Raw genomic sequence first — 45,411 nt, 5'->3', positions numbered from 1 at the left:
ATATCTGGCTGAGAAAGAAAATCTTACCCAACCACATACTAGTATAAACTATGTCTCAACAAAATAACAGTGGTTTTGACACAAATAAGACCTAGTTTTGCGGGACATTTTCATTTTCGATTGACAGATTTGACAGGGTAAAGTTCGGTTATTCTTATCTCTCAAACCTAGCATTTATGGTAAAATAGAGCTATGCAATACGAGATTACCATTCCCCAAGCCTTTCCTGAAATGACCGTCAAAGAACTTTTAGAAGATTATTTCCTGATTCCACGGAAAATCAGGCACTTTTTGCGGACCAAAAAACACGTTCAGGTCAACGGCGAATTGATCAATTGGCAGTCAACCATCCGCCCCGGTGACCTGTTAAGCCTAACCTTTGACCATGAAGACTACCATGAAAAAAGCCTACCTGCTGGGCAAAAAGGGGTGATTGAGGTCCTCTACGAGGACGAGCACTTGGTCATCGTCAATAAGCCAGAAGGCATGAAGACGCATGGCAATGAACCTACTGAAATCGCTCTGTTAAACCATGTCTCTACTGAAGTCGGGACGACCTGCTATGTCGTGCATCGTCTGGATATGGAGACTAGCGGCGCAGTGCTTTTTGCCAAGAATCCCTTTGTCCTGCCTATCCTAAATAGGCTCCTAGAAGACCGCAAGATATCCAGAACCTATCTGGCGCTCTGTCAGGGAAAAATTGCAAAAGACCACTGGGTCATTACCGATAAGATCGGACGCGACCGCCACGATCGGCGCAAACGCCTGGTCGATAACCGCAAAGGGCAAACCGCTGAAACACATGTCACCCTTCAAAGCCATCTCGGACGAAATAGTTTGGTCACCTGCCAACTCAAGACCGGGCGGACCCACCAGATCCGGGTCCATCTCAGCCATCACGGCCATCCCCTGGTTGGCGACCCCCTCTATCACCCACAGAAAGCCCCGCGCCTCATGCTCCATGCTAAGGAGCTGAGCTTTCAGCACCCCTTTACCCTTGAAACACTAACGGTCAGCGCCAACTCAACGAGCTTTGACCGCTATTTAGACAGCCTATCCTGATTGGAGACCCTATGAAACACCGTATCGCCCTACTCTCGGACATCCACGGCAATCGCACAGCCTTAGAGGCCGTTTTAGAAGACCTTAAAAATCAAGAGATTACCGACTACTGGCTGCTTGGCGATATTTTTATGCCTGGTCCCGGCACGCGCGATTTGATCGCTCTTCTCGATACCATCCCCATCTCTCTTCAAGTTCGAGGGAACTGGGAAGATTGTTTCCTAGAGTCCCTAGACAACCGCTTTGACCCAAATAATCCAACAGATATCTATCTTGCCAAACTCAGCCAGTACCTTCATCCTCATCTTTCTGATAGGGAAATTGCTACGCTACGAGAGCTTCCCTTGCAGGAAACCCGTACCATCAATGGCTTAACCATCAGTGTCAGCCATCATTTGCCCCAAAAGAATTACGGGCGCGAACTAGTCTACGATGCATCGGCTGAACGCCTAGATGACCTCTTTATAGATAATTCCGCGGACATCGCCATCTATGGCCACATCCATGTCCAGACCCAACGCTATGCCAGCAAAGGCCAGTTGGTCATCAATCCAGGCTCTATCGGACAGCCCTACTACCCCTGGGACAAGCTCCGCCAAGACCTCCGCGCCCAGTACGCTATCCTTGAGATTGACGAGCAAGGGGTCAGTCAAGTGACTTTCAAAAAAGTCGCCTTTGACCTAGCCCTTGAGCTCGAGCGAGCCCGCAAGGCCCACCTTCCCTACCTCGATCTCTATACTGAGCTCATGGAAGACGGCATCGCCCATACCCACGACAAACCCCTCCTCACCCAAATTAACCAAGACCGTGGCTACTACCAAGACGTCATGCAGTATTTTGGGGAGGGGAAAGGGAAATAAGAAAAGAGCAGGAAAACTCATTCAGTAGTTTTCCTGCTCTTTTTCGTACTGGTAGATAAATTACCAAAAGGTATTCGTTTTTGATAGTGGCAAGTCAACTTCACGCTCTTCATAAAATACCTTACCAAAGATCGTGTTGACGGCATCATATTCAGGATGTTCAGGATCGCTTAAAACCTCCAGAATTTTGAAGTAGGAATCATCAAAAGAGGCATCTTCCGAGGGAGCATTCCCCCTAGTCTTAATGACATATGGTAATTCCTTTTGGAAGTTCGGTTGAAAAGATAGGACTTCTATGTCAAATTCCCAATTGTTGCCAAAATCATAGGTATAGGAAAACTTATCCCCAACCTCTAAGAAGGATTCTAAGCGGTAATCCCTGGCTAGTTTACCATCCCACAGTTCATCCTCAAACGGATAAAACTTCTCAACACTGCCATTTTTCTCTAGTTCAAACAGATACAAATGATAATCTTGCCATCGCATCAATTTCTGAATCACTTTGTGCAAGTCTAGAAAACTAGCCGAAGCTGATAGCATTATCTGTCTAACAATGGTGAAAGTTTCCAAATTCAGAGATAGCCTCAGTTCAAATGCCTCTTGCTCATAGACCGATTCTTCTACTAATCCTTTCAGTCTAGTCGCCATGCTCTCATTTGGTGTGTGGTAGTTATCGCCAATCTTAAACAGGAAATCTCGCAGTAGATAGGATAGTACTTGATTTGGCTCTTCATCCACAAGCCGTTCGCTATTCACCTCATCACCAATAAAAGCAGCAGCTGTCAACGCGGTATTCGTGTTCCATGATGTTTGTCGCGCTTGGCTATTTTTAGTAAAGGTGACTGCTCCTGCTTGATCACAATACGCTTCGATAGCTTTGTTACTATAGCCGTATTGCTTTAAACTTTCCCGTAATTTATCCATCAAGAACCTTATGAACTCTTCTTGGGGCATTTCTTCGAGTTCAAACTCATCGATATTGTAGATCAAAACAGGAAACCGTGTCTCTTGGTTGGTCATAACCAAAAGATCATCTTCCCCATCTTCAAACACATTCGTCACATTGATCGTCCATTTATAAAACGGATCCAGGTCCTCTCCTGACTCAAGTGTCACATTGGGTAATCTTTTTTTTAGTTTCTGAGTTAAGGCAATTTCCATCACTTAGTCCTCCTTGTTTTAATTATAACAGATTATCTGATTGTTCAATTATCTTTATAGTATTTTATACAACAATCATCATTTAAACCAGCTAGCCTCACAAAAAAACAAGCCCGACATATTGTCAGGCTCATTTTCGGAGATATGATACGTAACCGTACGAAGCAAAGCAAGTTTACAGGTACGGATACCTTTAGGTAAAAAGAAAAAATTTAGGAGTCCTATTTCTAGGATGATCATAGTATAACGTCGCTTTCTTAAGACAACCTGAAAGAAAACTTGAAGAAAACTTAAGGGCTTTAATCATATCTTTCTAGAAAAAATCTTACTAATTTCAGACCCCTAACTCTCATCTTAAGGATAGACTTCAAGCAAAAAAACAAGCCCGACCAAACGGCCAGACTCATTTTCGGAGATATGAAAAAGAAAAAATTTAGGAGTCCTATTTCTAGGATGATCATAGTATAACGCTACTTTCTTAAGGCAAGCTGAAAGAAAACTTGCAGAAAGCTTAAGAGTTTTTGCGAAAATCACCCCTATATCTCTTGCTTCATTGATACCAGCTATAAGTAGAAACAAATTAGCTCGATCATCATCTAATCATTCTTGCAAAGATCTGTCTGCATCTTGTATTGCATAAAGAGCCTCTAATTTCTCAGATAAAGCCTGTACAATAAATTCAGATTTATTGATATTATGGAAATTTGCCCACAATGTTAATTTTTCATCTAACTCATCGGGCAAATTAAAAAATATTTCTCTAGACATATCTTCTCCTAACCTTTATTCTTCGCCACCCAACCAATCGCATCTTTCGGGGGATTATCAACATCAATCCAAATAAACTCAATACCGATAACTCCGTCTTTGAATTTGCTCAGGCGAATGCCGTTGATTTGCAGTTCTTCTAACTTTTTGCCCGTCAAGACTTCACGTTCTTCCAACTGGAAAACCCCACGCAAAATCCATTCTCCTAGAATATCCTGTTTTTCCGTTGATTGAATCGCCTTGCCAGTTTCTTGATTGATATAGGCCTTGATCACGTCACCAGAAGACAAGAATTTCAAATCAAAGGTACGATTTTCCTTTGGTAGAGCCAATTTTTTGCTCCCTTTTTCAAAGGTGCCAATATTGACACCAAAGAAATGAGGATTCTGGTCGTGGAAATTTTTAGAATCTGGCAATGGAATATAGACTTCACTAACTGGTCGAAAGACCAGTTTTTCAATTTCTTTAGCTAGATTTTTCACGCCAGATGACTTCGCAAAAGCAAGTAGTTTCGAACGACGAGCTTTCATTTCTACTTTTTCTTCTTTAGTAGTCCATTTTTTCAACAAAATCGCTTCAAGAGCTTCCGTGACATAGGCCCTCTCTTCAGACGACAACTCATCTTTAAAGTGGTCTTGAATCTTTTCAATGCGAGCAATGCGGTCTTTCTTTGCTAATTTCGAGCCACCATCAAAAGCATTAAAACCTGAACTTTCTTCCACATGTCCATGCTTGTCTGTGATGACCCATGAGACTGTTTCAAGAATCTCCGATTCTGTTTTTGTTCCTGTTAATAAATGCAACTGCTCAAAGACCGAAAATGGATCCTCAATATAGTTGACATCCCATTGGTCCACAACAATTTCTTTGTTATTAAAGGTCATGTGAAGCTGGCTATCCGCTGCTGTGTACTTATAGGTATGATTCCCATCTGTAAAGCGGAAATTGGTCGGTGTTTTATGACTTGTAGAGCCTAGAACTTCGAGCTTATCAATCTCAATCGGCAAATAGGAAGTCTCTCCTACAAAAATCTGAGGTGACTGTCCTTTAGCCGTTGGCATAAGAACATGGTACACCGAATCAACCGACACATCATCTGACTTAAATCCTTTGATTTGAGCCTTAGAAGACGCAATGCGTTGATTTCGAAGCAAGGCAATTCGAACAGCTAAGTCCTTATAACGTTCCTTGTTCTCACGATCAGCGGTTTCCTTATCAGGAGCAATATCCGCATAAAATTTAATGGCATTGAGAATGTCCGTCCATGACTGAGAATCTTTCTTGAACTGAGCAACTTTCTGATCACCAGAATTGATCCCAAAAGATTTAATCCCTACAAGGTACTTGTGGTTATCATCTACAACAACAGACGCATCATAAGAAGTATTGGCGATATCTTCTGCAACTGCATGAAAAGCCTTCTGGAAAACAGTCTCTTGAAACTTGGAGTTTACAATCGGAGCTACATAGTTTGAGCCCTCTTTCCCATCTTCCAGCTCTGCTTTTTGCGAAAAAGCCTCACTCAAACTGGCAAAATTCGTAATCAGGGTCCGATATTTTTCCTTTTGTTCCGTTTTCAGATTTTCCCACATAACGTTACCTCACTTTATCTTCTTTAGTATACCAAAAAGAGATTAGTTTTTCACTAATCCCTCTAATACTTATTTATTCGTAAAAGCAATGCTATAAAACTCTAAATGGCCACCTTTTTTAACCAATCTGAGATACTCCTCATCTGATAAGATTCCTAAACCATCTTGATAAGCCTCTATTGTTTCAAGGGCTTGCTCATAAGTATCAACAAAGTCTCTCACATAGGACTGCCCTTCAAATTGGCCATTCATCTTTGTATAGATAATAGCAATATCTCCAGTCCGATCTACTGCAGACGGGGCAGTTGACTGATTCAAAGCTGTTGCGATGTTTGCCGCAATCCGCTTAATCACAGGCACAACGACGCTATTTCCAGCCTGCTTGTAGAGTTGCCCATTTGAGACATTCTCAGGAATCTTGAAGGTCTTTGGATAGCCTTGAACATTGAAGGTTTCTTTAGGCGTGAGTTTTCGAATCTCTCCCTTATCGGTCAAAATCAGAGGAACATTATGCCCACCAGTCCCCATATTGGCTGTCAAGGTTGGTACAACCCCATTTTTGTTCTCACGAACATACTGACGACGCCATTGATAAACCGTATCTTGACTGATTACAGCATGTTTTAATTCTTCGTAAAAAGGTTGTTTGCCTTCGCGATAATAATAATTTTCCGTTGGATCTGCACCAAAGTCAATCACATCTTGCAAAGTGGTTGTCAGTTTGATTTCCTCTGGAAACTCGAAAGCATCATAGGCTTCTTTGTTATCAAAACCAACCACATAAATTCTTTCACGATTTTGCGGAATATTTCCGTAATCCTTGCCATTTAAGACCTTCCACTTGATAAAGTAGTTGTTCTCGGTCAAGGCTTCACGGATCACCTTAAAGGTGTTGCCGTGGTCGTGAGACACCATATTTTTGACATTTTCTACAAAGACAACCTTAGGGCGTTTAGCTTCGATCATTCTAAGCAGTTCAAAGAACAAACCACCACGATCATCTTCAAACCCCTTGCGATAACCCGCAATCGAAAAGGCCTGGCAAGGAAATCCACCTACAATCACATCGACTGTCTCAGAGGGTATCTCCTCTGCCTCAACCGCGTGAATATCACGCCCATCCAAAAATGTATCGGGGTAATTCAACTGATAAGTCATTCTCGCATACTTATCAAACTCGTTGGCATACACCACTCTGAACTCGTTGGTCTGCTCAAAGCCCAACTCAATTCCACCAACACCCGAGAAAAATGCTGCTATCGCATACTTCCCAGACTGTGGAGAACTTACAGAATTTGTCATGTAAGCACCTGCTTTCTAAAAATATCTAACTTAGATAGTATAACATTTTTACAAAATAATTACTTTTCTAGAATATTGGTATTCATTTTAAAGTTCTCATTTGTCAAATTAAGTTAGACAATTTCAAGTTAGTCAGAAAAACTTGATACGGAGTTAGATAGTTCAATGATTTCCTAGGAATTCTATTTCTTTTATCAGCTATAGCTGATAAATAGTTTTGAGAAATATCATTGAAGTCCATCTGCTTAGGAAGTCCGTGTCGCCTTAATAAGCCGTTAGAATGCTCATTAAGACATCGCTGCCCTGGACACCCTGTTTCCGCAAAGAAAATATCAATATCATGTTTATTGGAAATGGACTTCCAATTGGAAAACTCTTTCCCACAATCAAAGGTAATAGACTTGAAGAGATGCCTTGGAAACTGTGACAACCACTGGCTGACAGATTCCTCAATGTCACTCGCTTTTCGTCCATTTGTTTGAAGTGTGATAATAGCTTTTGACTGCTTCTCAACCAGCGTAATGACAGCACTTTTATGATTCTTGCCAACAATGGTATCCCCTTCAAGATGACCGAATTCATTTTCGAACTCTGGATACCTTTCAGCACGCTCACGAATATCTCTTCGAATTGGGTTTTCGTTTCCCTTGTCAGGGTAAATCATTTTTATGGAAGAAGCCACGGTCAGCTAAGCGGTAGAGGGTTCTCATAGAACAAGGGATGTTATCAGGATAGGTACCTTTTATCACATCAAGACTCCAATCTAATTCTAAATACAATTGGATAAAATCTTGTTCTGGTTTTGTGAGGTGAGTATTTTTCCGTCCACAACGCTTCTTATTAGTTTTGTAACGCTCATAATAGTCATAAGCCGAATAACCAGCTTTCAGAAAAGAAAGAACATTGTAGATCGTTTGTCGTAATCTACCAAGTGACTTTGAAATGTCGCAAGCTTTCTTACCTGCTTGGTAATATGCCTCGATCATTACGAGTTCATTTGTGGTAAGATCAGTGTAGATCATTTATATTAGTTCCTTTCAGACAAATGTGGTAGTTTATCTGAGACTAATATAGATGGTAGCTTAATTTTATAATTTGGGTTCAATAAAATCTAGCCGGTAAATCTGTTACTGATTCGATTTTATCATTTCAAAAATTATTATTAACTATTTATAGATAAAGTTTTTAAAAAAAACATATCACTAATTCGTATTTTCTAAGGAGCAAAAATAATATGTAGAACTAAGACTATTGTGAAAATAATACAAACAGTCTATTATTAGTTACTTAGAAAAACTGCAGATAATTTAAAAACTGCATCTCTACTTCAAATATTTTCCAAAAATCTACCAATCTCCATTTTAAGTTCATTATCATGTCCTTGATATAAGATACATAGATTATTTTTAGCTCTCGTAACCGCAACATATAAAAGATTTTGTAAATTAGTTATTATCTCTTCATCATATTTTTTTTGTATATCTTCATTGAACTTATCTTCACTCTCGTCGTTTAAGAATTTAAATAGCTTTTTAAAATATTTTTTATTATTATTTGGACCGAATGTTTCCTCTAATATAATTAAAACATTTTCATATTCCTCACCTTTTGTTCCATGATAAGTATGAAAAATAATTTCTCCGTTATTTCCATCAACAAAATTAATCCAATTAATAAATTCTTGCATGTCTATATTGAATAATTCATTAATATTGTTTTCATCTTTTAGATTAAAATATTTTAAAATAAACTCTAGAAATGAATCATAATCCGTCAAAACTATATTCTTTCTGAATTTAAACAATGAATGATAAATCTGAATTTCATTATCTGAAAAACCTACGTCTGATAAATTAAATAATAATTTTAGATAATTTTCTAAAGTTATATTCTCTAAACCATCATGCTTTACCATTAATACTTGTAACACCTTTCTCAAGGCTTTTAAATTGAATTCATATTTTTTATTAAATTCACTTAACTCAAATAAATTTGCAATAAAAAACTCCTCTCCAGACTTTAATTTCCTTAAAATAAAGGCAATTTTATACAACGCTTTAGATACAAGGCTAAACTTTTCTTTATTGAATAGTATATCTTTATCGTTATAAAAATAATTTGTTTTATTATAGATATTAAAAACTTTTTCAAACCCTGCATTTTTGGCTATCGTTTTCCTATTTAGAACAAGACAATTTAATGGATTTTTATCCTCTATTTTCCAACTTTCTTTTAGAAATTTTATGACGTCTTCAAATAATTCTTGTGAATAGATAATTTCATTTCCAACAAAATCACTATAAATTGATTTTTGCTCCATATCGTCTTTCCTTATTCTATTAGCAAGACTGATTATTTTGTTAGATGAACGTCGATTAAATTCTTTTTTTACCCTAGTAATTTTCCCCCTCGCAATTTCATCCACAATTCTATCATTATAGATTTTTTGAAATTCTTTTCCAACTCCATCTTCATAAATTGATTGTTTAGTGTCTCCAAAATAGCCTACCAGAAATTTTTTATTTTTTGAGTAACAATATTCTTCAACTAATTGAAGTAATTTAATAACATGGATATTTGTGTCTTGATACTCATCTACAAATATGATTGGATAGCTGTCACTTAATACTTGTTTGACAATAACATTGCGTTTAAATAATTCATGACAGTATTCAAGTAACGTATCATGGCTTATGCACATATTTTCTAAAACATCAATATTAAAGTCCGGTGTGTATTCTATTTTCTTGTGTATGCCATCAAGTATTACTTTTTTATATTTTTTAATTTTTATCAGTTTCTTGAGATAGGACTCAAAATTTGATTTACTTGATGAAATATTGATAAATTCCTCTTTTAATTTGCCAAAGTCCTTTTTAAGGTATTTATCAACATTCTCTTCAGAAAATATCTTATCTTTTAGCCTCACCATTTCATCTATAAAATCCAGCTTCTTAGACTTTTTCTTTGCCCATTTTATTTTCTTTATTTTTTCCAATTCATTAATATCAATACATCTTTCAATTCCCATCTGATCAATTACATTTACTGGCAATTCAGTTTGAACAGTTAATTTGTGACATTCATATTTTAGCTTTTTAATATGTATATCCTTCAGGTCTTCTTGAAAATTCATACACATATCAGATAGAAATTCATGGATTGTAGATACTTCAACAAATGCACTATTACCAATTCGACCCTTTATCTCATCAGCCGCAACATTTGTATATGTTATACAACGTATTTTTTGACGATTGGACTTAAGCAGTAACTGATATTGATTCAAACTAAAACTAATTGCTTTAACCAGAGAATATGTTTTCCCCGAACCTGCTCCTGCCTCAAAGTAGAATGAATTAAATGACTCTATATTTTTTTTAATTTGTTCCAGAGACTCTTTTTCTTTGTCCGAATTCTCTGTTGTAATAGTATACTTCATCATTTTCCTCCTAAAATGCTTGATAATGCAATAATACCCTGCTCAAGATAATCTGGCAATTTAGGATGTTTATTATTATCATCCTCTAATAATATCTTATATAATAATTCATTTGCAAATTCACTCTTTTTATTATTTGCGGCTATTTTTTCCTGATATGCAAATGAAAAGGATGGATTAATATCATTTTTCTCACTAATGATCTTCATTTCAATAAGAATATCTTGAAGCATAGCATTATCTATATTACTTAATATATAAGCTTCTTCAAAACTTGTTGGATAAAATCCTTGAATTGAACTATCCTGAAAAGAAAGAATAATATCAGGATGAATAGTTATCGGTTTTTTCAGACTATTTCCATATTTTCCGCTAAAAATACTATTTTGAAATTGATTTGAGTTTTTCAATTCATTAATTTCTTTTGGAAACTTTACAGCATTTTTTACATAGTAATAAAAATAAAATGGACTAAGACTCCGCATTGCATCAGAAATTTGAATAGTTATAATTTCATCTATCAACTCTTTATTGTTTATTTTACTATCACAGGTTTCAAAATAACTTTTTAAAAATTCTTTAAAGTCATCAAAATAACTAGATTTTTTTTGTGCTTTGAAGATATATTCTATCGTACTTCCTCCAATCAAGTGAGAAATTGTAGTGTTTTTTGAAACTCTTTTTATATCAATCGGCATAACTTGGTCAATAGCAATATTATTTACTGCTCTACAAATTTTAGGAACCTTATGAATAACTGAATCTCTCACGATGCTTTGTTTAATATAATCCAAGTAGTTCTCTGGAAAAAATCCTCCTATTTTTTCATTAAATTCTATACTTTTTACTAAATTTTTAACATGAGTAAATTTTCTTTTTTCTTTCGCAATAGGCTCCAAAATATTTAAAACTTTATCTTTAACTTGTTTAAAATATACTTCATAGTTTGCTATGATATATTTATTTTGATCACTGATCTGGACAAAGCCTTTTTTCTCCTCATCTGTTCTTTTATAATCAATATCTGTAATTATTAAACAAGGTATCTCAAGTAATTTTACAAGGGGAAGATATACTTTACCATGGGCTCCATTAACTAAGACCAATGAAATAAAATATCCGTTTAACCTTTCATCATTATCTAATAGATATTGGAAAAGCCTATACTCTGTTATCCCTTCAACAAAAATAACGCCATCTGCAAAAAATATCTCTGAAATTCCATATTTAAAGTGTTTCTTCAAAAATTTAAAATCATTATTTTCATCCCTTGAACCGCCTGCAATACTATGATTAGTAATAGTTATTATTTCTGCTCCTTGTTCTCCTTCTCTCACATAATTAATATCATCAAATTTTTTTCCTTGATGTACTTTACTATTCAAAATATGTGAAGAATGTGTTGTGACCACGATTTGACAGTTTATTTCTTTTTTATTTTCACTTAATATTGAATTTATTAGGCTTTCTAGATTCTTTATAAACTGTTCTTGCATTTGTGGATGCATGTAAGTCTCTGGTTCCTCAATTGAAATGATATTAATTTGACTAGTAAAAGAACTGTCAATATCTTTTTCAATATATTGAATTATTTCCGAAATGATAACCATCAAGTTAGTGTAACCTAAACCATATTGATTCTCAGGAACACTCATCGCATCTTCTGAATATTCATATTGAATGGCAACACTTAAAAGTTTATCAATAGTGAGTTTCGAACTGAGTTTAATAGAATGGCTTTGTTTGGGTAATACTTTGGCTACGTGCTTCATAAATGTCTGAGTATAATTTAAATCAATATTTTCACTCAATTGATTATTGGTATCATCTATAAATTTATCTAGTTTATATTCTGGTGGTAATGTTGACAATTTATTTTTATACGCATATTGAATGATTTTAGAAAATGCTTTAGTAAGGCCATCTTCACTTTTTATATTATTAGCAGAAATTGATGTAATTTCGAACAATTGTGACAAATTAAATTGAGTAACTCTTTCCAACTCATTATCAATTTTACAATAGTAATTTATTACTAATGCTTGATTTAATTTTTCTTTTATGAAATCAACACTAATTGATTCGCTAGGCGTTTTCTCTATTAATTCTTTAAATTGGAGCATTTCTTTTAACTCAATCTTAGCAATAATTTCAACTTGATTCTCAATATTTTTATTAGAAATAAATCTCCGTAATAAAGCCAGATTGTTATTTTCACTATCATCTAGCCCTATCGTTAATTCAAATTCTATTACTGGATATATAAACGTCGATCTATCCCCACCTATTTTTTGTAAATATTTTCTATAGTCTTTTACCAAAAATTGTAGATATGCATTGTTAAAATCATTCGAAAAAAATTGCTCACCACGAATCAATTTTTTTAAAGCAGTTACTATAGTAGTTTTACCTGAATTGTTCTTGCCAACAATTAATGTTGTTTTTGAGGCAATATCAATTAATTTATTTTCTTGCGCACTACTCTGTATTTTAGTATTATTTTTTTCCAAATCTACTGCAGGTACAAATGAAATTATATTATTACTTGATCTAAATTTCCTAAAATTTTCTATCCTTATACTTTTCAAATACATTAACACAAAGCTCCCTTTAAAGATATTTTCCATATTATACCAAAAAACGCCACCATATGGTAGCGCTTTCTATATATTACCCCAACTTCTCCATCTCAGCAATGCGCTCTTTTGTCGCATCGTATTTGGTTTGGTAGTCGGCTTGTTTTTGGCGTTCTTTGTCTACGACTTCTGGTTTGGCGTTTTGGACAAAGCGCTCGTTAGAGAGCTTTTTGCTAACCATGTCGAGTTCTTTTTGCCATTTGGCTAGCTCTTTGTTGAGGCGTTCCAATTCTTCGGCCACGTTTAAGAGGTCTGCCAGCGGCAGGAAGATTTCAGCTCCGGTGATGACGCTGGACATGGCCAATTCTGGCGCCGCAATCGTTGAGCTGATTTCCAAATGTTCAGGGTTGGTAAAGCGTTTGATGTAGTTGACATTGTCCTTGAAGAAGGCTTCCAGCTGGCTGTCAGCGGTCTTGATGAGAATGGTAATTGGCTTACTTGGCGCCACGTTTACCTCTGACCGGCTATTTCGCACAGCACGGATCAGGTCCTTCAAGCTTTCCACGCCTTGGTGCGCAGCTTTGTTTTCAAAGGCAGGAGTCACCACTGGATAATCTGCCGACACAATGCTGCCTTCTGAGATTTGGCCAAAGATTTCCTCGGTCACAAATGGCATGATTGGGTGCAAGAGGCGGAGAATCTGGTCCAAGGTGTAGAGGAGGACAGAGCGGGTGATGACTTTCTCGTCTTCGTTATCGCTGTAAAGGACTTCCTTGGTCAGCTCCACGTACCAGTCTGCAAACTCGTCCCAGATGAAGTTGTAGAGCTGGTGGCCCGCAATTCCAAACTCGAATTTCTCAAAGGCGTCGGTCACCTTGCCGATGGTTTCATTGAGGTTGTGGAGGATCCACTTGTCGGTCACGTTACCCGCCTGATCAGTCGCTACTTTTGCGACATTGGCCTTGGCATCTGCCAGCGTCATCCCTTCATTGTTCATGAGGATATAGCGGGAAATGTTCCAGATTTTGTTGATGAAGTTCCATGAGGCGTCCATCTTCTCATAGGAGAAACGGACATCCTGTCCTGGGGCAGAGCCGTTGGAGAGGAACCAACGAAGGGCGTCAGCACCGTACTGGTCGATAACATCCATAGGGTCGATCCCATTGCCGAGGGACTTGGACATCTTGCGCCCTTCTTCGTCACGGATAAGGCCGTGGATAAGGACGTTTTGGAATGGCTGGCGCCCAGTAAATTCAAGCGATTGGAAAATCATGCGAGACACCCAGAAGAAGATGATGTCGTACCCAGTGACCAAGGTTGAGGTTGGGAAGTAGCGTTTGAAGTCTTCTGCGTTGTCATCTGGCCAACCCATGGTCGAGAAGGGCCAAAGGGCAGAGCTGAACCAGGTATCAAGGACATCTTCATCCTGTTTCCAGCCATCACCTGCTGGGGCTTCTTCGCCAACGTAGATTTCGCCTGCTTCATTGTACCAGGCAGGGATTTGGTGCCCCCACCAGAGCTGACGAGAGATAACCCAGTCATGGACATTTTCCATCCATTGGAGGAAGGTATCGTTGAAACGTGGTGGGTAGAATTCTACCTTGTCGTCAGTCGCTTGGTTGGCAATGGCATTTTTCGCCAATTGATCCATCTTGACAAACCACTGGGTTGACAAACGCGGCTCCACCACGGCACCTGAACGTTCCGAGTGGCCAACAGAGTGAACCCGTTGTTCAATCTTGACCAACTGGCCAAGCTCTTCTAATTTTTTAACCGTCGCTTTGCGGGCGTCAAATCGGTCCATACCGACAAATTCGCCAGCCAACTCATTCATGGTGCCGTCATCGTTCATGACGTTGACTTGTGGCAGGTCATGGCGTTTGCCGACCTCAAAGTCGTTGGGGTCATGGGCTGGCGTGACTTTTACGACACCTGTTCCAAATTCTGGGTCAGCATGCTCATCACCAACGATTGGAATGGGTTTGTTCACAATTGGTAGGATCACATTCTTACCAATCAAATCCTTGTAGCGTGGGTCTTCTGGATTGACCGCGACAGCCACATCCCCAAACATGGTCTCAGGGCGCGTGGTCGCAACTTCAAGGGCACCAGAGCCATCTTCCAAAAGGTAGTTCATGTGGTAGAAGGCCCCTTCGACATCCTTGTGAATGACCTCGATGTCAGAAAGTGCTGTGCGAGCAGCGGGGTCCCAGTTGATGATAAACTCACCACGGTAAATGAGGCCTTTTTTGTAGAGTTCCACAAAAACCTTTTTAACGGCGTCAGAGAGGCCATCATCAAGGGTGAAGCGCTCGCGGGAGTAATCAAGGGAAAGCCCCAATTTGCCCCACTGCTCCTTGATAGTAGACGCATACTCGTCCTTCCATTCCCAGACCTTATCGAGGAACTTGTCACGACCAAGGTCGTAACGGGAAAGCCCCTGCTCGCGCAGGCGCTCCTCCACCTTGGCCTGGGTCGCAATCCCTGCGTGGTCCATCCCTGGCAACCACAAGGTATCATAGCCCTGCATGCGTTTTTGGCGGATAATAATATCCTGCAAGGTCGTGTCCCAAGCGTGGCCCAGGTGCAATTTGCCTGTCACGTTTGGCGGTGGAATCACGATGGAATAAGGCTTGGCCTCAGCATCGCCTGACGGCGCAAAGCTATCCGCTTCCAGCCATTTGGCATAGCGACCAGCCTCAACCTCGGCTGGATTGTATTTTGGTGATAATTCTTTCATTTTAGTTTCTCCTTTTGTGAATATTTCCTTTATATCTACGGTTGGGTACACTATTATAAGATTTATAATACCCTTTTGATAAATCTAAGTAATGCATTTTTAGAAGCTTGATTCCTGTTTCACTAAGCATTATTGCCAGAATAAAGGATATAGCTACGACAATAAACGAAGTTGTAAAACTTGACATAAAATCTGATGAAGCATGCTTATTAGTAGAATTAATTAAGTTAATAATCTCAATTTTAACTGTATTTAACCTAATAATTCTATCATTTTCTACCCTTTGAATAGTAAATAGTGCTGAAAACAAGTTTAAAAAAGTTAACATAAGAAAGCTCACTAATTGCAACCGATACATATGTTGTTTCATTTTTATCGTAGGAATTAGAAGTTGTTGGTGCTCATTCAATATAAATTGATAATGTATCCCACCAATGATTGTAGATATTAAGATTGGCAGTAACCAACTCAAAATGCCTATGAATTCTCCTTCTAGCCTATCATATAAAAAAATAAATAATAGGACTAAGATACCAAGACTCCATCTAAGTATTTCCTTTTTATGAGTAATTCCTCCTCTATCAATTTGTTCCTTTAATAAACTCCAATAATATATAGATATTGTCATAAGTATAGCATAGACTGAAAGTAAATTTATAAGCGAGCTATCTTTTGATTCAGTATAACTAATAAACATGGATATATACAATATTAGTTGTATAAACGAGGCCACAAACATGATAGCATAAAAAGAAAATTGACTATATCCTTCTTGTCTATCTCTTTTATCTATTTCATTCTGCTTAATATAGATTTTTAAGAGTAAGGTTCTCAATATTGTAACAACTAGCAAAAAAAATATTACTGAAACCCAAATGATCCATGTAAGTTGTCTATCTTCTATTTGCATAATCCATTTAAGCGCAAATATGTAGAGGACATCATATATATTAAGTGCCACAAACATATAACAAGAAGCTTGTAAAAATGACTTAATTTTGTGGGCTTGACGTTCAAAATTTATAGCATATAATATGGGGAGTATCGGTTGTAATAATACAACCTGACTTCTAAAGAAGAATGTAACCATACCACTGATAAAAAATCCCCAGTATAATAACTTTGCTACACTATTATCTTGTATTTTTGAACAAACTCTATATCCATAAACTCCTAATAAAATTAGCATAATTATTTCAACGATAAAGAGTCTCAAACTTATCTCAAAAGTCCCAAAATTAATAATTTGTGTAGAAGGTAACAAAGTAACTGGTAATATCAACAATACAGATATTAGTGAAGATATTACAATAAAAGCAGGGCCCCAAGCAATACCATAAGATATGTGTTTTATTATTTTTTTCATAATTCAATACCTTTTAAAATCAAGCAATGCATAAAAATGATAGTCACACTTTCAGTTTCATTGGCCTATTCTCCCCCACTCACTCTTCAACAGTCCATACCGTAAGTCAGCACAGCGATTACCTTGGGCGTCTTTGCGGTCACGGATGGTGGCTTCTAGGGTAAAGCCGAGCTTCTCAGCCAGTTTGCGACTGGCCTGGTTGTAGTCAAAGCAAGCTATTTCTATCTTGTGGAGGTTAAGCTGCGTAAAACCGGCCTCTAACAAGGCTTGGCAGGCTTCGGTAATGATGCCCTGTTGCCAAAAATCTGGATGCAGGGTATAGCCCATTTCCAGAACATCGTCCGCATGGCGGTGGTTAAAATCAACTGATCCGATGACCTTGTCCGTTCCCTTGAGGCAAATCCCATACCCAGCTGGTAAATTTTGGTCAGCATTGCGCTTGGGCAGGACGTGTTCTAAGTAATAAACCTCATCTTCCACGGTTTCGACAGGCGGAAAGCCTGCCGGCCAAGTCACCTCAGGCAGACTGGCATAGGCAAAAACAGCTTCTGCGTCTGCCACAGTGCGCTCGCGCAGGTAGAGGCGGTCCGTTTCAAGGTTTGGTAAGTTAGTGTTGATTGGTTTTTCTTGACTCGTAACCATATTATGCCTCCTTAAATTGATAGAAATCAAGGACAACCCCCTCAGGACCTTGGACAATGACCGAATACGTCCCCCAGTCGGTAGCCGTTGGTGGGTTTAAAATGGTCTCCCCAGCTGCTTGCAGGGCTTGGTATTTGCCATCCACATCCTCTATTTGGACATGTAGAATCACACCGGATTGGAAATGCTCCAGTGGCACGATTGCCTTATCAGACACCATCAAACAATGACTGCCAATCGTAAACTGGGCAAAATGATCATCTTTATAATCTGCTGAAATCCCTAGTAAACGCTCTAATGCTTCACTGGTTTTTGGAACATCTTTCACAATAATATCTAATTGGTTTAAATCCATCAGGCTTTCTCCTTGGTTAAATGATTGACATGAGTTATGATTTTTTCTGCTGCTTCCTTTGCACTAACTGCTGTTGTGTCTAATTTCAAATAATAGTCCAAACCTTCTGGGACACGATCAGATACATATTGACATGTTTTAACGGTCTCTAGGATTTCCTGCTCAGAAACCGCAATGTTTCGCTTTAAAGGTTTGTATTTGAGGCGATTCTCGGTTCGATTCCGCCTTAAGCGTTCTTCCAAACTCACATCCAATTCCACAAACAGGAGATCTCCCCCATACTTTTGAAAAATAGCTTGAATAATCCTTAGAAAATCGAGCTGTTCCGAATTACTAAAATCAATAACCCCTGTACCAATCCAATCTCTCCTGTATTGGGCAAAGACCTCGCAAATATCAAAATTGATGCGGGAATTGAGGTCCATCATTTCTTCATTAAATTCAGGGATAAACCTGAGTACAAAATCAATGGTTTCATGGTTGTGAACAAGAGTTGCTCCTGTAAGACTTGCCAACTCCTGCCCAACAGTCATCTTCCCAGAGGCTTGAGCGCCAATCAAGAAAATATTCATTTAGTTCTCCTTTCCCACACTTCACGCGCCAAGGCATACTGGGCGATGTGGACGACTTGTCCATCGATTTTGCGGTCGTGGGGATAGAGCCGTTCTTGCTGGAAACCCAGCTTTTCAGCCACGCGCCTGCTTTGATGGTTAAAGGCGTAGGTATAGAGCTCAATCGTGTCAATGCTAAGACTGTTAAAGGCTTCTTGGACAAACACCTTGCCTGCCTCGACCATAAGCCCTTGCCCCCAGTAATCAGGGTGCAGGCTATAGCCGATAGCCAGACAGGACTCATGGAGGCGTCTGCTAAAGCCTATTGTGCCAACAAGCCGATTGGTCTCTTTGAAGAGAATCACGTAGGGGGGTGGGTAGGCGCCCATTTGCGCATCGGCAATCCTCTGGCGAAGCTGGTCTTGGACTACTGCGGTGCTGGTTGCCACCGGTAAACCTGATAGCCTAGCGACTTCCGCAAGGCTGGTATAGGCAAAGATAGCTGGGGCATCCTCTTCTGTCAAGGGCCTGAGGAGCAAACGCTCAGTCTCTAATCTGCTTTTCATGCTTGTCTGCTCCGCCATTCTTCCGCCAACAGCCCAAAAACAAAGGCATCGCGGTACACCATATCCACCGCCTTACGCTGGCGCAAACGCCCTTCCTGAGTGAAACCTAGTTTTTTAGCCACCTTTTGACTTTGGGTGTTGTAATCAAAGGCAATCAGCTCAATCTTGTGGCAGGCAAAGTGCTCGAAACCAAGCTTGAGCATGGCCTGACCGGCTTCTGGCATGAGCCCCTGGCCCCAATAATCCGGGTGAAGGACATAGCCTATGGCAAGGACGCCGGGCGCCACCTTTTGGTTGAAGTTGATGGTGCCGATCATCTGGCTCGTTGCCTTGTCAAGTATGGCATAGATCCGCAACTTGAGGTCTTTGCCCGACTTTGTTTGATCGTTTGCTATCATGGTCTGCACCTCCATCAGCGACTGGTTGACAGGAAAGCCACCGAGCTTAGCCACCTCTGGGAGGCGTCCATAGGCAAACATGGCTGGCGCATCTTCTGGGACGAGCGGTCTCAGGTAGAGGCGGGCTGTTTCCAGATGGGGGAGTTGAGGTATTTCAGGATTGGCTAGGATGTTGATCATCGGGGACCTCCGCAACGATTTCAATTTTGATTTGATCTGGGTCTTCACAGTAAAGGGCATAGTGTTCTTGACCACCTGCATAGGGGTAGCGGTCGTCGTAAAGCAGTCTAACACCTTTATTGCGTAAAACCGCACGCAGGTTATCAACTTGTTCTCGACGACCACCACGAAAGGCTAGATGGTTGAGACCGACTCTGCACCGGTGATAGCCTGCTTCTAAAAAATCATCTGGCGTTTGGACAAAAACGATGTAATGCTCTGCCAATTGCATGGAAAAGCCTTGAGGCCAGTCTTGGTAGAGCTCATAGCCCAGGTAAGGAAGCAAAAATTCGTAGAAATTTCGGCTTTTTGCTAAGTCCGACACGTAGAGTTCAATGTGGTGGAGCATTGTTAGACCTCCTTTCCAAATAAAAACGCCCCTGTCAAATGACAGGGACGAATTTCATGTACGATTTCCGCGGTACCACCCAGATTCGGGTTTGCACCCGCAACTTTGTTCTTATCACATGATGTCCTCAGCAACCAGTTTTGTCCAACCTGCGGATTTCTCAGCATTACCGCTTTCTGTAAGGTTGCGTTCTCAAAACACCTCTGATTGGCTTTATTCTAACAGATTTTAAGGACAAAGGCAAGGCCTCTCTCCTAAATGCTTAACGGATAACTAGAGATAACTAGAGCAGACTTACCCTTTAAAGGTTGCACCTAAGTCTTTCAATTGTTTAATGGTCGCTGGACCGATGCCTTTAAGCGCCAAGAGTTCTTTTTCGGTCCAGTTGGCAAAGTCCTTGAGAGAGCTGATACCTTCGGCATAGAAGGTTTCGAGACGAGCTGTTGGCACACCATCCAACTCTGCCACAAACTTATCAAAGGCTTTAGTTGCCTTTTGTTCCTTGAGCTCTTCGACTTTTTCCACCACAGCTTCAGCTGTTTCTTGGACACGGTCTGTCACTGTTTCTGCTACTTGGCTAGCAGTCTCCGCTACTTTTTCAGTCGCTTGTTGGACCCTTTGCACGCCTGTGTCCACTAGGTTTTGACCAGCACGTCTCAAATCTGCTAGTTGCTTGCGCAATTGTTTTTTACGGTTTCCTTTTTTCTTTGCCATTTTTCTATTCTCCTTTTTATGACTTCATTTTTTTCGACTTAATAATAACGCTCGCCAAACAAGCCGTCTGGCAAGTCGTGAAAGGCTTTCCCAGCCTTGTAGTTATCAAATTTGGTTTGGATAAAGCGATAAGCATCTAATTTGCTCTCGTAGCGGATGTAGGCATCTGCTGCCCGTTCATCCCCCTCTTCCTCCAGCACTCGTCGGCTTTCCGCCATGGCCATCTCATTGATGGTCAGCTGGGTTTGAACCCAATTTTCAAAATCGCTTAAAAATTCCTGTTCGTAACTCATTTCCCCTCCGGTTTTTCCAAATCGCGATGCGAATCGCTTTCTAGCTCAAAGAAGGGCTGAATGTCCTGAACATACTCGAGGACTCCCTCAAACTCACCAGCCGCATTCCGAACCGCCGCATAGGTCACATGGACAAACTTGCCTCGGCTCTCAGACTTGAACCACATCTCAAACTTATCCCGCTCGCCCGATCGTAACTGGCTGAAAATCGCCTTGACCTTGGGCAAGAACTTAGGCGGATGGCAGAGCTCCACATGACGCCCAACCTGACTCGGTGTGCGCTTAAAGATCATCTCCTCGGCCGGCACACTGTCATTGTAGTATTGGAAAATATCATCCTTATTGACAAAGGTGATCTCTAAGGGCAGATGGTTGAGGATTAGGTTCGCTTGATCGACGGATAAATGGCCGAGCCCGAAAGCCTGTGGCGTCTCCCGATCAACCGAGGTCTGCGCCCTTTCTTTTGGCGTGAAGGTGATGGTCACCTGACCATCTGGCGTCTCGATGACACGGGTGTTGGGATCTGCTGGATCGGGCTCAGTACCGGCTGACGCGTCAAAGTCAACCCGCTCAGGCACCCATTTCTCATGTGGGATAATAATAGCATAACCATAAGCATCGCTTTCGCTTGCAATCTGTATCCAGTCGTCCTGCGTCAACGCTTCTAGAAGGAGCATGATTAAGATCGACTCTTCCTTGAAGATCATGGATTCAAACTCAGCCGCAAAGGCTTCAAAGGCCTTGCTGGCTTCGGACAGATCGGTTTCAGGCAAGGAAGCGATGGCTTGACTGGCCGTCTGAAAGAGTTCCCTGATCTGATCGTCGACGCCCCACATGACCTTAGGCGGTGCCGTGTGGCCATATTTCTCCATGACTGGAAAGAAGAGTTCTTCCTTCCTTTGGTAGTGGCGCTCGAACTGGCCTAGCAAGTTCATCTGACGGGTCAAGCCCTGACGGATAGCTGTAGCATCCTCCTCTGGCGCTTCTGCTAAACGGTTCAAGAGCCTACGAATTCTAAGCAGGGCAGCTCGCAAGGCCAAGTTCTCATCCCGAAAGATTCTGACTGGGTGACCGGGCTTATCAGCGTCAGCCACCTCGACATCCTGCACAGCGTTCTTAAACAGATTGGCATGGACATCGCAAAGTTGCATCACATCTTCAAAGGTGATGCCCGTCTCGGCTGAGATGAGCTCTTGCTCCATCAGGCTAATCTCAATGGCCGATACGCCCGTGAAATGCTCCTCAAACCTGGCCTGGACGGACTCGGGCGAGGCCCCATGATGCAAATCCAGTAAGATAGTCTTTAGAACCTCAATTCGTTCATTGCTCATAGTCAGCTCCTATCACATCGTAGCCATTGTTCTCAAGGGCAGAGATGATTTGCTCCAGTGAAATGCCTGTCATCTTAGAGCCTGCCTTTAGACTAGTGACCTTGCCAACGGTATTGCGCATGACGGGATTCGCTAATGGTTTAAAGCCCAGTTCTACCAAAAGGTCTAACAACTCAGGATGCGCTTTGATCAGCTCTGCTACTGGTTGGTTTAAATCAATAGAGTTCTGCATGAAATCTCCTTTTTGCTTTCTATATTATACTAAAAAGCCTATGATTTGTCATAGATCTTTTCAAAAAAAACCTGAACCAAGGGCTCAAGGTCAAATCATGTGGGCTTCTTCTGGTAACGTGACTGTTTCTCTGCCATCCTTATCAACCACATATACCGTATGTGGGAAAAAAGGATCAAAGGCTTGTTCGTAATCAAAGGTAATCCTTAACGGGCACTGGTCCTGAGTGAAGGTAATGGACAGCTTGCCTTTGCGGTTGCTTAGTCGAAACTTGAGGACAGGCTTCAGAGGCAGTACACCCTTGAGCTTGTTGTCAATGATTTCCCAGAAAAGGTCTATTGTCTCTCCAGGCAGGGCTGTGACAATGCCAAAACTGGCATAACGCCCTCTTGTATTTGAAAATGCCATCGTGTGCCCTCCTTTACCTTGATATTAGTGATTGTACTCCAAATAAAACGAAATTGCAACTTTAAGGAAGCGATTAGTACCATTGGCGCATCTTCTATCTTTTGATTGCTGGCAATGATGCCTAGTGCTTTAGCTGATAAACCCAACCCCTAGCTCAAGTATTTAACCAAATGGTATTTTATGATGCCTTTTTGAGGGACATCCTGAAGCTCACCGTATACCTGATAGCCTAATGCTTTATAAAAACCTTCAGCCTGATAGGATTTGGTCGATAGGGTTATACTGGTAATTCCTCTATCCTTAGCCAGCTCTTCAAATTCGCCCAGCAAGTCTCTGCCCAGGCCCTGCCCTTGTTGACTAGGATCAACCACCAAGGCCGTGATGTGGGCGTTCGCTAGACTAATTCGTGCTTGGAGGACAGCGACCAGTTCACCCGCAACCTCTCGGGTCAGAGTGACGGTGTCTGCTTGTTCCGATAGGGTCTTGTCTGGGCCAAACTGCTTTTGGTATTGCGCTTCAAATATCTTATCGATAAAGGCTTGGACATCACTCATCTTTTCTTCCTTTCATCTTCTTGACTTAACCGATTGAAAAGAGACCCCCACTGGTCAACCAGCGAGGGATTCTTTTATGCGACTTTAACGATTTTTCAGTTCAAGGTATCGTTTGTACCAGATGTTGACATAGGCTTCTGAAAACGGGCCCTTGCCTTGGTTAATCCAGTCTACCAATATCTTGACATGCTCCTTCAAGATATAGTCAATCTCTTTTGGATAGCTCATCTCTCGCTTATGGCGTTCATATTCCTCCACATCAAGAAGACGCTTCTCCCCATTGGTAAAGACTTTGACATCTAGGTCGTAGTCAATATACTTAAGAGCTTCACTATCCATAAGATAGGGACTGGCCAGATTACAGTAGTAAGACGTCCCTGTATCACGAATCATAGCAATGATATTGAACCAATATTTAGTATGAAAGTATACAATTGCGGGTTCCCTAGTCACCCAGCGTCTGCCATCATTTTCCGTCACTAAAGTGTGGTTGTTGACGCCAATAAGAGCATTTTCTGTTGTTTTGAGTACCATGGTATCTCGCCAAGTTCTGTGCAAGCTCCCATCATGCTTATAACTTTGAATTGTAATAAAGTCGCCTTCTTTTGGTAGTTTCATGGCTTACCAACTTTCTACAATTTTAAGTTTTTACTCAAATAGTCTACCATATTTTGACTAAAATTTCACGATTTTGATACAAAAGATTATAAATAGTCCCTTAAAGCCGAAGAAATATCCGAAAACTCGAAACCCTTGCGGGCTAAGGCCTGAGTCAAACGTTGTTTGAGCTCATAACCTTCATATTTGCGGCTATATTTGGAGTATTGCTTGTCCAATTCTCGGAAAATGAGGTCCTGCTCACTTTCCTCATCTTTTTCAAGGTCCAGATTATGAATAGCTTGATTGACTTCGCTATAGGAAAAGCCCTTGCTGGTCAAGCTTTGGATTAATTTATCCTTAAGACCCTTAGTTGGCAATTTACCCTCGTATTTTCGAGCCAGTTTGTCAGCCACGCGCTGACAGACTTCTGAAAAATCCGCCTCCGCCAAGGCTTCGTCAATGGTGCTTGCCACAATGCCCTTTTGAAGGAGTTTTTGCTTGAGAACATATCCTCCCTTATCTCCTGAGAGCTGATTGTGCTCGATAATGGTAACTACAAATTTTGCATCATCCAGCCAACCATCCGTCTGAAGATTTTTGATGACGCGGTTGATAATCTTCTCTTCAATCTCGTGCTTGGCCAAATAATCCCTGACCTCACGCGTTGTGCGTTGTTTAAAAGACAGCTGATAAAGGGCTAGGTTTTTCCCGTAGGAAAACTGAGCGAAATCCTTAATCTCACTCAACTCTTCTGGACTAATCACCTTATCTTTTGACAACATAAAGCGAACAATAGTGTCCTCTGTCACATAGAGTTTTTCTGATTCATCCAACTCTAAGAGGTAGAGCCGTTTTTTCTTTTCGATTCTTGTAATTTTCATAAAGTCCTCTATCCTCTAGCCAAATGCCTCAAAGGCGGCAATTAATTTTAAGCGTTCTAGGTCAACCTTGTCTCGCCCATAGCAGTCTAAAAAATAGTCTCCATAGGCATCTGTTCCCAGATTGTAATTCAAAGACCAAATGGCCCAAAAAAGGTCAATATGACGGTCGCCCCAGCCAGCCGAATCAAAGTCAATCAGGACATCAAACTGATAGTCCTTCTTCAAAATGATGTTCGGCAAGCAAAAATCCCCATGGATCAAGCAGTCTTCTGTTAAGGTATCCTTATAAGCTTGAACATAATCATAGGCTTCTTGACGCGTTTTCAGGCCAAACCTCGGTAACAAAGCAGATTCGTGAAAGGCACCCGTTTGGTAGTTCAATGCGACTAAGTCTTTATAGTCTGCTAAGCGGTTTTCCCTCGGAAAGTCATCTGGAGTCATCGCATGCAAGTGCGTTAAAATGCTGGCTAATACCTGACACAGTTTTCGCGGATTTGCCAGAAAGTGCGTAGCATCTTGACCATCAGCTGCCTTCGTCACTAAATAATCCCGATCTTCTGTCAGATAGGTCACCAGTTCAACACCCAGTCCCTTCTCCCAAAACCACTGACCAAGCTCAGCTTCCTGAGCCAAGCACCCTTTTGGAGCCACTTTTAAATAAAATCCCTTATCAAGGTAGAAAACCTGAGCCCCAGAATGAGAACTGCTATCAAAGATCTGGGTGTTTTTCAAAAATGGTTGAATTTTGCTTGGAAAATCTGCTAAATCAAGCGTTATCGTTTCTTTCATCATATCATTAGTATACCATAGTTCTAGCGAGCGATACCAAGACTTGACAGGACAATGGCAATCCTTTAAACTAGGTATAAGTATATTATAATATTAAACTAGAGGGAATCATGAATAAAAAACAGTTTAACTGGCTGATGACAGCTGTTGCCATCACGACCCTTTTCCTATTTGGTTTTGCCTTCATCACTCCAACGGCCAGTCGTCATTTCTTTGTTCGAAGCCTTCTGATTCTATTGATTATTTTTTGCGCTTATATCTGTTATACCTATCGAGATGACCTTAGCCCTTCTGAGCCTCTTTTTCATGTTCATATAGGACGTTCCGGCATCGGTCTTAACCCTCGCCATCCCCTAGGTTATAAGGTATACCTCGCACTCATCTTCATCTTTTTTACCCTCTTAATAGGCAGTTTTCTGTGATAATGATTTTAAATAAAGGTTTTTAGTGAACAAAAAAACGGAAATTTTCCGCTGTAATAAAAGAAGCTGAAACTATTGCGTTTCAGCCTCTCGGAATTTTTGAGACCTTAGGCTCAAAACTTAGGTTTGGAATCCCGGAGGGAGTCGCTACCGTCCGTTATCTCCTAAGGAAAGTTTCAAAAGAGACTTTGTCTTCAATCTGAATAGATCCTAAAGGGTCTATTTTTTCTGTTTTATCAAATCTTCCAAACTCTTTACTTTGCGTCTTGAAATCAGGCACTCCATCCCATTGCTAAAATAAACAATATTCTCTTGGCGATTGATTTCTTTAACCTTATTAGGATTAATCAGAAAAGCCTTATGAGCTCTGAAAAACCTTGGTTCCATCGCCTCTATCTCCTTCATACTCTCATAAAACTCAATCCGTTGACGATCTGTCCAAAGGATTAATTTATGAGCCGTCTGACTGGTTTCAATGTAATAAATCTCCTGAAAAGGTACACGAATATGGCGCTGTTGCGTTTGGATTTCAAAAACGTCTTCAGAATCCATGCTTTCATTACGTTCTAACACAAATTGAATGCTCGATAAGATATCCTTGGTAAAGGCGGTCGTCTCTCTTTCTTTATCCACAAAATCAAGGGCGGCGACCTTGTAACGGTAAGTGATGGCCGCAAACTCTGAATGCGTTGTGACAAAGACAATGGTCGCTTGATCATCTTTCTCCCGAATCTTTTGAGCAACTTCAAGGCCTTTCTTTTCTTGACCTTTTAACTCGATGTCTAAGAAATACAGCTGTTCCCGCCCAAAAGTTGTGATGCTATCCAGTAACTCATCTGGCTTTCCCGTTACCATTTGAATGGTCATAGGCTCTCCCAATTGCTTCGCAATCACTCCCAACACTTCCTGAAGGCGTGTTTGGTGGTAAAGCTCATCTTCTAAAATGTAAATATTCACCCTAACCTCCTATATAGACTATTTGCGTGAAAGTATCTTCTGTCTGTTCGGTTTCTAGCATCACATGGCTAAACCTCTCAACGATTTCCTGAACGTTAAAGAGCCCTGTGCCACGATCACTCCCTTTGGTTGAATAATCCTTTTGGTAAATGCGATGGATTGGAACCAAACCCTCTGCCTTTGAATTACTGACATAAACAATATGGCGCCCCTTGTCTTGAACAATGGCTAAGGTTAACCGAGGTCTGGTTGCCATCTTAGAAGCCTCGATAGCATTGTCTAAGAGGACTGAGAGCAGGCGAACAAAATCCAGCAAATCCATTTTCACGTCACGGATTTCCTGCTTGATTTCAATTACGACTTCAACCCCATCACGCGTTGCTTCCACCAACTTATGATATAAAAGGCTCTTGAGAGCTGGGTTCTCCAGATAAGACAGGTCATCAATATTTTCGCCTTCTGACAGGGCAACATTTGCCCGAATTAGGATTTCATGAAATAAAAATCGAACCTCATCGATATTTCCCGTCCGAATACTTTCTTCTAGGGAAATCAACATGTTCTTATAGTCATGCTTGAAGCCACGGACCGTCTGATACATCTGCTCGACCTGACGCGTGTAGAGGTTCAAACGCTCATACTGTGCCTCCTTCTCCCGACGCATGATTTCTTCCTTGTAAGCGATGAGTTTATTGTTTAAGAGAATCAGCACACTAATAATGAGGAAGATGTAGGCAAAAATCAAGGATTTGGTGTAGTGTGAAACAGCTTCTCTATGGAAAAAAATTTCAAAAAACTGTATTCCTACTAAAACAACTACAGAACTTATTAACGTTTTATTCAAAGGTCCTATAATTTTCTCAGTTACAAAATCATCTTCATCTTTTAAATAACTGGTATCAAGTTTTAGCTTATGAAATAAAAATTCATGAATAAGATAAGAGAAGAGTATTGATAAGAGCCAAAAAGTTGTGTAAAATTCACTGAAAAGTGATGATGAAACAAACTCCTCTATAAAAAGATCTATGAAATTCGTAAAAATAAAACAATAATTGTAAGTATATAAAGCATAAAATAACTGTTTATCCTTTTCTGTTTTTTTAAAATGATTCTTCCCAATAAAGAATAATTCTAAAATGACGAATGCATTAGAGGCTGCACCGAGTGTCATCATTCTAATTAATTCAATCACAAAAAATTGAATTAAAAATGTTCTTGAAAACTTTTCTCCTCTAATTCTTAAATAGACTAATAAGTAAAGTAAGATTTGAGAGAAAAGCGCAATAAACCCAATATAGTCTCTAATATTCATGTCTTCTCCTCGAAGGCATAAGCTTTAAGGCTTACGTCCTTTTAATGCTCCGAAAATTTTTTCCCAATCAAACATATCGTCTCTCCTTTCTGTTACATTAGTTAAGACGAAATATTCTGAATATTTAAATTATAATATAAATCATTTAAATATCAAAGCATTTGTCTTAAAATCTATCATTAGTTTAACATTTTCGGAACTTTATGGTTATAACATTCATAAACGGTCGTCTTTTCGTCACAAACGGTTAACATACGTCTTCGTAAAATGAACACCATTAATGGAAGACCAGATGCTTTAACATACCCAACCAAAAAAGCTGGACTCGCGTCTCAGCCATTTTCTCTATTAAAAAGGATTATAGAAGCGTCCACTATTGGTAAAAAATAGCAGAAAGGTAAGGCATACGATAGTTACTCCAAGACCAATTGTCAGATAATCGCTTCTCCTCAGGGGTTGGTAACTGTACCATGTTCTTTTTTGGTGTTGTCCAAATCTACGCAATTCCATGGCTGTCGAAATGGTTTCAATCCTATTTAGGGAGCTAAAAATCAGAGGAAGCACGATTTGAAGATTTCCCTTAATACGCTGAACGAGACTTGCTTTCTTAGATAGTTCTAGGCCTCTAGCCTCTTGACTTTTTTTAATCATGCCATATTCTTCCTGTAAATCTGGCACATAACGCAAGGCCAAGCTTACTGCGTAAGCAATTTTATAGGACACACCGATCTGGTTTAAGCTTGAGGCGAATTGGCTAGGGTGTGTGGTCATTAAGAAGAGAATCGCTAAGGGGACAGTGGATAGGTATTTGATGAAAACATTAAAGAGGTAGAACAGTTGTTCAGCAGTCACTGTAAAGCGTCCCCATCCTTGAGCTATCACGGTTCGACTGTCATAAATCCCTACCCCGTATTCTGGACTAAAGAGGTAAATGGTCACTAAATTAAGAACCAAAAAAATACCGATAAAAACTAGGACAAAGCGAACCTGTCGCCATTTAATCCCTGAAGATTGAAAGAGAAGCAAGCTCCCAAGAGATACCGCTAGTATCAGACGAGTGTCATAGGTCGACATCACTGAAACTGACACAAGAATAAAGAAAATCAGTTTACTAACGCCTGACAACTGATGAATAAAACTTTGCCCCGGCTGATAACCAAGAACTTTGGAGTTAGAGGCCATGCGACTGATTCCTTTCTTTGTAAAAATAAGTGAGACCTATCGGATCAACACCTAAGCGCTGAGCTAGGGTAAAGATACTGGTTTCCCGTAGATGAGCCTGCTCAACGAGGTCTAAATCAGAAAGGACCTCAACTGGCGACTGATCTGTCTTGATTTGACCATCAACCAAAACCACACAGCGGTCGCTGTGTTCCAACATCAACTGCATGTCATGGGTAATCATGACAATGGTGTGACCCATTTGAGCTAATTGGTCCAAAAATCGCATCATTTCTGTATAATGAGCCTGATCTTGCCCAGCAGTAGGCTCATCAAGTAAAAGGACTTTAACTCCTAAAACCATGATGGAAGCGATGGTGACCCGTTTTTTTTGGCCATAGGACAAGGCTGAGATGGGCCATTTTCGCATAGGATAAAGACCACAAACCTTTAAAACATTATGCACGCGCTTCTCAACTTCTACTTCCTCGATTCCTCTTAAGCGTAATCCTAGCGCTACTTCATCATAAATCATGGTTTGGCTGATCATCTGGTTAGGATTTTGAAGCACATAGCCGATGCGCTCTGCCCGCTCCTTGATGGAATCGCCTGCGATGGACTGACCTTCCCAGAGAAATTCACCCTCTGCCTCCACAAACTGGCACAGGACCTTGGCTAAGGTCGATTTTCCAGCTCCATTTTTGCCGACGATAGCCAGACGCTCTCCTGCGTGTAAATCTAAGGTAATCCCTTTGAGAATCGGTTGCTTAGTATAGCCGAAGGTAAGATGTCTCACACTAAGAAGTGGTTCTTTGCTATTGTTTTGAGGAACGGTGCTCTGAGGCAAAGGCGGGACAGAGATGTTAGCTAAATCTAGCTCAGATAACTGATCCAGAGGCTTATCACTAGTTAGGTCATAGCCTAAGTCTCGCAAAACAGAGAGATAAAGAGGCTCTCGGATACCATGCTCTGTCAGCAAAGTCGTCGCCAGTAGAGACTGGGGCGCACCATTAAACACAATCTTCCCATCATCAATCAAGATAACCCTATCTAACTGGAGGGCTAAAACTTCCTCTAAGCGGTGTTCTATGATTAGAGTAGTTGCCTTGGTTGACTCCTGTAGTCGTTGAATCAACGCGATCGTGTCTCGACCAGCCTGCGGATCAAGGTTGGCTAAAGGCTCATCAAAAAGAAGAATCGGGCTTTCATCAATCAGAACCCCTGCCAAACTGACCCGCTGTTTTTGACCACCTGATAAGTCCTGAGGTCGACGGTCTAATAAATCGCTGAGTTCTAGTTGCTGCGCCCACTTAGCAATTTGCTTCTGCATGTCGTTCTGAGGCACCTGGTCATTTTCTAGAGCAAATGCCATATCTTCTGCTACGGATAGACCGATGAACTGCCCATCTGTATCTTGCAAAACGGTTGAAACGATCTGAGATCTATCATAAATAGACGATTCAAAGGCAGGTTTCCCAGCTAACAATAATTCTCCTGACAATTCTCCCTTATAAATATGGGGAATGATACCATTTAATAATTGCCCAATGGTAGACTTACCTGAACCAGAAGGGCCTGCAATCAAGACTTTTTCCCCCTCATAAATCGTCATGTCTAATTGGTTAAGGGTCGGTTCTGCCTGAGCATCATATTGAAAGGTTAGATTTTTAAATTCGATTATCTTTTTCTTCATCCCTCTTATTGTAAACTAAAAAGGCTGAAATGTCAGCCTTTTTTGCCTTCCTATTTCCTATAACCCGCCATAGATTTTAGCTTACCAGAGACTCTTTGTGACCGCTAACTCATTTCCATTTTGAGTGACAACGACATCAAAATCTTTAGCTAAAGGAGCCATATAGAGGTCGTATTGTTTTCGCCTATGAACATGCGTTTGCTCCACAAAATGCTTCTCTCTCCCTCGAAGGCTAGTGTCTCTTGCAAGGCGTCGATTCAATTCGGTATCAGCATTTGTCGTTAAAAAAATGGATAAATCAAAGAGTTCCGCCTCTAAAAAGGTTGCCGACATGCCTTCCACAATGGTCACCGGGCGATTTGCTACTATACGTTCTTGCGCCTGCCAAGGTGTTTCAATAGTTAAAATATCCATACCAGAAGCCAACATCTGCAAATCACGCTTCAAGCTGGATAGCTCGTGCCGCAAGGGATGGCATGCTGTAATAGCATGTTGAACCGTTTGCCCATCAATGTCATAAGATAACAAAGCATCTTGACTGTATTTCCCTAAAATAACATAGGGATCTGTCCCTAGTAGATTAGCCTGGCCTTGAGGTAGCGACTGATACAGGTCTGTCGCTAAGGTCGATTTGCCTGAGCCACCATGTCCACAAATCCGAATGACTGAACGCTCTCTTGTTTTTACCCATGCTAGAATGTCATCTAAAAGCTTCTGCATTTCAAGTTTCCTCCGCAAAGGTTAAGGCTAATTCTACTGCTAAGGCTGCAATCTTATCCTTTTCATCAAGGTCTGCCGTGTTGGACAGGCTTCTCGGATTCCAAGCTTCTTCCGATAAATGGTCTGCCGCATAAAAGAAATGGCAGACATTGATCTGGCGAAAATCAGCCCAGGCAGCGACAGCTGAAGCCTCCATATCAACACAGATAGCTCCTAAGTCTTTACAATGATTCAGTTTTCCAATCGTTTCTCGGTAAATACCATCTGTCGTCCAGACCTTTCCGGTAGTATAGCTAATGCCTTTTTCTTTGAGAAAGGCTAAAAATTGCTCTTGTGTGTGTTGGTTGACAAGGATTTCATCTGACAGGGGAGCATAATGAAAAGACGTCCCTTCGTCACGAATCGCCATGGTTGGTACAATAATCGACGTTTCCTTAATACTTTCCTCCAAAACACCACACGTCCCAAAAAGAACCAAGGTCTCCATACCCATAGCCGCCAAATCTTCTAAAATAGCGACACAGGCAGGCGCTCCAACGACAGCATTAAATAATCCAATCTTCTGACCATTGACATCTGCAACATAAATCGGAATTTCCTGATTCGCAATCGCAGTTCGCGTCAATTCCTGTCCCGAAAAATCAGTAACCAATCTCCTGAAGGTCTCTCTCGCAAAACAAGACACCACGACCTTTGGAAAATCCTCTATTTTCGGGTTCAAGTCTTCTGGATTAATAATCGCCTTTTTCTCCGAATCAAAAGCTGTCAAAATCATACCTGTTCCTCCTTCTGCCTCATTATTCTAAGCCATTTCATTGCCCCTTAAAAGATTTTTCAAGAATGCCCTATTCTACCATGGGGAATTCCTAAAGGCAAGCACTTTTTAAGAAAAAGAAGGAAAGGAAACACTCTAAGAGAGTATTAAGATTGAAGACAAAGTCTCTTTTGAAACTTTCCTTAGGTGATAACGGACGGTAGCGACTCCCTTCGGGATTCCAAACCTAAGTTTTGAGCCTAAGGTCTCCAAACTTCCGAGTGCCTGAAACTATTGCGTTTCAGGCACTTTTATCACAGCGGAAAGTTTCGATAATTGCTCGCTTAGCTCGCAAAAGATCATCTCTTTAAAACCTTGCTAGAACTTTGTAATGTCCTGTTGACAGAAAAACTAGGGTTTGTCTACGTTCTCAACACTCTAAGAGAGTGTTGGTAGCTCCTAAATTGAAATAGCCTTTTACGCTCCCTATTGAGCTACAACAGACGCTAGCAAAATCTATGACTTTTTTAACACCCCACGGCCTGATTTAGGGCTAGCTAGGACAGCTTTCTGCCTAACTTTTAACCTTTCAAATACTGACTGCTATGATAGGTCCTAAAACGAACACCCCAAAAAAGCTTGAGACATTTTTGCCCCAAGCCAATTAAAGTATCTCCATTCTAGTCTACAGTTTTGTTTAATGTCTCTTCTACTTGCTTATACTGGGCTTCTAGAGCAGCCTTTTTCTGACGCTTTCTATAATAGATAAGCAATTGAAGGACAAGCTGCACCAATAGCACTACTAGGAAAAAGACCCCAACAACGGTTAGAAAAGTGGTGTCCCAAGGATTGACATACTGCCTCTCCTTAGCTTGATACTGAAAGATGGCAAAAACGCCTGTCAGCAAAACACTGGAAAAGAGAGCGACCTTCCAACCACCTGTTTTTTCCACTGCTATATTGACACCCAAGCGGATATGCCGAACAAGGCTATAAAGTATGGCTACTCCTAAGCAAATCAACTCAGTCACGTAAGAGATCAAGTCCCAATCATAGATAAACATTTTGATAATTACTGATCCTAATAGTATGAGAATTAATAGATAAACCATCTCTGTCATAATCTGTTGGTGCATGCTAATCTGACGATTGACCTGATCACTCTGTTTTATCGGTTCATTCATGAGGAATTCCTTTTCTTTCACCGTTTTCTCTTATTATACCGTAATTTTTGAGGAAAGCCTAGGCCGAGAAAAGAGAAAATAGATGAAACTGGTCAATCTTTTCATTGTCGATAGGAGAAATAAAAGCTCAGCAACAGCTGAGCTTTCATTCTTACAATAGGTTATGCTTGCATAACAGCTTCTGGTAAGGTTTCACCAATTTCAGCTAGACGTACCACAACCTCTTCACGCGAAAGGTTATGTTCTGCCACATAACGGTTTTTCTCATGAGCACGGCACTCTGCGGAACACCCGCGGAGGTACTTATGCTCATTTTCTTCAGACGTTAGCATACGGCGGTTACAAAATGGATTGCCACAATTGACATAGCGCTCGCAAGGCGTTCCGTCAAACCAGTCTTTTCCGACAACTGTTGGGTCAACATGGTTGATGTCAACTGCAATACGTTCATCAAAGACATACATCTTACCATCCCAAAGTTCACCTTGAACTTCTGGATCTTTACCGTAAGTGGCGATACCACCGTGTAATTGGCCAACATTTTTGTAGCCTTCACGAACCATCCAGCCAGAGAATTTCTCACAGCGAACACCACCTGTACAGTAGACAACTACACGTTTGTCCATGAATTTTTCCTTGTTATCACGTACCCATTGTGGAAGCTCGCGGAAGTTACGAATATCCGGACGGATAGAGCCACGGAAATGTCCGAGATCGTATTCGTAGTCGTTACGCGTGTCTAGAACAACTGTGTCCTCATCGAGAAGTGCTTCTTTAAATTGCTTTGGACTAAGGTATTCACCAGTCAGTTCAAGCGGGTTGATGTCTGTATCAAAATTGTTATCTTCTAAGCCGAGGTGAACGATCTCTTTTTTGTAACGCACATGCATTTTCTTAAAGGCATTCTGATTTTCCTCGTCAATTTTAAACCAGAGGTCTGCGAAGCGCTCATCACTGTGAACCCAGTCCATATATTTTTGAGTAGTTTCGTAGTCTCCTGAAACGGTTCCGTTAATGCCCTCATCAGCAATTAAGATCCGCCCTTTAAGACCGATCGATTTGCAAAATTCTAAGTGCTCTTGTGTGTAAGCCTCGGCGTTTTCAATAGGAACATACTTGTAGTAAAGTAATACACGAATATCTGACATTTTTGTCTCCTTTTTGCCTGTTGCAGGCAGGCTTTATTGTATGAAAATGAAACTTTTCATCTTTTTTATTATAAACACTTTTCGAGGATTCTAAAACTATTTTGCTTATAAAAAAGAAGGCTGAGAAAGAAAACCTCTTGGTATCCTTTTCAGCATTCTTTTATCTGTTTCATGATTAATCCTTCGTTAAAGACCCTGATTTGACACGTGTCTTAGCATAAATGGCTAGAAGTATCGTTCCTGCGACAGCAACTGTCACGGCATTAGCAATACCTGCAACCAAACCTTGCGTAAAGACCTTAGAAGCTGGTTCGGAGTAGATGATAATATCACCGATCGGCGCTAAAATCCCCCAAGCGATGACCACACCTCCCAAAGTTCCGGCAATAGTCAAGACAATATCTTTTCGAGTATAAATACCGGATTCAATTCGCAGCCTTTTTCCAACAAGACCCAGAATAAGTCCAAAGATTCCTGCTGCGAAAATCCATGACCACCAAGGACTGCCGTAGGCAGTAAAATCAATAAGGGTTGCTCCCAAAAAGGCAATCAGAAAACCTGCTACAGGACCATAGAGGACCGCAAACAAGGCCAGAACCGCATACTGTAATTGAATGTTAGTGTTTGGAATCCCTGTTGGAATGCTGATAAAACGGCCAATCAAGAAGAAGAGAGCTGCTCCAATCCCAATGGCAACGACGGTTTTTATAGGTATATCTTTCATAATAAACTCCTAAATTTTTTTAAATTCAATCTGCCAGTTAGCTCCGACAGAAACGTTATAAGCTTTGGCAAAGGACCCTTGGTTAATGGCAACCCCTACGCAGTAGACCGAATTGATATAGATAACTGGCTGACCGATACGAACATCTGCAAAGGACTTACCATACGTAATTTGGTTTTGGTAGACCAACATGTCATTGTTATAAATAGTAACTTCAAAGCGATCGCCAAATTCTGGGTTCAAATGGTAAAATTCCGACCTGTTAATCGAGGTCCACAAAGATCCAAAACGAACATCCAAAATGTCAATAGCACCTTTAACCGAACGGTCCGTCACAACTGTCTCAACCGTTGGGATCTCAACAATATGCTCTACTGACAATTCTGGACCGACGTCCTCAAAACGAATATGCCCACTGGCTAACTTAGCACCCGTATAAGCATAAACATCTCGCCCATGGAAGGTATAGGAATGTTCCGTATTTTTGCGACGATTTTCAACTTCAGAAATTTCGCGAACAGCTTTAATTCCCACGAATTTTTTCAAATAACTAAGCGTACCATTATCTGGCGTCACAATGAATTGATTTTTCTCAGTAAGGGCTACAACACTCTTGCGTTTTGACCCCACTCCAGGATCCACTACTGATACAAATGTCGTGCCTTCTGGCCAATATTCAACCGTTTGAAACAGACGATAAGACGCTTCAAAGATGTGATAAGGTGTGATGTCATGTGTCAAATTATGAACAACCAAGGTAGGATCCTCTTGCAAAGCAACCCCGACCATGGCAGCTACAGCTCCATCCACTAACCCGAAATCCGACTGTAAAACCAAGAGATGATTAGACATAGAACCTCCTTTAATAATGTCTTTTCATTTTATCATAAAAACAATCATTAGAATAATAGTTCTTAACTATATAAGCTTATAGGTAGGACGGTAGCTCACTTGTGTTTTCCTATTTTGACATTCCGTGTTCCTACCAATCCTGACAAGCACACCTCTAGGTTAGCTAAGCATAAACCATGAAAAGGCTGGGACAAAAGTCCTAGCCTCCTAATAATTTATTATCAGTTAAACAAGACGCAGTGGTTGGGAGTAACACTCACTGGCTTTGCCAGTTTTAGTGTTACCCCTGCACAGGTCATTAGATGCTTTAGCACCAATGAGCCACTGCTGATTGGTCTCTAATTCGCTGATTTCATCAGCTTTTACAGGGCGAACAAAAGAGGGAAACACCGTTTCCCCTATTTCCAACCTCAAACAGTCACTTTCTGACTGTTTGAGCTATGCGGGGGTGGGAGTGAGAAGGTCTGGGGATAGACCTTCTCAGCCCTAACCTAAAAAATAAAAATGGGAGGGGAAATCGAACCTATTCGGTTACCGATTTTTGTCCCACTCCCTCTTGCATTATTTATAAAACCATTTGCATGGCATAGCCGACCCCTCGAACCGTTTTGATATACGATGGCTGTCCTGGTCGATCAATCTTGCTTCTTAAATAACGAATATAAACATCTACCACGTTAGTTTCTGTCGCTGATTCGTATTTCCAAACCTGGTCAAGTAATTGTTCTCTCGTCAATGGTTTGGCGTTACTCATCAGTGTTGCGAGGAGGTCATATTCCCGTCGTGTCAGCAAAATTTGCTCATCACCACGGTAAACCGTGTGATTTTCGGCATCAATCCGCAAATCCTTAAAACTAGTCCTTGTTTGAATGAATTGACAATGTTGATCAATAAATTCCCGACCTCTGAAAATCCGGTGAATTTGGTCAATCAAATCCTCCATGATCAAAGGCCTAATCGCTAAACTCACAGCGTATTGACCGATGACTTCCTGATGGTTTTCAGCCTCCTCACGATCTGCTATCACAATCAGCACTGAAGCTGGTTTAAACAGACTTAGTTGCTCAGCAAAATCTTGACTGGTCATATCGGTTAAGACAAAGTCCACCAAAATGAGATCATAATCACGTTCTCCAAGAAGCGTGAGCCCTGATGTTCCATCATCGACCACGTCTACCAGAAATTCAAATTTTTGAAGTTCCATCGAAGTGAACTGGGCCAAGCCCCTTTCCTTAGAAACGATGAGGATTTTTTTCGTCATAATCTATTTCTCATCATACCATGAATAATGGAAGATGCCTTCTTTGTCTTTACGCTCATAAGTGTGAGCACCGAAGTAGTCCCGTTGTGCTTGAATCAAGTTAGCTGGAAGGTCAGCTGCCCGGTAGCTGTCAAAGTAGGAAATCGCACTTGAGAAAGTTGGCACTGGAACCCCTGCTTGAACAGCAATAGCTACAACATCACGAACTGCTTGTTGGTATTTAGCCGTAATATCCATGAAGTACTCATCAAGAAGCAAGTTGGCAAGGTCTGCATCACGTCCATAAGCATCGGTAATTTTTTGCAAGAAGCGAGCACGGATGATACAACCCGCACGCCAGATAGACGCAATTTCACCAAATGGGAGATCCCAATTGTATTCTTTAGAGGCTACGCGCAATTGGGCAAACCCTTGAGCATAAGACATGATTTTTGAGAAATAAAGGGCTTGACGGATTTTTTCGATCAACTCTGCCTTATCCCCATCATAGTGGTAAGGAGCTGGTGCTGACAAGACCTTGCTTGCTGCCACACGCTCATCCTTATAGGTTGAGATGTAACGGGCAAAGACAGACTCTGTAATGAGAGACAATGGCACACCAAGGTCAAGTGACGATTGGCTAGTCCACTTACCTGTCCCCTTGTTACCTGCAGCATCTAAAATGTAATCCACAATTGGTCCATCTTGACCTTCGTCATCTTTACGTGTCAAGATGTCTGATGTGATTTCGATCAGGTAGCTGTCCAGTTCACCTTGGTTCCACTCAGTGAAAACGTCTGCCATTTCTGCTGTCGATAAACCGAGCAAGTTTTTCATCAAGTCATAAGACTCAGCAATCAGCTGCATGTCACCGTATTCGATACCATTGTGAACCATTTTCACGTAGTGACCGGCACCATCTGGACCGATGTAAGTCACACATGGTGCACCGTCTTCTGGAGCCTTAGCAGAAATTTCTTCCAAAACGTCTGCAACGAGTTCGTAGGCTTCTTTTTGACCACCAGGCATGATGGATGGCCCTTCAAGAGCACCTTTTTCACCACCAGAAACCCCTGTACCGATAAAGTTAATACCTGAATCTGCCAATTCTTTTGAGCGACGGATGGTATCTTCAAAGTAAGTATTCCCACCATCAATTAAGATATCACCCTTGTCAAGGTATGGCAAAAGCGATTGAATGGTGGCATCAGTCCCTTTACCAGCCTGAACCATGAGCATAATACGACGTGGAGTTTCAATTGAGTTGACAAAGCTTTCCACATCATAACTTGGCAAAAGGTTTTTACCTGGATTACTTGCTACGACATCCTCAGTCTTGTCACTTGAACGGTTGTAGATAGCGACTTTGTAGCCACGTGATTCCACGTTAAGGGCTAAGTTACGGCCCATAACAGCCATCCCCACTACACCAAAGTTTGCTTTAGTCATTAAATAATACTCCTCATTCCAAATTTATTCTATTATACACTTTCAAAAGACCTATTTCAAGGATTTTGAAATATTCTGAACTTTTACTACTCTTGGTCAAATAAGCCTGATAGACCAGCAAATGGTGAATTAGCTTCTTTTTTCTCAGCTTGGCTGATGGCATACTCTTCTTCTGATAACACTTGCCAATCTTGTCCTTCTGGATAGGTGCTATCAGCTTCTTCAGAAGGGGTTAAAACTTTAAGAGGAATGCTAAGCAGAATATTATCAGCCACACTTTCAGTCAGATCTATTTCGTCTCCTTCAACCACCAAGATCAAATCCGCTTCAACATCTCCGGCAAGACTTTCTAAATCTGCTGCCTCCATAAAAATTTCTGAAACAGGATAGCTCTCTGTCCTCAAGACTGGTTCCATCGAGCGACTTGACGGTAGGGTCATTTGGTAGGACAACAGATAATCCAAAAAGTACATCTTGTTGTCATACTTGACTTGGCCAGTTACCTCAACGGCTTGTAAATCCAGAATATCAGGATTGCGACTTTGGAGATCAGCTTTGAGATCTAGTTTTTCAGAGAAATTTATTCCCTCTGGATTTTTTTTGATATCTAATAATCGAAACATTATCTTCCTTCTTACATTTGGCGAAGACGTGCAATGCGATCCGCAATCGGTGGATGAGTGTAAAAGAGTTTTTGAAGTCCACCTTTTTTCTTCGGGTCATTGATATAAAGAGCAGCACTAGCATCATCTACAGGTCGTGACATGGGCTTGCTTTGATCTAACTTTTGCAGAGCACGGATCATTCCTTCGGGATTGCGGGTTAACTCTACTGAAGAGGCATCTGCAAGGTATTCCCGCTGCCGTGAAATAGCTAATTGAACTAAGGTAGCGGCCAAGGGGGCTAAGACAACCGCAAGCAAGGACAGAACGAGAATGATGACTTGAAAACCATCGCCGCCACTATCACGGTTATTGCGTCTATTGCGACCGCCACCATACCACATCATTCGTTGGCTCATCGAGGCCAACATGGTGATGGCTGAGCTAAGAGCCACCGCTATGGTTGAAATCCGAATGTCATAATTTCGGATGTGACTGATTTCATGGCCCATGACTGCTTCTAATTCTTCCCGATTCATCGCTCTCAATAGTCCCGTCGTTGCTGCCACTGCTGCATTTTCAGGTTTGGAACCTGTCGCAAATGCATTTAAAGCCTCCTCCTCAATGACAAAGACACGAGGCATGGGAACATTGGCAACCAGGGCCATATCCTCCACAATATGGTACAGTTCCGGTGCTTGATCAGCGGTCACTTCCTTAGCATTATTCATGGACATGACCACATTGGTCGATTGAAAAATCATAGCCAGAGCATAAACCGCTCCGACAATGAGCGCCATAACAGTACCAACAGGACCAGATTCCAACCACAGATAGCCTACACCATAACCCACCAAGGCGAGCAAGCTAAAAAAGGCGAGTAAGAGGACAATGGTCCTACGTTTATTGGTTGAAATTTGGTCATAAAGCATATTAGTCTCCTAATCCATTAGGGCCAAAATCAACTTTTGGAACCACCTTTTCCTCTTCAGGAATTGCTAAGAAAATGCTTGGTTGAAAGCCAAAGAATTTGGCAAAAATATTACTTGGAAACGTTTGTAATTTCGCATTGTAGTTACCAGTGGTTGAGTTGAACAATTGACGAGAATAAGCGATTTTATTTTCTGTATTGGTCAATTCTTCTTGGAGCTTAGTATAGTTGGCAGATGCTTTTAAATCAGGATAAGCTTCTGCAACAGCCATAAGCCCTGTTACTTGACGGCTCAATTCATCACTTGCCGCCATCTTTTCAGTAGGCGTTGCCCCACTAGCAACCTTATTGCGCAATTGAATCACTTTTTCTAAAGTCTCTTGCTCATATTTTCCATAACCCTTGACCGTTTCAATCAAGTTAGGAATTAAATCATTACGACGTTTCAATTGCACGTCGATTTGACTCCAAGCTTCCTCTGTATGCATACGACTGCGGACAAGACCGTTATACATAGCGATTCCCCAAGCCACTAAGGCCACGACAATAATAAGAAAGATGATAAACATTATCTGACATTCTCCTTTTTTTATCAATAAGATCAGTAACGGAATAAAGGATGATAACCAAGCTGTGAAATCATAATGGTCAATCCCATTCATTTACTTCTTCTATTATATCAAAAATACTTAAATTTATGATAAAATGGGTATAGTTTACATGAAAAGGATAGCTTATGACGACTGAAATGTTTTACCAGCTTTTAGAAGAACAAGGATTTAGCCTGACAGACCAACAAAAACAGCAGTTTGAGACTTACTTTGAACTCTTGGTCAATTGGAATGAAAAAATGAACCTAACAGCCATTACCGATAAGGAAGAGGTCTACCTCAAGCACTTTTACGATTCGCTGGCTCCTGTTTTACAAGGTTTCATCAAGAACGAACCTGTTCAACTATTAGACATCGGTGCTGGAGCTGGTTTTCCCAGTCTTCCCATGAAAATTCTTTGTCCAGAGCTTCGTGTGACCATTATTGATTCCCTCAATAAACGCATTACCTTTCTCAATGCTCTAGCAGAAGAACTAGGTTTAACTAATGTCAGTTTCTTCCACGGTCGTGCTGAAGACTTGGCCCATGATGCGCTCTTTCGCGCCCAATTTGACTTAGTAACCGCTCGAGCGGTTGCCCGGATGCAGGTGCTAAGCGAGCTGACCATCCCTTTTTTGAAGGTCAAGGGCCAACTGATTGCGCTCAAAGCTAGCTCTGCCGACCAAGAAAATACTGACGCCAAGCAGGCTCTCAATCTACTCTTTAGCCAATTGACCTCAAGTACAGATTATCAGTTGCCTAACGGTGATCCCCGTAACATTACTATTGTCACTAAGAAAAAAGAAACATCAAAAAAATACCCGCGCAAAGCAGGTATCCCTAACAAAAAACCTTTATAACTATAGTAAGACCGCCATTGTTCCGTGAGGTTCAGTGACGGTCTTTTTTAATACTCTTTGAAAAATCTATAATAGATTACCCATATTCCTAAGTGAGAATCATGAAAAATGGATTACTGCTCTTTCATGGTCAAGCGAACATTTTGCTTACTTGCTTTTGCAAGCGCATCGGTAACTGTTTTAGCATAGATTTCTTGACCTTCATTAATGCTATCTGCATCATTTCCAAAATGCACATAATCCGTAAAGTGCCAAATTTGCGGTGAACTGCTCGCCACCTTATACCAGTCGGCAACAGTGACCCAATCATATTTTTGCGCCAACTCCAACTCATAATCTCTAGTCAGATTAGGGAGGGCTTGGGGATTTCCAGCAACACGACCGTCGTAAGGAGTTACCAAGATGAGGCGATGGCCTTGAGGGACTGTTTTAATAATATTGTTGAGCACTTCTTCATAGTTGTCAATAGGGTTTGTTCCTGCCGCAATGACAATATTTTGTGGCAGGGTTCGATTTTCAATACTATCTTGAAGGAATTCATAAGCCCCTTCCAATGTTCGACTGACTTCGCCCTCAACTGTAGCATCCTTAATAGCATTGGACAGACCATCACTAGCTCTTAAGGCAACTGAATCCCCTATAACCACTGTTCCTTCTCGAACCCCATAGTCGGACGCCACTTGGTTATCCACCAGAGTGCGGGTCTGGGCCATCTTGGAGTCTGCTTGCTCCAACCCCTTTAGCATCAGATCCTTTTCCAAAGCTCCAATGCGAGGGGCAAAGAGAGAGAGCCCTAGGGTAAAGATGGCAAAGAGGCTGGCGACAATAGCCAGTGGCTTTTTAGCACTGGTCAAATCTAACTCGACCTCCATGAGACTGACGGGTTTCCCCAATAAAAGAGGCTCTAAAATATAGAAAGACAGACTAGCAAAGATGACTGAAAATAGCAAGGTCAGGCCAATGGCCAATCCTTTATTGGTCATCTCGGAAAAAATAATGAAAAACGGCCAATGAAAGAGATAGACGCCATAACTGATGTTTGATAAATAGCCAAGAACAGCTGGCTCCTCAAGAGTCGGTGTTTTATCATGCAACAGTCGAAATGCTAAGATTAAGGCTAAGGTGGCTAGAGTTGCTAGGAAAAACCCAATCCAGTAAGTCCAAAGATTGTCAAAACTTAACACAAGGGTCAAAATAGTTAAAACTAGCAAGGCTGCCGCTATCACGCTATACCATTTTTTCAAGTCAAAGGCTTGACTCAACCGTTTATAATAAATAGTTGTTTGCTCTATCCCCGTAAAGGTTGCTAAGATAGCTCCTGCGAAGAAGGTGAAACCATGCTTTCCTGTCGCATAATAGATAGCTGACAGATTATAGGCTCCAAAGCTGCTCCAGATCAATCGTCCAAAGGTGATTAAGAAAAGGAGGGTGGCAAGGCCAAAAAGAAAGCCACGTAATTGTTCCTTAGACTTGGCCAACCGGCTCATCCCCCAGGTTAGAGCACCCCAGAATAGATACAGTTGCACTTCCATGGCTAAAGTCCAGGTATGGACAAAAAGATGGGGAACAAATTGGTTCTCGTAGGAGCCACCTTGAGCGATTTCAAAATAGTTAGTAACAAAACCAATCGCAGCCGCAATTTGCGAGCCGATTCCTGCTCTGAAATCACTGCGTATTAAAAGTGTAAAGGGCAACACTACCCCAATCATCAATAAAAGAGGGGGTAGAATGCGGTAGAGCCTTCGTCTGTAAAAACTAACTAGTCCAACCTTTTTTGTCTGACCATATTCATCTAAAAAGAGAGCGGTTGTGAGAAAGCCTGAAAAGACTAGAAAAATATCTACCCCTAGAAAACCACCCTTAAAAAAACCAGAGTTAAAATGGTAGAGCAAGATCAAACTCATTCCCAAGATTCGGATTAGCGAAAACCATTTAATTCTCATCTTGGTAGGCTCCTTTCTCAAACTCTCCCTCATAAACAACACCATTTTCAGCTGTTAATTTACCTTTTCCGTGTGCCAAACCGTTCAGAAATTCACCTTCATAAACCCAACCAGACTGAGCGGTAAATTTCCCCTTACCTTGAAAAGCTCCGTTTGAAAACTCTCCTTCGTAAACATCGCCATTAGCAAAGGTCATCTTCCCTTTTCCAGTCATTTTCTGGCGAACCACTTGACCCTCATAGACAATAGCATCATTGTTATAGCTGGTCTTTACTATCCTTGGCAAGCTCAACAGCAAGACAAATAGGCCACATAGGACAATCAGTCCCACAGCAGCGAACTCAAAATTTCGCCGATGCAAATGTGGCTTTAGTTTTTCATAATAATACTGAATCAATTCCATAGTCTCAAAAACTCCTATACTATCTCCTATTATACTATATTTCTAAGCGTTTTTGAGAAAAATGACAATTTTATGTCAATTTTTTTACCCATTCTTGGCATCCTGCTAAAACACGGCGATAAGTATCCTCAAAATCACCGGTATAATAAGGGTCTGGCACAGACTCTTCAGCAAATTGGACAATTTTATCATGGGAGGAAACTGATGATAGGCTCTTTAGGTTTTGAACATTTGAAGCATCCATGCCGATAATGAGGTCAAAATGCTCAAAATCAGCTTGACTGATCTGAGTTGAACTTTTTTGACTATCAAAAGCAATGCCGTATTGCTTAAAGATTTTTTGTGTCCCTTGGTGAATAGGGTGGCCGTATTCCCAGCCAGAGGTCGCTCGACTTTCAATTTCCAATTGGTCTGTTAATGATTTCATCACGAACTCAGCCATGGGGCTTCTACAGATATTGCCGAGACACACAAAACAAATTTTTTTCATCATTTATCCTTTCTGTGGATACCCTTTTGCTAAACTCTTTTTTTCATTTGACCTTAGCAAAAACGGGCGTGAGGTAACGAAAACGCCCTGAGCAAGCTCAAGGCGTCAAAACTGCTAATTGCCGGGATCGAACCGGCGACCTCATCCTTACCATGGATGCGCTCTACCGACTGAGCTAAATCAGCGTACTGTTACAGTATATCATAGGCCCTATAGGGTGTCAAT

46 protein-coding genes, 1 tRNA gene and 1 pseudogene are annotated in these 45,411 nt (G+C 41.0%); 4 read left to right on the top strand and 44 right to left on the bottom strand.

The window, feature by feature from the left end; all coding sequences use genetic code 11:
• The first annotated feature begins 192 nt into the window (after positions 1–192).
• Both ACVRYP_RS06980 and ACVRYP_RS06975 read left to right on the top strand, forming a co-directional pair.
• Positions 193–1,062 carry an RluA family pseudouridine synthase gene (locus ACVRYP_RS06980; RefSeq protein WP_447468021.1) on the top strand — a complete coding sequence of 290 codons (870 nt, stop codon included), beginning with the start codon at positions 193–195 and terminating at the stop codon, positions 1,060–1,062.
• Positions 1,063–1,073: 11 nt separating this feature from the next.
• Complete coding sequence (locus tag ACVRYP_RS06975) at positions 1,074–1,922, top strand: metallophosphoesterase family protein (RefSeq protein WP_447468020.1); 849 nt, start codon at positions 1,074–1,076, stop codon at positions 1,920–1,922.
• A gap of 60 nt (positions 1,923–1,982) precedes the next feature.
• Here the strand turns inward: ACVRYP_RS06975 and ACVRYP_RS06970 are convergent, their stop codons facing one another.
• The 24 genes and pseudogenes from ACVRYP_RS06970 to ACVRYP_RS06855 all read right to left on the bottom strand — a co-directional run bounded on the left by ACVRYP_RS06970 (position 1,983) and on the right by ACVRYP_RS06855 (position 25,754).
• Positions 1,983–3,083 carry a plasmid pRiA4b ORF-3 family protein gene (locus ACVRYP_RS06970; RefSeq protein ID WP_447468019.1) on the bottom strand — a complete coding sequence of 367 codons (1,101 nt, stop codon included), beginning with the start codon at positions 3,081–3,083 and terminating at the stop codon, positions 1,983–1,985.
• A 600-nt stretch (positions 3,084–3,683) separates the two neighbouring features.
• A complete protein-coding gene (locus tag ACVRYP_RS06965; protein WP_447468018.1) occupies positions 3,684–3,851 on the bottom strand; it encodes a hypothetical protein in 168 nt (55 codons plus the stop codon).
• An 8-nt stretch (positions 3,852–3,859) separates the two neighbouring features.
• On the bottom strand, positions 3,860–5,443 hold the full coding sequence (locus ACVRYP_RS06960; protein WP_447468017.1) for a hypothetical protein: 1,584 nt from the start codon (positions 5,441–5,443) through the stop codon (positions 3,860–3,862).
• Positions 5,444–5,512: 69 nt separating this feature from the next.
• On the bottom strand, positions 5,513–6,745 hold the full coding sequence (locus ACVRYP_RS06955; RefSeq protein WP_447468016.1) for a DNA cytosine methyltransferase: 1,233 nt from the start codon (positions 6,743–6,745) through the stop codon (positions 5,513–5,515).
• 103 nt (positions 6,746–6,848) lie between these two features.
• Positions 6,849–7,767, bottom strand: a pseudogene (locus ACVRYP_RS06950) (IS30 family transposase).
• A gap of 305 nt (positions 7,768–8,072) precedes the next feature.
• Positions 8,073–10,187 carry a UvrD-helicase domain-containing protein gene (locus tag ACVRYP_RS06945; protein ID WP_447468015.1) on the bottom strand — a complete coding sequence of 705 codons (2,115 nt, stop codon included), beginning with the start codon at positions 10,185–10,187 and terminating at the stop codon, positions 8,073–8,075.
• On the bottom strand, positions 10,187–12,781 hold the full coding sequence (locus tag ACVRYP_RS06940; RefSeq protein WP_447468014.1) for an ATP-dependent nuclease: 2,595 nt from the start codon (positions 12,779–12,781) through the stop codon (positions 10,187–10,189). The genes ACVRYP_RS06945 and ACVRYP_RS06940 overlap by 1 nt, the downstream gene beginning before the upstream one ends.
• A 76-nt stretch (positions 12,782–12,857) precedes the next feature.
• The gene (locus ACVRYP_RS06935) at positions 12,858–15,503 is read right to left on the bottom strand and encodes a valine--tRNA ligase (protein ID WP_447468013.1); all 2,646 of its coding nucleotides are present in this window, start codon (positions 15,501–15,503) and stop codon (positions 12,858–12,860) included.
• A 1-nt stretch (position 15,504) separates the two neighbouring features.
• Positions 15,505–16,869, bottom strand: coding sequence for a hypothetical protein (locus tag ACVRYP_RS06930; protein WP_447468012.1), 1,365 nt, complete (start codon positions 16,867–16,869; stop codon positions 15,505–15,507).
• Between the two features lie 57 nt (positions 16,870–16,926).
• On the bottom strand, positions 16,927–17,511 hold the full coding sequence (locus ACVRYP_RS06925) for a GNAT family N-acetyltransferase (RefSeq protein ID WP_447468011.1): 585 nt from the start codon (positions 17,509–17,511) through the stop codon (positions 16,927–16,929).
• 1 nt (position 17,512) lies between these two features.
• Positions 17,513–17,866: a VOC family protein gene (locus ACVRYP_RS06920; RefSeq protein ID WP_447468010.1), complete on the bottom strand. Its 354-nt coding sequence runs from the start codon at positions 17,864–17,866 to the stop codon at positions 17,513–17,515.
• A complete protein-coding gene (locus tag ACVRYP_RS06915; RefSeq protein ID WP_447468009.1) occupies positions 17,866–18,438 on the bottom strand; it encodes a DEAD/DEAH box helicase family protein in 573 nt (190 codons plus the stop codon). Before ACVRYP_RS06915 ends, ACVRYP_RS06920 begins: the two co-directional genes overlap by 1 nt.
• Positions 18,435–18,983, bottom strand: a complete 549-nt coding sequence (locus tag ACVRYP_RS06910; protein WP_447468008.1) for a GNAT family N-acetyltransferase — start codon at positions 18,981–18,983, stop codon at positions 18,435–18,437. Before ACVRYP_RS06910 ends, ACVRYP_RS06915 begins: the two co-directional genes overlap by 4 nt.
• Positions 18,980–19,576: a GNAT family N-acetyltransferase gene (locus ACVRYP_RS06905; protein WP_447468007.1), complete on the bottom strand. Its 597-nt coding sequence runs from the start codon at positions 19,574–19,576 to the stop codon at positions 18,980–18,982. The genes ACVRYP_RS06910 and ACVRYP_RS06905 overlap by 4 nt, the downstream gene beginning before the upstream one ends.
• Complete coding sequence (locus tag ACVRYP_RS06900) at positions 19,536–19,949, bottom strand: VOC family protein (protein ID WP_447468006.1); 414 nt, start codon at positions 19,947–19,949, stop codon at positions 19,536–19,538. The genes ACVRYP_RS06905 and ACVRYP_RS06900 overlap by 41 nt, the downstream gene beginning before the upstream one ends.
• 294 nt (positions 19,950–20,243) lie before the next feature.
• Positions 20,244–20,663, bottom strand: coding sequence for a helix-hairpin-helix domain-containing protein (locus tag ACVRYP_RS06895; protein ID WP_447468005.1), 420 nt, complete (start codon positions 20,661–20,663; stop codon positions 20,244–20,246).
• Between the two features lie 38 nt (positions 20,664–20,701).
• Complete coding sequence (locus tag ACVRYP_RS06890) at positions 20,702–20,956, bottom strand: DUF1912 family protein (RefSeq protein WP_447468004.1); 255 nt, start codon at positions 20,954–20,956, stop codon at positions 20,702–20,704.
• Positions 20,953–22,287 (bottom strand): DUF438 domain-containing protein, encoded by a 1,335-nt coding sequence (locus ACVRYP_RS06885; protein ID WP_447468003.1) that lies wholly within the window; start codon positions 22,285–22,287, stop codon positions 20,953–20,955. The genes ACVRYP_RS06890 and ACVRYP_RS06885 overlap by 4 nt, the downstream gene beginning before the upstream one ends.
• A complete protein-coding gene (locus tag ACVRYP_RS06880; RefSeq protein ID WP_447468002.1) occupies positions 22,277–22,519 on the bottom strand; it encodes a DUF1858 domain-containing protein in 243 nt (80 codons plus the stop codon). The genes ACVRYP_RS06885 and ACVRYP_RS06880 overlap by 11 nt, the downstream gene beginning before the upstream one ends.
• A gap of 90 nt (positions 22,520–22,609) precedes the next feature.
• A complete protein-coding gene (locus ACVRYP_RS06875; protein WP_447468001.1) occupies positions 22,610–22,927 on the bottom strand; it encodes a DUF960 domain-containing protein in 318 nt (105 codons plus the stop codon).
• 149 nt (positions 22,928–23,076) lie between these two features.
• Positions 23,077–23,481 carry a GNAT family N-acetyltransferase gene (locus tag ACVRYP_RS06870; protein WP_447468000.1) on the bottom strand — a complete coding sequence of 135 codons (405 nt, stop codon included), beginning with the start codon at positions 23,479–23,481 and terminating at the stop codon, positions 23,077–23,079.
• 84 nt (positions 23,482–23,565) lie between these two features.
• Positions 23,566–24,099, bottom strand: a complete 534-nt coding sequence (ntdP, locus tag ACVRYP_RS06865) for a nucleoside tri-diphosphate phosphatase (protein WP_447467999.1) — start codon at positions 24,097–24,099, stop codon at positions 23,566–23,568.
• 86 nt (positions 24,100–24,185) lie between these two features.
• The gene (gene recX / locus ACVRYP_RS06860) at positions 24,186–24,962 is read right to left on the bottom strand and encodes a recombination regulator RecX (RefSeq protein WP_447467998.1); all 777 of its coding nucleotides are present in this window, start codon (positions 24,960–24,962) and stop codon (positions 24,186–24,188) included.
• A gap of 15 nt (positions 24,963–24,977) precedes the next feature.
• Positions 24,978–25,754 (bottom strand): aminoglycoside 3'-phosphotransferase, encoded by a 777-nt coding sequence (locus tag ACVRYP_RS06855; protein ID WP_447467997.1) that lies wholly within the window; start codon positions 25,752–25,754, stop codon positions 24,978–24,980.
• Between the two features lie 107 nt (positions 25,755–25,861).
• On the opposite strand from ACVRYP_RS06855, the gene ACVRYP_RS06850 reads away from it, so the two are divergent.
• Entirely contained in the window at positions 25,862–26,173 is a 312-nt protein-coding gene (locus ACVRYP_RS06850; protein ID WP_447467996.1) for a hypothetical protein, read from the top strand.
• A gap of 219 nt (positions 26,174–26,392) precedes the next feature.
• Here the strand turns inward: ACVRYP_RS06850 and ACVRYP_RS06845 are convergent, their stop codons facing one another.
• The 16 genes from ACVRYP_RS06845 to ACVRYP_RS06770 all read right to left on the bottom strand — a co-directional run bounded on the left by ACVRYP_RS06845 (position 26,393) and on the right by ACVRYP_RS06770 (position 41,469).
• The gene (locus tag ACVRYP_RS06845; protein ID WP_447467995.1) at positions 26,393–27,130 is read right to left on the bottom strand and encodes a LytR/AlgR family response regulator transcription factor; all 738 of its coding nucleotides are present in this window, start codon (positions 27,128–27,130) and stop codon (positions 26,393–26,395) included.
• Position 27,131: 1 nt separating this feature from the next.
• A complete protein-coding gene (locus ACVRYP_RS06840; protein WP_447467994.1) occupies positions 27,132–27,974 on the bottom strand; it encodes a sensor histidine kinase in 843 nt (280 codons plus the stop codon).
• A gap of 816 nt (positions 27,975–28,790) precedes the next feature.
• On the bottom strand, positions 28,791–29,624 hold the full coding sequence (locus tag ACVRYP_RS06835; RefSeq protein WP_447467993.1) for an energy-coupling factor transporter transmembrane component T family protein: 834 nt from the start codon (positions 29,622–29,624) through the stop codon (positions 28,791–28,793).
• Positions 29,614–31,296 (bottom strand): ABC transporter ATP-binding protein, encoded by a 1,683-nt coding sequence (locus tag ACVRYP_RS06830; protein WP_447467992.1) that lies wholly within the window; start codon positions 31,294–31,296, stop codon positions 29,614–29,616. The genes ACVRYP_RS06835 and ACVRYP_RS06830 overlap by 11 nt, the downstream gene beginning before the upstream one ends.
• A gap of 81 nt (positions 31,297–31,377) precedes the next feature.
• Positions 31,378–32,016, bottom strand: coding sequence for a uridine kinase family protein (locus ACVRYP_RS06825; protein WP_447467991.1), 639 nt, complete (start codon positions 32,014–32,016; stop codon positions 31,378–31,380).
• 1 nt (position 32,017) lies between these two features.
• Complete coding sequence (locus tag ACVRYP_RS06820) at positions 32,018–32,791, bottom strand: nucleoside phosphorylase (RefSeq protein WP_447467990.1); 774 nt, start codon at positions 32,789–32,791, stop codon at positions 32,018–32,020.
• Between the two features lie 659 nt (positions 32,792–33,450).
• Positions 33,451–33,954: a DUF6773 family protein gene (locus ACVRYP_RS06815; protein ID WP_447467989.1), complete on the bottom strand. Its 504-nt coding sequence runs from the start codon at positions 33,952–33,954 to the stop codon at positions 33,451–33,453.
• 161 nt (positions 33,955–34,115) lie between these two features.
• Positions 34,116–35,102, bottom strand: coding sequence for an oxygen-dependent tRNA uridine(34) hydroxylase TrhO (gene trhO / locus ACVRYP_RS06810; RefSeq protein ID WP_447467988.1), 987 nt, complete (start codon positions 35,100–35,102; stop codon positions 34,116–34,118).
• Between the two features lie 175 nt (positions 35,103–35,277).
• Positions 35,278–35,826 carry an ECF-type riboflavin transporter substrate-binding protein gene (locus ACVRYP_RS06805; RefSeq protein ID WP_447467987.1) on the bottom strand — a complete coding sequence of 183 codons (549 nt, stop codon included), beginning with the start codon at positions 35,824–35,826 and terminating at the stop codon, positions 35,278–35,280.
• Positions 35,827–35,835: 9 nt separating this feature from the next.
• Positions 35,836–36,678, bottom strand: coding sequence for an SAM hydrolase/SAM-dependent halogenase family protein (locus tag ACVRYP_RS06800; protein ID WP_447467986.1), 843 nt, complete (start codon positions 36,676–36,678; stop codon positions 35,836–35,838).
• A gap of 225 nt (positions 36,679–36,903) precedes the next feature.
• Complete coding sequence (locus ACVRYP_RS06795; protein WP_447467985.1) at positions 36,904–37,068, bottom strand: hypothetical protein; 165 nt, start codon at positions 37,066–37,068, stop codon at positions 36,904–36,906.
• A gap of 175 nt (positions 37,069–37,243) precedes the next feature.
• Positions 37,244–37,939, bottom strand: a complete 696-nt coding sequence (locus ACVRYP_RS06790) for a response regulator transcription factor (protein ID WP_447467984.1) — start codon at positions 37,937–37,939, stop codon at positions 37,244–37,246.
• Between the two features lie 3 nt (positions 37,940–37,942).
• Positions 37,943–39,367: an NADP-dependent phosphogluconate dehydrogenase gene (gene gnd, locus ACVRYP_RS06785; protein ID WP_447467983.1), complete on the bottom strand. Its 1,425-nt coding sequence runs from the start codon at positions 39,365–39,367 to the stop codon at positions 37,943–37,945.
• Positions 39,368–39,453: 86 nt separating this feature from the next.
• Complete coding sequence (locus ACVRYP_RS06780; protein WP_447467982.1) at positions 39,454–39,990, bottom strand: YceD family protein; 537 nt, start codon at positions 39,988–39,990, stop codon at positions 39,454–39,456.
• Between the two features lie 11 nt (positions 39,991–40,001).
• Positions 40,002–40,901, bottom strand: coding sequence for a zinc metalloprotease HtpX (htpX, locus tag ACVRYP_RS06775; protein ID WP_447467981.1), 900 nt, complete (start codon positions 40,899–40,901; stop codon positions 40,002–40,004).
• A gap of 1 nt (position 40,902) precedes the next feature.
• Positions 40,903–41,469, bottom strand: coding sequence for a LemA family protein (locus tag ACVRYP_RS06770; RefSeq protein ID WP_447467980.1), 567 nt, complete (start codon positions 41,467–41,469; stop codon positions 40,903–40,905).
• A 167-nt stretch (positions 41,470–41,636) separates the two neighbouring features.
• On the opposite strand from ACVRYP_RS06770, the gene rsmG reads away from it, so the two are divergent.
• Positions 41,637–42,350 carry a 16S rRNA (guanine(527)-N(7))-methyltransferase RsmG gene (rsmG, locus tag ACVRYP_RS06765; RefSeq protein WP_447467979.1) on the top strand — a complete coding sequence of 238 codons (714 nt, stop codon included), beginning with the start codon at positions 41,637–41,639 and terminating at the stop codon, positions 42,348–42,350.
• A 113-nt stretch (positions 42,351–42,463) separates the two neighbouring features.
• Here the strand turns inward: rsmG and ACVRYP_RS06760 are convergent, their stop codons facing one another.
• From ACVRYP_RS06760 to ACVRYP_RS06745, 4 genes are all read right to left on the bottom strand, one after another.
• Positions 42,464–44,293 carry an acyltransferase family protein gene (locus ACVRYP_RS06760; RefSeq protein WP_447467978.1) on the bottom strand — a complete coding sequence of 610 codons (1,830 nt, stop codon included), beginning with the start codon at positions 44,291–44,293 and terminating at the stop codon, positions 42,464–42,466.
• The gene (locus tag ACVRYP_RS06755; RefSeq protein ID WP_447467977.1) at positions 44,283–44,696 is read right to left on the bottom strand and encodes an MORN repeat-containing protein; all 414 of its coding nucleotides are present in this window, start codon (positions 44,694–44,696) and stop codon (positions 44,283–44,285) included. The genes ACVRYP_RS06760 and ACVRYP_RS06755 overlap by 11 nt, the downstream gene beginning before the upstream one ends.
• 70 nt (positions 44,697–44,766) lie before the next feature.
• Positions 44,767–45,186, bottom strand: a complete 420-nt coding sequence (locus ACVRYP_RS06750) for a low molecular weight protein-tyrosine-phosphatase (protein WP_447467976.1) — start codon at positions 45,184–45,186, stop codon at positions 44,767–44,769.
• A gap of 112 nt (positions 45,187–45,298) precedes the next feature.
• Positions 45,299–45,371 (bottom strand) — tRNA-Thr (locus ACVRYP_RS06745).
• Positions 45,372–45,411: the final 40 nt, after the last annotated feature.

The organism is Streptococcus rifensis, from assembly GCF_053203525.1.
Note: the sequence above shows the minus strand (reverse complement) of the source record. Positions and strands in the feature narration are given on the sequence as shown.

Coding starts and splice junctions, on each gene's coding strand:
- ACVRYP_RS06980 (WP_447468021.1), top strand. CDS start 193: ATGCAATACGAGATTACCATTCCCCAAGCCTTTCCTGAAATGACCGTC.
- ACVRYP_RS06975 (WP_447468020.1), top strand. CDS start 1,074: ATGAAACACCGTATCGCCCTACTCTCGGACATCCACGGCAATCGCACA.
- ACVRYP_RS06970 (WP_447468019.1), bottom strand. CDS start 3,083: ATGGAAATTGCCTTAACTCAGAAACTAAAAAAAAGATTACCCAATGTG.
- ACVRYP_RS06965 (WP_447468018.1), bottom strand. CDS start 3,851: ATGTCTAGAGAAATATTTTTTAATTTGCCCGATGAGTTAGATGAAAAA.
- ACVRYP_RS06960 (WP_447468017.1), bottom strand. CDS start 5,443: ATGTGGGAAAATCTGAAAACGGAACAAAAGGAAAAATATCGGACCCTG.
- ACVRYP_RS06955 (WP_447468016.1), bottom strand. CDS start 6,745: ATGACAAATTCTGTAAGTTCTCCACAGTCTGGGAAGTATGCGATAGCA.
- ACVRYP_RS06945 (WP_447468015.1), bottom strand. CDS start 10,187: ATGAAGTATACTATTACAACAGAGAATTCGGACAAAGAAAAAGAGTCT.
- ACVRYP_RS06940 (WP_447468014.1), bottom strand. CDS start 12,781: ATGTATTTGAAAAGTATAAGGATAGAAAATTTTAGGAAATTTAGATCA.
- ACVRYP_RS06935 (WP_447468013.1), bottom strand. CDS start 15,503: ATGAAAGAATTATCACCAAAATACAATCCAGCCGAGGTTGAGGCTGGT.
- ACVRYP_RS06930 (WP_447468012.1), bottom strand. CDS start 16,869: ATGAAAAAAATAATAAAACACATATCTTATGGTATTGCTTGGGGCCCT.
- ACVRYP_RS06925 (WP_447468011.1), bottom strand. CDS start 17,511: ATGGTTACGAGTCAAGAAAAACCAATCAACACTAACTTACCAAACCTT.
- ACVRYP_RS06920 (WP_447468010.1), bottom strand. CDS start 17,866: ATGGATTTAAACCAATTAGATATTATTGTGAAAGATGTTCCAAAAACC.
- ACVRYP_RS06915 (WP_447468009.1), bottom strand. CDS start 18,438: ATGAATATTTTCTTGATTGGCGCTCAAGCCTCTGGGAAGATGACTGTT.
- ACVRYP_RS06910 (WP_447468008.1), bottom strand. CDS start 18,983: ATGAAAAGCAGATTAGAGACTGAGCGTTTGCTCCTCAGGCCCTTGACA.
- ACVRYP_RS06900 (WP_447468006.1), bottom strand. CDS start 19,949: ATGCTCCACCACATTGAACTCTACGTGTCGGACTTAGCAAAAAGCCGA.
- ACVRYP_RS06895 (WP_447468005.1), bottom strand. CDS start 20,663: ATGGCAAAGAAAAAAGGAAACCGTAAAAAACAATTGCGCAAGCAACTA.
- ACVRYP_RS06890 (WP_447468004.1), bottom strand. CDS start 20,956: ATGAGTTACGAACAGGAATTTTTAAGCGATTTTGAAAATTGGGTTCAA.
- ACVRYP_RS06885 (WP_447468003.1), bottom strand. CDS start 22,287: ATGAGCAATGAACGAATTGAGGTTCTAAAGACTATCTTACTGGATTTG.
- ACVRYP_RS06880 (WP_447468002.1), bottom strand. CDS start 22,519: ATGCAGAACTCTATTGATTTAAACCAACCAGTAGCAGAGCTGATCAAA.
- ACVRYP_RS06875 (WP_447468001.1), bottom strand. CDS start 22,927: ATGGCATTTTCAAATACAAGAGGGCGTTATGCCAGTTTTGGCATTGTC.
- ACVRYP_RS06870 (WP_447468000.1), bottom strand. CDS start 23,481: ATGAGTGATGTCCAAGCCTTTATCGATAAGATATTTGAAGCGCAATAC.
- ntdP (WP_447467999.1), bottom strand. CDS start 24,099: ATGAAACTACCAAAAGAAGGCGACTTTATTACAATTCAAAGTTATAAG.
- recX (WP_447467998.1), bottom strand. CDS start 24,962: ATGAAAATTACAAGAATCGAAAAGAAAAAACGGCTCTACCTCTTAGAG.
- ACVRYP_RS06855 (WP_447467997.1), bottom strand. CDS start 25,754: ATGATGAAAGAAACGATAACGCTTGATTTAGCAGATTTTCCAAGCAAA.
- ACVRYP_RS06850 (WP_447467996.1), top strand. CDS start 25,862: ATGAATAAAAAACAGTTTAACTGGCTGATGACAGCTGTTGCCATCACG.
- ACVRYP_RS06835 (WP_447467993.1), bottom strand. CDS start 29,624: ATGGCCTCTAACTCCAAAGTTCTTGGTTATCAGCCGGGGCAAAGTTTT.
- ACVRYP_RS06830 (WP_447467992.1), bottom strand. CDS start 31,296: ATGAAGAAAAAGATAATCGAATTTAAAAATCTAACCTTTCAATATGAT.
- ACVRYP_RS06825 (WP_447467991.1), bottom strand. CDS start 32,016: ATGCAGAAGCTTTTAGATGACATTCTAGCATGGGTAAAAACAAGAGAG.
- ACVRYP_RS06820 (WP_447467990.1), bottom strand. CDS start 32,791: ATGATTTTGACAGCTTTTGATTCGGAGAAAAAGGCGATTATTAATCCA.
- ACVRYP_RS06815 (WP_447467989.1), bottom strand. CDS start 33,954: ATGAATGAACCGATAAAACAGAGTGATCAGGTCAATCGTCAGATTAGC.
- trhO (WP_447467988.1), bottom strand. CDS start 35,102: ATGTCAGATATTCGTGTATTACTTTACTACAAGTATGTTCCTATTGAA.
- ACVRYP_RS06805 (WP_447467987.1), bottom strand. CDS start 35,826: ATGAAAGATATACCTATAAAAACCGTCGTTGCCATTGGGATTGGAGCA.
- ACVRYP_RS06800 (WP_447467986.1), bottom strand. CDS start 36,678: ATGTCTAATCATCTCTTGGTTTTACAGTCGGATTTCGGGTTAGTGGAT.
- ACVRYP_RS06790 (WP_447467984.1), bottom strand. CDS start 37,939: ATGACGAAAAAAATCCTCATCGTTTCTAAGGAAAGGGGCTTGGCCCAG.
- gnd (WP_447467983.1), bottom strand. CDS start 39,367: ATGACTAAAGCAAACTTTGGTGTAGTGGGGATGGCTGTTATGGGCCGT.
- ACVRYP_RS06780 (WP_447467982.1), bottom strand. CDS start 39,990: ATGTTTCGATTATTAGATATCAAAAAAAATCCAGAGGGAATAAATTTC.
- htpX (WP_447467981.1), bottom strand. CDS start 40,901: ATGCTTTATGACCAAATTTCAACCAATAAACGTAGGACCATTGTCCTC.
- ACVRYP_RS06770 (WP_447467980.1), bottom strand. CDS start 41,469: ATGTTTATCATCTTTCTTATTATTGTCGTGGCCTTAGTGGCTTGGGGA.
- rsmG (WP_447467979.1), top strand. CDS start 41,637: ATGACGACTGAAATGTTTTACCAGCTTTTAGAAGAACAAGGATTTAGC.
- ACVRYP_RS06760 (WP_447467978.1), bottom strand. CDS start 44,293: ATGAGAATTAAATGGTTTTCGCTAATCCGAATCTTGGGAATGAGTTTG.
- ACVRYP_RS06755 (WP_447467977.1), bottom strand. CDS start 44,696: ATGGAATTGATTCAGTATTATTATGAAAAACTAAAGCCACATTTGCAT.
- ACVRYP_RS06750 (WP_447467976.1), bottom strand. CDS start 45,186: ATGAAAAAAATTTGTTTTGTGTGTCTCGGCAATATCTGTAGAAGCCCC.